General features: G+C 61.5%; 22 protein-coding genes. 11 read left to right on the top strand and 11 right to left on the bottom strand.

Annotation, left to right across the window (positions count from 1 at the left end):
- The 3 genes from A5753_RS07780 to A5753_RS07795 form a co-directional block, all read right to left on the bottom strand.
- A partial coding sequence (locus tag A5753_RS07780; RefSeq protein WP_156656001.1) for an amino acid adenylation domain-containing protein occupies positions 1-2645 on the bottom strand: 2645 nt, incomplete at its 3' end.
- 23 nt (positions 2646-2668) lie between these two features.
- Positions 2669-2899: an MbtH family protein gene (locus A5753_RS07790; protein ID WP_067125391.1), complete on the bottom strand. Its 231-nt coding sequence runs from the start codon at positions 2897-2899 to the stop codon at positions 2669-2671.
- 787 nt (positions 2900-3686) lie between these two features.
- The gene (locus A5753_RS07795; RefSeq protein WP_067125394.1) at positions 3687-4955 is read right to left on the bottom strand and encodes a glycosyltransferase; all 1269 of its coding nucleotides are present in this window, start codon (positions 4953-4955) and stop codon (positions 3687-3689) included.
- A 392-nt stretch (positions 4956-5347) separates the two neighbouring features.
- On the opposite strand from A5753_RS07795, the gene A5753_RS07800 reads away from it, so the two are divergent.
- From A5753_RS07800 to A5753_RS24260, 4 genes are all read left to right on the top strand, one after another.
- The gene (locus tag A5753_RS07800; protein ID WP_067125397.1) at positions 5348-7540 is read left to right on the top strand and encodes an acyltransferase family protein; all 2193 of its coding nucleotides are present in this window, start codon (positions 5348-5350) and stop codon (positions 7538-7540) included.
- A gap of 365 nt (positions 7541-7905) precedes the next feature.
- A complete protein-coding gene (locus A5753_RS07805; RefSeq protein ID WP_231990036.1) occupies positions 7906-9069 on the top strand; it encodes a DegT/DnrJ/EryC1/StrS aminotransferase family protein in 1164 nt (387 codons plus the stop codon).
- A 191-nt stretch (positions 9070-9260) separates the two neighbouring features.
- Positions 9261-10322, top strand: coding sequence for a class I SAM-dependent methyltransferase (locus tag A5753_RS07810; protein WP_067125403.1), 1062 nt, complete (start codon positions 9261-9263; stop codon positions 10320-10322).
- The gene (locus A5753_RS24260) at positions 10315-10512 is read left to right on the top strand and encodes a hypothetical protein (RefSeq protein WP_156656003.1); all 198 of its coding nucleotides are present in this window, start codon (positions 10315-10317) and stop codon (positions 10510-10512) included. The genes A5753_RS07810 and A5753_RS24260 overlap by 8 nt, the downstream gene beginning before the upstream one ends.
- A 323-nt stretch (positions 10513-10835) precedes the next feature.
- Here the strand turns inward: A5753_RS24260 and A5753_RS07815 are convergent, their stop codons facing one another.
- Entirely contained in the window at positions 10836-12104 is a 1269-nt protein-coding gene (locus A5753_RS07815) for a glycosyltransferase (protein WP_067125406.1), read from the bottom strand.
- 174 nt (positions 12105-12278) lie between these two features.
- On the opposite strand from A5753_RS07815, the gene A5753_RS07820 reads away from it, so the two are divergent.
- The 4 genes from A5753_RS07820 (at position 12279) to A5753_RS07835 (ending at position 17176) form a co-directional block, all read left to right on the top strand.
- Positions 12279-13802 carry an MFS transporter gene (locus tag A5753_RS07820; RefSeq protein ID WP_067125409.1) on the top strand — a complete coding sequence of 508 codons (1524 nt, stop codon included), beginning with the start codon at positions 12279-12281 and terminating at the stop codon, positions 13800-13802.
- 189 nt (positions 13803-13991) lie between these two features.
- Positions 13992-15041 carry an NAD(P)-dependent oxidoreductase gene (locus tag A5753_RS07825; protein WP_067125411.1) on the top strand — a complete coding sequence of 350 codons (1050 nt, stop codon included), beginning with the start codon at positions 13992-13994 and terminating at the stop codon, positions 15039-15041.
- Between the two features lie 67 nt (positions 15042-15108).
- A complete protein-coding gene (locus tag A5753_RS07830) occupies positions 15109-15942 on the top strand; it encodes an NAD(P)-dependent oxidoreductase (RefSeq protein WP_067125414.1) in 834 nt (277 codons plus the stop codon).
- A 463-nt stretch (positions 15943-16405) separates the two neighbouring features.
- Positions 16406-17176 carry a cephalosporin hydroxylase family protein gene (locus tag A5753_RS07835; protein ID WP_067125417.1) on the top strand — a complete coding sequence of 257 codons (771 nt, stop codon included), beginning with the start codon at positions 16406-16408 and terminating at the stop codon, positions 17174-17176.
- A 266-nt stretch (positions 17177-17442) separates the two neighbouring features.
- On the opposite strand, the gene A5753_RS07840 is transcribed toward A5753_RS07835, so the two are convergent.
- From A5753_RS07840 to A5753_RS07860, 5 genes are all read right to left on the bottom strand, one after another.
- Positions 17443-18666 carry a class I SAM-dependent methyltransferase gene (locus A5753_RS07840; RefSeq protein ID WP_067125420.1) on the bottom strand — a complete coding sequence of 408 codons (1224 nt, stop codon included), beginning with the start codon at positions 18664-18666 and terminating at the stop codon, positions 17443-17445.
- The gene (locus A5753_RS07845; protein WP_067125423.1) at positions 18663-19214 is read right to left on the bottom strand and encodes a dTDP-4-dehydrorhamnose 3,5-epimerase family protein; all 552 of its coding nucleotides are present in this window, start codon (positions 19212-19214) and stop codon (positions 18663-18665) included. Before A5753_RS07845 ends, A5753_RS07840 begins: the two co-directional genes overlap by 4 nt.
- 331 nt (positions 19215-19545) lie before the next feature.
- Positions 19546-20319 (bottom strand): glucose-1-phosphate cytidylyltransferase, encoded by a 774-nt coding sequence (gene rfbF, locus A5753_RS07850; protein ID WP_067125426.1) that lies wholly within the window; start codon positions 20317-20319, stop codon positions 19546-19548.
- A gap of 36 nt (positions 20320-20355) precedes the next feature.
- Entirely contained in the window at positions 20356-21231 is an 876-nt protein-coding gene (locus A5753_RS24265; protein ID WP_156656004.1) for a hypothetical protein, read from the bottom strand.
- Positions 21232-22079: 848 nt separating this feature from the next.
- Positions 22080-22784, bottom strand: coding sequence for a class I SAM-dependent methyltransferase (locus A5753_RS07860; RefSeq protein ID WP_156656005.1), 705 nt, complete (start codon positions 22782-22784; stop codon positions 22080-22082).
- A gap of 1152 nt (positions 22785-23936) precedes the next feature.
- On the opposite strand from A5753_RS07860, the gene A5753_RS07865 reads away from it, so the two are divergent.
- Entirely contained in the window at positions 23937-25364 is a 1428-nt protein-coding gene (locus A5753_RS07865) for a hypothetical protein (protein WP_067125436.1), read from the top strand.
- Positions 25365-25587: 223 nt separating this feature from the next.
- Here A5753_RS07865 and A5753_RS07870 read toward each other — a convergent pair whose 3' ends face one another.
- Positions 25588-25818 carry an MbtH family protein gene (locus A5753_RS07870; RefSeq protein WP_067125446.1) on the bottom strand — a complete coding sequence of 77 codons (231 nt, stop codon included), beginning with the start codon at positions 25816-25818 and terminating at the stop codon, positions 25588-25590.
- A gap of 748 nt (positions 25819-26566) precedes the next feature.
- On the opposite strand from A5753_RS07870, the gene pks2 reads away from it, so the two are divergent.
- Positions 26567-32914: a type I polyketide synthase gene (gene pks2, locus A5753_RS07875; RefSeq protein ID WP_067125440.1), complete on the top strand. Its 6348-nt coding sequence runs from the start codon at positions 26567-26569 to the stop codon at positions 32912-32914.
- Positions 32915-33058: 144 nt separating this feature from the next.
- Positions 33059-34411: a hypothetical protein gene (locus tag A5753_RS07880; RefSeq protein WP_369829298.1), complete on the top strand. Its 1353-nt coding sequence runs from the start codon at positions 33059-33061 to the stop codon at positions 34409-34411.
- Between the two features lie 30 nt (positions 34412-34441).
- Here A5753_RS07880 and A5753_RS07885 read toward each other — a convergent pair.
- Positions 34442-41051, bottom strand: a 6610-nt coding sequence (locus tag A5753_RS07885; protein WP_156656006.1) for a non-ribosomal peptide synthetase, incomplete at its 5' end; no start/stop codon positions are given.

The following is a 41051-nucleotide window of genomic DNA, read 5'->3' on the forward strand; positions in this document are numbered from 1 at the left end:
CCATCGAGCGCGGCCAACGCCGCTTGAACCTCACCCAACTCGATGCGATACCCACGGATCTTGACCTGCTCATCAGCACGCCCGAAGTACTGCAGCTGCCCGTCAGCACCCCAGCACACCACGTCCCCGGTGCGATACAGCCGCGCCCCGGTTCCACCGAACGGGCACGCCACAAACCGCGACGCCGTCAAACCCGCGCGGCCCACGTAGCCATACCCCACGCCCGAACCGGCCACATACAACTCGCCGACGACACCGACCGAGACCGGTCGCAACCAGCCGTCCAAGACAAAAAATCCCAGATGCGCCAGCGGTACCCCGACCGGACTGGCATTTGCCTTGACATCGCCGCGCACGATCTCCCTGAACGACGCGTGCACCGTCGTCTCGGTCGTGCCGTACATATTGATCAACCGCGGCCTGATGGGGTGATTGTCTAGCCAGGTCGCGAGCCGCTGCGGCTCCAGCGCTTCCCCGGCAAACACCACAGCCTGCAACTCCAGCTGCTGGCCCTGGTCTGGGTGGACCTCGTCAACCGCCTGCAACGCATAAAACGCCGACGGCGTCTGACTCAACACGCTGACCCGCTCAGCAACCAGCAACGCGTGGAAGTCCTCCGGCGAGCGAGCCACCGTCTCCGGCACCACCACCAACCGCCCACCATGCAGCAGCGCACCCCACGTCTCCCACACCGAGACGTCGAACGCCAATGAATGCCACTGCGACCACACCTGCCCCGACAGCTCAAGACGCTCGCCCGCAGCCTCCAATAACCCCGTCACACTGCGGTGAGAAATCGCCACGCCTTTAGGCACACCCGTCGTACCCGAGGTGTAGATCAAATACGCCACATCATCAGCCGAGTGCGCCGGCAACCCCGTAACCGGCTGCCCACTAATGCGCGGATCATCGAATCCGACCACCACCAGGTCAAACCCATCCAAGCGATCCGCCAACTCGGTAGCACACACCGCCACCAACGGGGCAGCATCACCGAGCACGAACTCCACTCGCGCGGCCGGCACCGCCGGATCAATCGGCACATACGCCGCCCCGGTCTTGAGCACCGCCAGAATCGACACAACCGCCTCGACCGAACGGGAGAACAGCAACGCCACCCGCTCACCGGGACCCGCGCCCAGGCCAACCAACAAGTGCGCCAACCGATTCGACGCCTCGTCAAGCTCGCGATACGTCATCGACCGGCCGGCGAAACTCACCGCCGCCGCCTCCGGGGCCCGCGCCACCTGCGCGGCAAACGACACCGGTATCGACACCCCCGAGCCCGCCGCCTGGGTCAACACCCCCTGGTTAGACCACTCATCCAACCGAGCGTGCTCAGCTTCATCCAGCAAATCCATCGACGACACCCGTCGCACCGGATCAGCAGCCATCCCCACCAGCACACGTTCCAGCCGCTTCGCCAACTCACGCAGATCGCAATTCGGAAGCAGTTGCCCGGTACCCGGAGTGCTGAGAAAAAGCTGATCCTCGTCCCGGAAAAAGACCAGCCTGAACTGGTCTCCGAGGCCGTCGTGGGTCAGGGTCGCCGTAACAGCGGAGCCGGCCAGATCAGCCAGATGTGTGGTTGGGATGAAGTTGACCGCTACCCGATTCGAACGGTGCCCGGACCCACGAGATCCAGCCGCATTTTCGAGCGCGTGGACCGGGAATCGCTGATGCTGCAACAGTTCTCGAATCCGGGTGTCGACATGTTCGCAGAAGTCGGCCACCGTCGAATCCGGTGCAGCCTTCAAGACCAGGGGCACCACCCCGGAGATCATCCCCGGCACCAGCTTCGACTCGGGCCGCACGCGCCTGCTTACCGGGAAATCGAAGACGACTTCCGAACTCTCGACATCGCCCCCGCCGACGAGCAGCGCGCACGCGGCGGTGATCACCGACGATCGGCGCATGCCCAACGTCTTCGCGAGCTTGTCGATGCCAGCGACAGCGTCCGAGTCCAACTGCACGGGAGCAGACGATTCCTCGCCATCATTCCCGTTCGCCGCACTCTGATAGCGCGCTTCGCTCTGCGGAGGGAGGTTCCTGGCCCAATATTCCTGATCGTCGAGGTAGTCGCTGGATTGTTCGTATTCCAGCTCACACTCGATCAGATCCTGCAGCGACCCAAAGTAATTATCCGGGATCTTGTCGCCGTAGGCGATGGCACTATAAGTGGTTGCTATCCGATGGAGAACGAGAGCAAGGCCGATTCCGTCGGTAACAATGTGATGGCAGCACACAAAAAAATAAAACTCATCTGTTCGCGTCTGCAACAAAGCGAATTTAAATAGCGGGCCACTGAGCGGCATTGCCGTTCGCTGAATCGATGAGGCCAGCCGGTAAGCGTCCTGCTCGGGATCGTGCGATTCAGTCAGGTCATAACGAACAAGTTCAACGTGCGGGTCGTCGACCACAGTTTGAATGATCGTGCCGTCATCCTCGAAAAAGGCGGCACGCAGTGGTTCGGCTTCCCGAACCACTTGACGAATCGCCGATTCGAACAAATCGTGGTCAATTGGGCCCGCAATGCGCACAAACACGCCCAGCTGCCACCGGGCAGCAAACTCACCTGTTTCTTCGGCAAGCCAAATATCCAGCTGCCCCCGCGTTAGCGGAAGTGAACGGTCATGAAGTCTCATACCACTCCCCCAAAACACACGTTCTACTGGTCAGAAGCGCGGGCCGCCGCCAGCCTCTCGCGCAGACTCTTCGGCCGTATGTCGGTCCAGTTCTGGTCGATGTACTCCAGGCACGCGGCGCGGTCGGCTTCGCCGTACACCACCCGCCAGCCAGCCGGAACGTCAGCGAAGGTCGGCCACAAGCTGTGCTGCTCCTCGTCGTTAACCAAGACGAGAAAGCGGCCGCTTTCGTCGTCGAACGGATTGACGCTCACCGATTCTTCATACCCCTCTAGTCGACGTGTGTAACACGACCTAAACGGTAGTGGAGCCGGTAGACCCTGTCCGGTGATTGAGGAAAATCGCTGCTTGGACCTAGGGTGACTCTGGACACACCAAGCCAGAGCGGCGTCCCGCGCCCCCGATGAAGTTCGGTCTCCGGAGGCGTCGGGCGATGAAGCGGAAAAGGCTTCGTCACAACGGTCATTTATTAGATGCTTTCGATAGCTCCGTCGCGGAAGCCATCCGACAGCAACTGTGCGGTAACGGAGCACCACGCTGGCTCACCTCTTGGTCATTTGCGGCGAATACACGTCGTCCCGCCAAAACGTTTCGTGAAGCCCGGTGTCCTTTCTATGCACTCTCACTGCGGCCTGCCGGCTGCTTCCGACTCTGAACTTCCGCTCCGCTTCAACGGAGCCCAACGTTATGCACGCTGCGATATGAGCGTCCATGTCTAGCAACGCTTTTTGCAATCGCTCTCAAGCGCGGCTGAGCGACAGCGCGAACTGGACAAAGCACCGATCCTCACGCCAGGGGTATCCAGCCGTCCAATGACGCGCCGCACGCTAGTCAGCGCGCCAGCCGACCCGCATGGTGACCGTCGGGCCGGAGATCCCCGTCGACGTGGGGCTCTGGAGATCGTAGCTGCCAACCTGGCGGTCGTACATTCGGGACGCATTCAAGGGATTGCCTTCCGACGAATAATCCAGGTCTGATCGAGCGGACGACTGACAATGCGATATGAGTCGTTTTGGAAGACAGGCGGACAGGCTCAACCAATCAGCCAACACACCGGGCGCGTGCGAGGTCTTCCAAGAGATCGGCTGCAGCCGCAGCACTTTCGGCGGGTTTGGCCATCTGGGTGGCGATCTCGCGGGCCTGAGCGCAGTACTTTGGATCAAGGATCGTGCGCAGGTCGGCGACTAGCGACTCTTTGGTCGTGCTCGTGAAGCGACGCGTGGTGCCCACCTGTAGGCGTTTGACAGCGGCTCCCCAAATCATTTGAGGGGTATCCATCGAAAGGATCAAGGTCGGAACCCCGGCGCGCATGCCGATGGTTGTTGTGCCCACGCCACCGTGGTGCACCAGCGCCCGACAGAGCGGAAAGACAGCCGCTAGGTTGACGGCTTCCACGACTTTGACATGTTCGAGCTGGGAGATATCGCTGAAGTCACTCCAGCCGGCACAAACCAACGCCCGCTCACCCAACTGCGCGGAGGCCTCGCTGATCATGGTAAACGTCTCGGCTGGGGAATCGACCGGCATACTGCCGAATCCAAAAAAGATCGGCGCTCTCCCCGCCGCAATCCACGAGAGCACCTCTTCGTCGGCCTCCGTGGGCAACTCCATTGTCGGCGCACCGACAAAGGGCCGTCGCCCACTAGACTTCGCCCATTCGGTCTTCAGCCCAGCAAAGCAGAATTCGTCGTAGGCCTGAATTTCCAGCGTGCCGCGTTTCGCAAACCGTCGCGGCGCGGGCCCAGTGGCCTTGGACAGTCCCAGTTCAGCGCGCTGCGCATCCTCGACTTTCTTCTCAATCAGCCAGTCCAGCCACTCGAATCCGCTCATTGCTGATCGCGCCAACCAACCAGGCAGGGAAGACAGCAGCTGACTGTTGGGACGCGCGGGGACGTAATGCAGGGTGGCCAATGGAAGGTCATAATACTCCGCGACGTTGGCCGCAGTCCGCTCAAAGGCCAGGCCGGTAAATAAAACGTCAGCCCCCTCCGCCAGCGTCATCAGCGTCGCACTCATGTCTCCCCAAGACCGGGCACAGACGTCGTAAAGTTCACCCCAGGACTTGCGCAGCGCTCGGATGTTCCAGAAGTTGCCGAACAAAGACATCCAAAAACGGCGGTATCCAACCAGCATGGTGCGCGATTCCACACCGTGGGGGATCGCCGCGAGCCCAGCGGAATTGGCAAACTCAACAAGATCGGGAGGGACGGCGATGCGCACGTCATGCCCACGGCGCACCAACTCCCGCGCGATGGCCGCGCACGGCTCGACGTCGCCGCGCGTTCCATAGCATGAGACCACAATCCTCATCGCGGATCTCGGCCCTTTCACTCGTCGACTTGTACCGCGGAAACGATAGCTGCGGCCACCCGGGCCGCTAGTTCCGCCGCCCGGCAGCATAACCCTGGTACCCGCGCCGTCGACTGAAATTCTGGAAGTGTGGCGGAAGGGGGGCAATACCGAACTTTTTGGGGCAACTTTCCGGCCGCCTTGCCACTGCTGTGAAGACGAGGGTCAGAAGCATGGCGGCGGTCTCTCAGAAGCCACGCCGCGTGCGCTGCCGTGGCTCTTCTATCGCTTGTCGGGTTGCCGATGAAAATACCTTCGAAGTCGCGGTGTGTGTCGAAATCTGTCGTAATCGACTTCTTCGGTGCTTAGCGGTGTAACAATGCCTCTACTCGAAGAGGGGTTGATACTAGGGGGTGGCTTTGCACCAAGCTGTCGAGGCCAGCCGTATCGAAGAGGTGCAGGGCCGACGCCCGCCACAAAGACAATTTCGCCCCGACATCGAGGGCCTACGCGCCGTCGCGGTGTCGGCCGTTGTCCTCTTTCACGCCGACATGCCTGGTGTCCGTGGGGGGTTCGTCGGCGTGGACGTATTCTTCGTCATCTCAGGCTTCCTGATAACCGGACTACTGTGGCGCGAGGTGAGCACTTCCGGCACCGTGGGGCTCCGCCGCTTCTACGGGGCACGGGCCCGCCGATTACTGCCGGCCTCCGCCACAGTAGGCGTCATCACCGCGATCGCCTCAGCCGTCCTGCTACCCTCGTTGCAGGCCAAAGCCGTCATGGCTGATGGCATCGCCAGCGCCCTTTACGTAGGCAACTACCAGTTTCTTCTGCAAGGCGTCAACTACCTCGCCTCGACATTGCCGCCATCACCGTTCCAGCATTACTGGTCTTTGGGACTAGAAGAACAGTTCTACCTGATCTGGCCAGCCGTAATTATCGCCACGACTTGGCTTATCCGGCGTGTACGCCGCCGACGCAGCAGTGACCATGCAACCTCGTCGAAAATGCCGTACCTGGTGGTCCTTGCGCTGGTCGCGGTCGTGTCTTTTGGGCAATCGCTAATTCTCACTTACTGGTTGCCTTCAGTGGCGTTCTTTTCACTGCCGACGCGGGCATGGGAGTTGGCTGTCGGCGGCCTCGTGGCCCTTACGGCTGATCATTGGCGCCGACTGCCGGCACTGTTTGCTGCGATGGCGGGATGGGGAGGGTTGGCGCTCATCCTGCTGGCCTGCACCCTATTGGGCATCACTACCCCCTACCCTGGTGGCGCCGCACTGATGCCAGTGCTCGGCACGGCGCTGGTGATCGGCGCTGGCTGTGCCGCATCCTCACGGGGATGCGGCCACGCCTTATCCTTGCCCCCGATGAGAGCCGTCGGCCGACTGTCGTACTCGTGGTATTTGTGGCACTGGCCAGTGTTGTTGCTCCTGCCGCCCTTGTTTGGTCATCCGCTGGGCCTCGCCGCCAAGCTCGCAGCAGTCCTCGTCTCCGGCGGACTCGCGGCTCTGACATTGCATCTCATTGAGAATCCGCTGCGACTCGCTGCTCCGCTGCGCCGGTCTCCCATCGGCAGCCTTGCACTCGGTGGTGCGGCCACCGCGGTGGCGGTCGGCGTGAGCGTCGCGCTGCTGGCGTCGGTGCCTGCGCCGGTTGGACGCGGTGCGCCAGCTCCGGCGCTGACCGTCACCGCAGCGCCTCCGCCCGCTGGGCACAATAGTTCGCCGTACGACTCGGCGGTGGAATACGCATTCCAACAAGTTCGGACCGCCGTCGCGGCATCCGCCGAGCTAAGGGCTGTACCGTCGAACTTAGCCCCGCCGCTTGCAGACGCGGCGGCCGAGCTGAAAAAATTGTTCCTGAACGGGTGTGTGCCCAACTTCTGGGAATTAAGACAGTCTGAGTGCGCGATGGGCGACACTTCGTCAACGACGACGGTGGCCCTGATCGGCGACTCCCATGCCGCTATGTTGGTACCGGCTTTCCAGCAGATGGCTGCCCAGCGCCACTGGAGGCTGGAACTTCTAGGCAAGGCGGGCTGTCCACCCATGAGCATGCCCGTCAGCAATCCCATCCGCCGGCTGGCATCAGGCGTGTGTGAGCAATGGCACGCTCAGATGATCACCCAGTTGCGCGCCGAGCACCCGCGGCTGGCCGTGGTGAGCATGTACCGCCAGTACGGTGGCGACGACTTCTACCTGCCAGGTTTCACTTCCTACGATCCGGCGTGGATCGGTGCCCTCACCCACCTGGTTCAAGAGCTGCGCGGCAGCGGCGCGAAGGTACTGGTGCTCGGGCCAATTCCGAATCCGCATTCAGTGGTGCCGATCTGTTTGTCCGGCCACCTCGATGACGCGATGGCCTGCTCGCCCCAAAGGTCAACGGCGGTAAGCGAGTCCGGTATCGCGGATGAGTCCGCCGCCACCAAAGCTGGCGACGGACAATACGCAGACATCACCGAGCTCTTCTGCACCGCTGACCGTTGCCCGGTGATCGTAGGCAACACCCTCGTGTACTTTGATAAAGATCATCTAACGGCCGAATATGCTCGGCTGTTGTCACCGGTGATGGGCTCGCTGGCAGACCGCGCGCTCGCGGAAGATTGATATACCCGTCTACCAGTGACATTAGAGTGCCGCTAGTGGCTTTCCAGCACGGGGTCAAATAACTCCCAGTCTTCGCGCCCCAACCTGAGCAGATCCTCGACCTTCCAGAACCTGGGGGAATAAATGAGATGACAGCGCACGGCTCGACACCACCACCAGTTGCACGGCTGGCCAGCACAAACTTCACTGCAGATCTTCGCCTTTCACCCGTCGAGCCCCTGCTGCGAATGAAGCGGGCGCCCCGTCCACCAGCCCTGCCGCCCGACTCCACAGCCGCGTTAACACCCTTGGAAACCAAAAGCTTTGCTCACACACTAACTCGGTTCTAGCTAACTTTTCTGAGCTTGCTGTTAGCCTGGCTCGCTATGACGTTCCCGAGACCCGTTGAACGCACCATGCGGGATGGACAAGAGCTTGCTGGGAAGCCCCGGATCCCTTACACCAGACCCTCGATCACCGAGCTCGAGGTGGCCTACGCCACCGATGCTGCGGCGAACGGATGGGGCTCACGTTGCTACGAGTACATCGAGCAGTTCGAGAATTCTTTTAAGGCATACCTAGAGATCACGCACACAATCGCCACGTCGAGTTGCACCGGCGCACTGCACATGGGTATGGCCGCCCTTGGAATCGGCCCCGGCGACGAGGTCATCCTGGCTGATACCAACTGGATCGCCACAGCAGCGCCAATCGTTCACCTAGGAGCCAAACCTGTCTTTGTCGACATTTTGCCCGAGAGTTGGTGCATCGACCCGTCACTGGCCGAAGCTGCCATTACCCCACGTACCAAAGCCATCGTCGCGGTGCACTTGTATGGCAATCTCTGCGAAATGGGCCGCCTCTTAGCGGTAGGGCGAAAGCACGGCATCCCGATAATCGAGGACGCGGCGGAAGCCATTGGCTCGATTTACCAGGGGAAGCACGCCGGCTCCATAGGACGCTTCGGAACGTTTTCGTTTCACGGCACCAAAACGGTCACCACTGGTGAGGGCGGAATGTTCGTAACCGATGACGACGACTTATACGAAAAGGTGCTAACCCTGAGCAATCATGGCCGCGCAAGTAGTCAGACCGAGCAGTTCTGGCCAAATACGGTCGGCTTTAAGTACAAGATGTCAAATATTCAGGCGGCTATTGGTTGCGCACAGATGGAGCGTATCGATCATCTGGTCGCACGGAAGCGGGAAATATTCGATTACTACCGCGGCATGTTGATGGATTTGTCGGGATTGTCTATGAATTATGAGCCGGCCGGAAGCACAAATGGATTCTGGATGCCGACCATTGCTTTCGAGGAGTCGTCAGGACTAACACGTAAGCGTATCATGGCAGCCTTTGAGGCTGAAAACATTGACGCACGGATTTTCTTTCACCCCCTATCTGCAACGCCGCCGTTTGAAGGGCGGTCTAAAGGACGGTGGGCCAGCGATATCTCCAACCGAGCGATCAACATCCCCAGTTTTCATGACATCTCCGAAGCGGAGCAGCACCGAGTCGCGCAGGTTATCCGAGAGCTTTACAGTGCATAACGCAAGCTACACAGTTCTCCCAATTCTTATAAAGCATGGTAAGGAAGGGGCAGCTGCTCCCGCCGCAGCTGGCACCTTACTCCGTCCACCGAACACGGCGGCGGTGCGTGGTCGACGCATTTTGATGCGTATTTTATTGGTCCGGAACCCCTTCAATCTCCGGGGGTCGTCAGCTTTTGGAAGGGCATGCGATGAGCGGCGTGGCACAGCTTTATGAGCAGTCGGATTTTCCGATCTTTCAGAACCGCATGTACGAATCTGCCGAGGAGGCGCGCGCTTGTCCCCGGGGCGATATTCGTTTGGTCCAGGATGATATTAGCGGCCTCGTCTACAACGCGGCCTTCCGGCAAGAATTGATGACCTACGACGCTGCCTACGAGAACGAGCAGGCGCACAGTCCCGTATACAAGCGTCACCTGGAAGAAGTCGCCTCTATCGTCGAGCGCAACTTGGGCACGGATGGATTGGTTGAGGTGGGTTGCGGCAAAGCCTATTTTCTTGAGTTGCTGCAGTCGCGCGGCTGTTCAATCACCGGCTTCGATACCACCTATGATGGCAATAACCCCGCTGTAGAGCGTCGCTACTTTGGTGACGGTGTGACGGTGTCGGCCAGAGGGGGAATTGTATTGCGAGGTGTGCTCCCTCATGTTCAGAACCCTGTCGGTTTCCTTGAAGGCCTGCGCGACGCCAATGACGGCGGCCTGATTTACATCGAGGTTGAGTCTTTCGAGCGAATCCTGCGTGCAAGAGCTTGGTACAACATTTTTTACGAGTACGTGACCTACTTCCGGCTTGAAGATTTTTCCCGGATGTTCGGCCGGGTGGTGGAGAGCGGGTATTTGTTTGGTGGCCAGTGCCTCTATGTTGTTGCTGACCTCGCCACCTTGCGACCACCTTTGTCGACGGTGGCGGATCGTGTGGACTTTCCGGAAGATTTTCTGGCAACGGCGACCTTGGCCCCATCTGACCGGGTGGGAGGAGTGCATGCCGTATGGGGTGCATCGTCCAAAGGCGTCATTTATTCGCTCCTGCGGGAACGCTGCGGCAATCCGGTGGATGTCCTGATCGACATCAACCCGGCTAAGTGGAACAAATTTGTGCCGGCCACCGGAGTCCCGGTGATGTCCCCAGAAGAGGGGATGGCGAAGCTCGCGCCGGGTTCCGACATCTACGTGATGAACTCCATTTATACGGAGGAGATTCGGACGATGACGAGAGATCGATTCAAGCTCATCGGAGTGGAATATGACTGACTCGATGAGGGGCACTGAACCGGACTGCGGGCGGCCGAGCAATCAACGAGTTCAGGCGGCGCTTTTACCTACGCTGGGCTCGCTGCTGGTGCATTGCATGTTCAACTTCGCCTATGGCGCCTTCGATCAAGACGTCATCGGAATCGACATCCATCCACGGCGAACCTGTTTTCTTGCTTCGTTATGCTGACACAGCTTGACACGGCTGACGCCGTCCAACCCCTGCACCGGTAGATCCTGGCGAATTCGAATCGGCAAGGTGGTAAGCGTCGACCTCGATCGATATATACCGAGCGGCCATATACAGCACGGCACGGATGATCTGGTGACCATGAATTGCATCACAAGTCCGGTGCACCCGGATGGCATTGCTCTTGTCCGGTAGCCTGCACTTCTCGGCAGCAAGCCTCATTGACTGCTCCACGGGCTGCAGCGAGCACGCTCTATTCGGGGATCACCATAGTCCTGCTAAAGCCCGCCGGCGCAGTGAGATCGAGGGCACGCCGTCCGCAGTTACACCAGGCCCCGTGAGCGGGCGAAATTCTCTATACAACTAGCGGCCGCTACAACGCTGTCAGCGGGTTTGGTCATCCTACTGGCGAATTCACGGGCTCGAGCGAGGTATTGAGCGTCAAGAATGGTGCGCAGGTCGGCGATCAGCGATTCCTCGGTAGTGCTGGAAAAGCGTCGAGCCGTGCCAACATTCAGTCGCTTAACCTGAGTCCCCCAAATCGTCTGATCGAGGAAAGTCGGAAGGATCAAGGTTGGAATTCCGGCGCGCAGTCCTATTGCGGTGGTGCCCGCGCCGCCATGATGGACGACCGCGCGACAAGCCGGGAAGGCGGCGGCGTAATTCATTGTGCTTATCACTTTGACGTGCTCGGATTCGGCGGCATCGCTGAAGTCGCTCTCGGCGGAGCAAACTAGCGCACGCTCGCCCAGCTGCGAGCACGCCGCGCTGATCATGGCGATTGTGTCGGCGGGAGATTTGACAAGCGTGCTGCCAAATCCGAAGAAAATCGGGGGTGTTCCAGCAGCAATCCACGAGGCGACTTCACGATCAGCATCTGTGGGCAACTCCATCGTCAGCGCGCCAACAAAGGGGCGTTGGCCGTTCCATTGCGCCCATTCGGTTGCCAGCCCGGGAAAGCAAACCTCGTCATAGGCTTGGATTTCCAGCGATCCCCCCTGCCTGATCCGCCGCGCCGATGGCGCCGTTGCCTTAGGTAGGCCGAGTCCTTGGCGTTGTGCGCCCTCAAGCTTCTTCGTCAAGGACCAATCCAGCCACTCGAACATCGTCATTGCAGAGCGCATCAGCCGCGCCGGGACAACCGGAGCCGACTGGCCGTTGGGCCGTATCGGATGCAGATGCAGGGTGGCCAATGGTATGCCGTAATATTCGGCGACATTGGCAGCACACTGCTCCCCAATCACGAGCGTAAGCAGCAAGTCGGCCCCATCCGCCAGCGACATTAGGGTGGCGCTAATCTCCGTCCAACACTGGGTCAACCGCTCCCAATCTTCGCGCCCCAACCTGATCAGATCCTCGACCTTCCAGAACCTGCGGAATAGATGCGTCAAGAAGTCACGGTGCAGGTCCTGCCACGTCCGCGCCTCCGGTCCGCACGCGACGGCGCAAAGCCCGACCGACTCGACGAAACCCACCAGATCGGGAGCAACCGCAATGCGTACGTCGTGCCCGCGGCGTACCAGCTCATGGGCGATGACAGCGCACGGCTCGACATCACCACGAGTTCCGTAGCTGGCCAGCACAAACTTCACTGCAAATCTTCGCCTTTCACCCGTCGAGCCCCTGTTGTGAATGAAACGGGCGCCCCGTCCACCAGCCCGGCAGCATAACCCAACCCCCGCGCCATCACCCTGAGAACCAGAAGTTTTGCCCAACTAACCGGTTCACGGAAAACGCCTCTTAAGGTGCTGCTAGCGTAGCCCGCTATGGCGAAGCCGACACCCGTAAATCCGACTACGCGAGGCCCTATGAGCGAGGACTTCCCGACAGAGTTGCCATCTCGCCGGTTTACTATCGCCGCGGTTATCGCTCTTGGCGGCATGCAGCTGATGGTTATGATGGATGGCGCCATCGCCACCGTAGCGCTCCCCAAGATCCAGAACGATCTCGGCCTGTCTGACGCTGGGCTGAGCTGGGTGATCACCGCATACGTGCTGACTTTTGGCGGTCTGTTACTGCTGGGGGGTCGTCTGGGGGACACCTTCGGGCGCAAACGCATATTTCTAACCGGTGTCGTGCTGTTCACCATCGCCTCGGCGGTGTGCGGCATAGCCAGGGATGGGAACACGCTCGTGTTGGCGCGGGGTCTACAGGGCGTGGCCGGCGCGTTCGCCTCGCCGACCGCTTTTGCCTTGGTGGCAACCACCTTCCCGAAGGGACCGGCACGCAACGCCGCCACGGCGGGGTTGGGCGTAATGGGCGGTGTCAGCGCGGTGTCAAGCCTGGCGGTGGGCGGGGCGCTCACCCAAGTGTCATGGCGGCTGGCGTTTTTGGTCAATGTGCCCATCGGGCTACTAGTGCTATACCTGGCCCGGACGGTGCTTCGGGAAACGCAGAGGGAGCGCATGAAGCTCGATGTCACCGGAGCTGTGCTGGCCACCCTGATGTGTACCGCCGCAGTTTTCGGATTCTCGATGGCACCAGGGAAGGGCTGGACGTCTGCCCCGACGCTCGGTTCGGCTTTGGTAGTACTTGCTAGTTTCGTGGCTTTCGTCGTTGTCGAGCGCACCGCTGAGAACCCCATTGTGCCGTTTGATTTGTTCGCCGACCGCAACCGGCTGGCTACGTTCGCGGCGCTGTTTCTTGCCGGTGGAGTGCTATTCGCTCTGACCGTAGTGGTCGCCTTGTACACCCAGACGATCATGGGCTACACCGGTCTGGCCGTAGGCGTCGGCTTCATCCCGTTCGCCATTGCTGTGACCGTCGGCGCAGTCGTCTCATCGCGGTTGGTAACGCGATTATCGCCGCGGGTTGTGGTGATTGTCGGCGGCATCCCGGTGCTGGTCGCGGTGCTCTACGGCTCGACGCTCCACCGCGGTATCCCGTACTTCCCGAATCTGCTGGTCGCGCTCGTCCTCGCCGCTATCGGTATAGGCATGGTCACCGTCCCGCTCTCGCTATCCGTGATCGCCAGCGTCGGGGTCGACCGGATCGGGCCCACAACCGCGATCGCGATGATGCTGCAGAGCTTGGGCGCGCCGGTCGTACTTGGCATAACCCAAATTGTCATCATGTCGCGAGCGCTGCAACTCGGCGGCACCACTGGGCCGGTGAAGTCCATGAACCCAGCACAGTTGCACGCTTTGGACCGGGGTTACAGCTACGGAATGCTGTGGCTGGCCGGATTGGTCGGCTTAGTCGGTATTGTGGCGCTGTTCATCGGCTACACCGCGCAGCAAGTGGCGCACGCGCAGGAACTCAAGAAAGCTCTCGACGCCGACGAACTATAGCTCGATTGCTACATGGCAAAACAAGGGTTTCGACACTTAGGGGCATGCCGCAAACCACAGACCACCAGCACCATGCTGCGTGATCCAGTGAAAACCATGCCCGGTGCGGCGGCGTCGTACCGCCATAAAGATCCGCGTCAGCGTCTTGTTTAATGCAGGCGGTAAAATCTTTCGAAATTAGGGTGCAAAGTGAAGCGAATACTCGTCATTGGCGGCGCGGGCTACGTGGGGCCCGAGGTGGTCAGCAGACTCAAATGCTCGTCACCGAGCATATCCATTCACGGCATTGATGCTGGATGGTTCGCAGATCAGTGTGACGGAGCGGGGCCGCTGCCCGAGCTGCTGTACGACAGCTTCCAGTTCAAGGACGTTCGCGACCTGACGGCAGCGGACATCGAGGGTTACGAGTCCGTCGTGTACCTCGCGGCAATCTCGAATGACCCCATGGGAGATCGCTTCGGAGGCTTGACGCGTCAAGTCAATCACCATGAGGCCGTCCGGCTAGCCTCGCTAGCGCGCCAGCAGGGGACCCAGGAGTTTGTGCTTGCCTCGAGTGCCAGTGTCTACGGTCGTGGAAATAACGACCGTACGGAGGTAAGTCAACTTGATCCACTAACCGAGTACGCGCGGTCCAAGGTTGCAGCGGAAATTGCTCTTCAATCTCTGGCGGCGCCAAACTTCCGCGTTACAAGTCTGCGCTTCGCCACGGCCTGTGGATGGAGCCCTCGCGTTCGACTTGACTTGGTGCTCAATGACTTTGTTGCTTCAGCGATGACAGTGGGCCGCATAGTCGTCCTCTCGGATGGCTCGCCCTGGCGACCCTTGATACACGTCAGAGATATGGCGCTCGCCATCGAATGGGCCCTGAGCCCGGACAGGCAGTCACTCGCAACATATTTAGTGTCGAACGTAGGCCGCAGCGACTGGAACTTCCGCATCAGGGACCTCGCTGATGCCGTAGCCTCCGTCCTAGGCAACGTTTCCGTCTCCGTCAATTCGGATGCCGGTCCAGACACTCGGAGTTATCGCGTGGATTTTTCCCTGTGGCGACAAGTTGCTCCAAACCATCAGCCCAATGTCACGCTTGAAGACGCTATCGAAGAGCTTGCAGCCAACCTTGCTGAAATACCCGGGCTTGGCCCAGGTTTCAGGTCTTCGAGCAGAATCCGACTAAGCAGACTGCAGGATCTGATGGCCGCCGGATTTCTCGATGAGGAGCTTCGTTGGAGAAGAGGGTGAGAGTCGACGCAAGCGTCGTCCCTTCCCGGCGGATCCTCCTCTGGATTTCGTCGGAGTTCAGCTTCCGATGACCGTTACTCTGACTGGGGCAACGGGATTCGTCGGAAGGCAAATTCTGCGGAAGCTCTTGGAGCGGGACTGCTCGGTGCAGGTGCTTGTTCGCGATCCGTCCCGTTTGGAAGATATTCCCGCACGGGGAGAAGTCAAGGTGGTGCAGACACCCGACTTGTTCACAGCGGCCAACGACCGTTTGGAAAAATTCCTCGAAGGGTCGGAAAGCTTGATACATGCGGCTTGGCATGTGGCGCCAGGTGAATACCTTACGTCGCCTTTAAACCTTACGTGTCTCACCGGCACCATCAACCTGGCCTCCGTATTCTCGGCAGTAGGGGGCAGGCGATTCGTTGGTTTAGGAACGTGCGCGGAGTACGACGCTTCCGCGGGCCTAATGACGACCGCTACGTCGTTGGCGCCCAAAACGCTATACGCGGCGTGTAAGGCCTCGGCGTTTCAGGTGCTCGGCAATTTCTTTGACACAAAAGGTGTCAGCTTTGCCTGGTGTCGGATTTTCTACTTGTACGGGGAAGGCGAAGATGAGCGACGTCTTGTGCCGTACATTCGCAAGCAACTGGAGGCGGGGAAAGAAGTCCTCCTCTCGCAAGGCGATCAGGTTCGTGACTTTCTCGATGTGAAAGACGCTGCTCGAATGATCGCGGACGTCGCGGTGGGGGACCATGAAGGCGCGGTGAACGTCTGCTCAGGAAAAGCGGTGACCGTTCGACAACTCGCCGAACGTATTGCCGACGAGTACGGCCGGCGTGAACTTCTGCGTTTTGGGGCGAGGCCCGAGAATAGATTCGATCCCCCGCGGCTCGTGGGTGTGCGGACAGATTTGCAATGACTGGCGACGATACTAACGTCACCTTTCGATCCTCCAGAACCGGAGGTATGACACTGCCGAGGAGGCGCGCGCCAGTCCCTGCGATGACATTCGCCTGGTTCAGGGCAAGATCAGCGGCCTCGTCGACAAGTCGGCCTGACGAATCGATGACAACTGACCTCGCGGGTCAGAATGAGCGGGCACATAGCCCGTTGTTCAAGAGTCACCTGAGACAAGTCGCCACAATCGGCGACCGCCACCTTGGCATTGACGGGCTAGTCGAAGTTGGTTGCGGCAAGGCATAATTGTTGAAGGGCGCCCCGGTACGGCTGCTCGATCGCCGGCTTTGACCCACCCACGTGGCCACAATCCTAAGGTCCTCGTCGCTACTTTCGCGATGGCGTGACGGTGCCAGCGAAAGGGCCTCGGGGATACGGGGTCCGCAAGACAACGAGAGACCGATTCAACTTGATTGGAGCAGAGCATGAGTGATTTCGAAGCAGAAGTAATAGACCGGATCGACGCTATGTCCAGCGATCACCGGCTCAACGGGCAGGCCGCCCAGTTCATGGAAAACTCTCTGGTATCGCAATATTCGTACAACTTCACTTGGATGTCGCGACCGGTCATTCAGTATCCCCAGGACTTGGTCGCAATGCAGGAGTTGATCTGGCGCGTCCGCCCTGACCTGATCATCGAGACCGGCATCGCCCATGGGGGATCGCTGATTTTCAGCGCGTCCATGCTGGCGCTACTCGATTTGGCTGACGCGATCGACGCCGACGCCATACTCGACCCGGCCCAGTCCAATCGCAAAGTGCTGGGTATAGACATTGATATACGCGCTCACAACCGTGCGGCCATCGAGGCGCATCCGATGGCTTCACGCATTCAGATGATCGAGGGCTCCAGCATCGCACCCGAGGTGGTGGCGCAGGTGCGCGAAATCGCAGCCGGATTCCAGCGAGTTCTTGTCTGTCTAGACAGCAACCACACCCACGACCATGTGGTGGCCGAACTGGAGACTTACGCGTCGCTGACCTCGGCGGGAAGTTACTGCGTTGTTTTCGACACCATCGTGGAGGATATGCCCTCCGACATGTTTCTCGACCGCCCATGGGGCCCCGGCAACAGCCCGAAGACCGCTGTGCAGGAGTACCTCAAAGCGCACCCGGATTTTGGAATCGATAAGAGCATCCAGCACAAGCTGTTAATCACAGCGGCGCCTGACGGGTATCTGCGCAGGGGGACCTGACGTCCATCAGGCTTTACGAATCGGAAGTCGCGCGACAAGCAGTCGACGGAGGCCCGCTGAGTCGCGGCTCAAGCGCACAGCACACTGCTCGCGGCGGGTGGGACGTCGGGTTTTTGCCAGTCTTCGATCAACGCGCCAACTATAGCTAGACACGAACCGAAACGAGTAGCTGTCGCCCAGTCAACGATGGGTGCCGCTGTAATGATCTAATCGTGTGGACTAGCACCGCAAGCGGCGATTGACGGTCGGTGCAAGCGACGCAGGGCTTACAGCACACTCAATTCAGGTACGGCCGTCACGAAACGAGTTCCGCTTTGGCCGAGATCGGCCAACTGGGTTCGCACCTCATCCGCAATATTCCAGGGCAAGATGACCACGTAGTCTGGTGGACTCTCGCGCAGCGCCTCAGGCGAGCGGATCGGAATGTGGCTTCCTGGCATGAACTTTCCCTGCTTGGACAGCGCGGCATCACAGACGTAGGGCAGCAAGTCGGGCCTGACACCTGCGTAGTTCAACAAGGTGTTACCTTTCGCCGCGGCACCGTAGGCCGCCACGCGCCGACCGGCACGCTTCTGTTCGATGAGAAAGGCCAGAAGATCGTCCTTCACGCGGTCAGCCCTCTTCTGAAACTCGGTATAGGTCTCGCGCCGCGCCACCCCAAAATGCTGTTCTCGCGTCAGCATCGATTGCACGCGCATCGAAGTCGCGATCGCTGCCTCAGTACGGCAGCCGTAAACTCGCAAGCTGCCCCCGTGGGTTGGCAACTCCTCCACGTCCCACAGCCGCAATCCCGCCTCGGCAAAGATGTGCGCCACAGTCGTGAGCGAAAAGTACGAAAAGTGCTCATGGTAGATGGTGTCGAACTGCGTCTGCTCGACCAACGGCATTAAATGAGGGAATTCCAGCGTCACCGCGCCCTCGGGCTTTAGCGCGGCAGCCAATCCAGCAGTGAAGTCGTTGATGTCGGGCACGTGGGCATAGACATTGTTGCCCAGAATCAAGTCCGCCGCCTCCCCCCCACTTGCCAGTCGACGCCCTAACTCTGCGCCGAAGAATTCTCGCCTGACCGCGATCCCCAGCGCCTCCGCCGCCGCGGCAGTGCTCGCAGTCGGCTCAATGCCCAGGCATGGAATGCCTGCTGCGACAAAATTCTTCAATAGGTAGCCATCGTTGGAAGCCACTTCGATCACGAAGCTCTCGGGCCCCAATTGCAGTCGATCGATGATCATGCGAACATAGCCGGCCGCGTGATCGAGCCAGCTGCTCGAGGTGCTGGAGAAGTATGCGTAGTCGTTGCTGAACAGGTCCTCGGCGCGGGCATAATCCTCCGTCTGCACCAACCAACACCGGTCGCACACGTTGACCCGCAGGGGGTAGTGCACCTCCGGAACAGACAGATCCTCAGCATGCAGATAGGCATTTGAGGGCGGTGCAAAGCCGAGGTCCACAAAACTCTGCTGCACGGGCGCGCTGCAGTGCCGGCATTTCATATCGCGACTCCTGTGAAATCTGCGTCTAGTAACGGATGCGAGAGATCTCGAGGCGAAAGGTCCTGTGGCGGCAAGGGCCACGGAATGCCGAGGCGCGGATCGTCGTATCGCAGGCCGCTCTCAGAAGGAGGATGGTAGAAGGCCGTGTGCAGGTATAACATCTCGCTGTCGGGTTCTAGGGCCTGAAAGCCGTGGGCGAAGCCTTCCGGGATCACGAGCATCTTCGCGTCGTCTTGCGCGAGCTGCTCGGCGTGCCACTGAAGGAACGTAGGAGATCCTGCCCGCACGTCGACCGCCACGTCCCAAACTCGTCCGTGAAGGCAGCGGACCAGTTTCATTTCCGCATGCGGTGCGTGTTGAAAATGCATGCCTCGTACCGCGCCGGCGTTGCTGGTCTTCGAGTGATTGATCTGTGCGATTTGGCGGTGGTTGAGGATGGGGTGAAGTTCTTGAGCGCAAAATAGGCGAAGAAACGCGCCCCGAAGATCGCGGTGGGGCACGGACTGCACGAGACTCAAGTCAGCTATCGGAGTGTCAAGGATCTTCATGTCGTTGCCCTTAGGTTTGGTCTGACTGCGTCGCTGTCGTAAGAGCCCTGCTGATCGGCATTCGACAATGCACCGAATATGAGCCATTGGCGATACGGGTCGACCGCCTGGTCCATTGCTTTTTCAAGATTCTCGCGGGCTGATGCCTCATCATGGATATCGATGTGATCCTTCGGCTACCTGTGATGAGCCCTGGTGGCTTGGTTCGGATGGTGTTTCTGCGAGCCCGCGAAACCGAGCGCATCCAGCCACGGGTATAACCATCGGCCTTCGTAGCCCCTCTGGCCAGAGATGCTGATCCGACGCTCGTGATGAGCAATTCCCAAAGCGTTCAACGCCAGCATTTCCACGGCGCTTCGCCGCTGCTCCACAGTTCTTCGAGCAGGTTCCTGTCTCGAAGTGTGTCCATGGGTTGCCAAAAGCCCGAATGTTCGAAGGCCATCATTTCGCCGTCGGCAGCGAGACGACGCAACGGCGCGCCTTCCCAAGTAGTCTCGTCGCCATCAATGTAATCGAGCACTCCCGGCGTCAAGATGAAGAAACCACCATTGATGAGGCCGCCATCGCCACGTGGTTTCTCAACAAAGCGCGTGACCCGATCGCCTGCGCACTCGATGGCTCCATAACGTCCCGGAGGAAGCACTGCGGTAACCGTGGCGTGACGCCGGTGCTGGCAGTGGAATTCGATGCTCGCGCTAATGTTGACGTCGCTGAGCCCATCACCGTAGGTGAAGCAGAAAGCGTCATCGTCCTTGATGTAGTCCGCCACGCGCTTGAGGCGCCCGCCCGTCATGGTGTTTTCACCGGTATCCACCAGCGTCACCCGCCAAGGTTCTGCGTGGCGCACATGCACTTCCATCTTATTAACCGACATATCGAAAGTCACATCAGACATGTGCAGGAAATAATTGGCGAAATATTCCTTGATGACGTAGCCCTTGTAGCCGCAGCAGACCACGAAGTCATTGATGCCGTGGTGCGAGTAGAGCTTCATGATGTGCCACAGGATTGGCCGCCCGCCTATCTCCACCATCGGTTTCGGGCGAACGACGGTTTCCTCTCTGAGACGAGTGCCTGCGCCACCGGCCAATATAACAGCTTTCATTTGACTCGCCTATGTTCGAGGTGCGTATTAATTCGATTAGGAACCCGACGGGTCAGTTACGCCGACGAAGTAACTCGATTCTTCATCGGCTATGATGGTCATATACCCAAATATACCCTCCGGAATGTTATTTGAGTACTTTTCCATCAGATGACGAACCAAAAAGAAAGAGCCTAGCCTCTCAGAAAGAAAGCTGATCGCCCTTATCTGGTAATCGTCATACTTTTTAATGCGACTGCCATATCGAACCAAAAACTGCCTGCCCACAACTTCAATTTTTGTCAACGTTTGCACCGCCCACGACTTCGGGTAAATCCCAAGTTCAATGCCGCCGGGAATAAAGTGCTTTGTCGCCAAGAATTCGGATGCTGAATTTGGATCCAGCACACCGGTCTCAATTGCTAATGATGTATAATCAAGTAAATCTTTGCGGTGGTGACATGCCGCATACTGTCCGATTATCGAGTCTTCGATATATAGAGGTTGTGCCACCAGGAATTCATTGTCAGCCCTAGGCACGAATGCGGATAGTTCGGCTTCCCTTTCAAAGTTCTCGAGGCTCAACGCCCGTTGATACAACGGGCACTCAATCCCCAATGAAATTGGAAGGATTCTTTTCCTATAGGTAGAAATTTCGATAAGCTTAGCTGCGCTGCAGAATCTATCGATTGCAACCGGCAAAACATTCGATCCTGCGGCGCCATATGCAATAGGTCTGGCATCATGCCAAAACTGATCAAGCTGTCTTACGTGGGTAGCAGAATCAGGCTGAAAATCTCCAAGGGAGATGCAATCGTCGTACCAACTCTCGGGCAATACGGGCTTTTTATGAGTAACGCAGAACCTATGAATCGTGGGTGCTGCGCCCGCAAATCCTCGCTCAGCTAACCTATGAGTGTCTACTGCTGCCACTTGTAATTTTCTTTCGGTCGTACGGGAGTTCTTTCGCCGTTAACGGCGCCAAGGCAAGTCTCGGGAACCGAATCGTTCGCCATGCTGGCAGTCTAACCCATGCTCGGCGGCAATCTTCTGGAACGGTCGAGACTTCCTTATTTAAGAATCCCTGACGGCGTCCGGCGCCCGGCGGCTGGGGGTCCTCGGCCATCGATGTGGTCAATGTGTACTGGCCACCCTGCCGGAATGCCGCGATCGCTGCGGCGCGACTGCCCTCGAGTCGCGTTTGCCGGGGCGCGACGATCCGACTAGCTTGTCGGCTGTTTACGCACCATGCGGCCAAAATTATGGATGTAGCTGTGCTGCACCCTTTTGCTGCGCATTCCCCGTCGCCGTGGCAGCCGACCGGGAAGCCTCGATGTGGACCACTATCAGCTCGCTGAGGTCTCTCTAATAGCACGTGCGCGACGGCATGATCCGCAGCAGCGGCGCTCAATTACCGATACCAAGATCTCGAATTACTCGACTATCGCAGCGAACATCGCGTATTCACGGCAACCGCAAAGCCCGACTTACTGGCAGGCTGAGGCATACCTTTTGACGTTTAGTCAAAGCGTTGTTGAGCCGGCGGCCCCGTCATCCGATTTGTAGTCTCATTCTGAATTTGCGGCCCCTCGAGTATATCAACCATGACACTCATTGTCGCCGCTATGGTCTGGGTGCTTTCAATACTTTCATTTAGCAGCCGTTAACGATTATTAGGTCGACAGCATGGGTTCCAAAGAAACTGGATGGCCCAAACCTATACGCGAGGCCAGCAGCAGTTGAACGTGCGTCAATATGGCCTGTCAGTATCCTGCTGGCGCTCAGGGCCGGTAGATGCTGCACGCTGGATTCCGATTGGAACGGCGCACGATAACCATGGAGTCGTGTATCTCGATACTACCCAATAACGGAGTGATTGCAGGCACGGCAAGCTCTTGGATGCGGTCCGAGTGACCAACCCGGAAGTTTGTTTCGCAGGAGGTGACCTGGTAATGGCCGTGCATCGCATCGATCAATGCCCTCACGAAATCAATGAATGAAAGGCGGCTGTCGCGGTGGGGCCGCCAGTAGTCGCGACCCACGTTTTCGATCACGTAAACGCCCCCGTTGCTCAACGCATCCGCGAACAGGCATCGGAATGAGTCCGCCATATGAGAGCTAGTCTGACTACCGTCATCCAAAACGATATCGAACGGGCCGAACTCCGTGGCGACTTTCCTAAGGAAAGAACCATTTTCCTGACCAATGAGCCGGACGCGAACGTCTCCCGAGTCAGCAACTTTTAAAAGCTTTGTATAATTATCAATACCGACGATAAGTGAGTTGGGGTGAAGGTATTCTTGCCACATCTGCAGCGATCCTCCATGGAAGCTACCGACCTGTAGCATCCGAATCGGCGTAGTTCGGTCAACTAATGACTCATAAATCCGCAAGTAGTGCGCCAATTTCTGGATTCTCGGAGTGCGATTGAATATCTCCGCCATCTCACCTTGCAGCTCGGTATCGATAGCCGGCCACAGAGTCATTGAAGCAAGATCTGGTCCCAGCGCCCTAAGCATTCTGCGTCGGCCGCGATAAGGATAGCGCCACAGCTGAGCAATCCCCCGCCTAAACATTGGTGCCGACGCTACCGGGTGGGTGAAGACATCGAGAAGGAACCGAAGTACGAACCGAATCCAGAACCGTGTGCCAGTCATCTTGATGCGACTATAGTCGTGACCCAATCCGGCGAACCGCTAGGGCCCGGCGCGGCGCCTTAGTGGCGCGATTGCTGGCCGACGTTAACGGCGGAGGTGGCACGACACGCGCGATGCTCCGATGCGGCGTCGGCAGGAAGACGAGACGTTTTCTAAATCACTCGCCCGGCATGGCCCGGAGGCATCGTGTCAGGCCTCGCGAAAGCGGCGGCGGCATCACAACGGGGCGTTCACCCGATCGACTCGTTAGTGGCCGTGGTCTAGCGTGTGGCGATCGACGCGCGACTGTACGCCACCCGTTAATTGCCGTTATCGCGCGCTGCGGATGGGGCACCGTCCTCGTCGGCTACCTGGCCACGTCAAAAAGCCAGCGCGTGTTTCGCTGCCGGCCACGCCGGACGGGCACGAGCAGCGCCTCAGCTGGCGGCGACGAGATCGGCCACTGTACGGCAGCATTCTGGCCCTGAAGTGGCCGGCGGTCACCCTACGGTCTCGTGATATTGGTTCCCAGAGGGTTCGGATTACCCGTGTCAGCGCGGGAACGTGCAGATCCGAAATCCATAATGTCGTGCAACACAGCCACTTTGGAGTACTGCCCTGTGTAACAGCGGAAAGAACGAGCAACGGGGAACCTGAACCTTTGCGTGGCCTGGGCCGTTGCAGGGTTGTTCCTGTCCAGGACGTTTCGCATGAGCATCCGGAAACCCGCGTTCGCCGATCAGCCAGCCCAACGCACCGCAAGCAGGTGGAAGTGTCTACCACCAAAACGCGGCCGCAACACTCGGGGGGTTAGCCACGCTGGCTCGGGGACATTCATGCCGGCGGACAGCCTTGCGCTCAAAGCAGATCGGCTAATCTCATCTGATGGATTGTATTGACCCTATTAGCATCTACGCCGTCCAGGGCGTTGGTTTCCATGACGAGGTGCGCGTCCTGAAGGATGTGGCGGGCCACTCGACAAGTCTCGTTGGAGGCTGATCAGTGCCTGGCCCGGTCCGCCCCCTACGAGCATCCTTCGAGCGTCGCGCGTCGAAACGTGATGCGCTGCCGAATAATCGGCTCGCATTCATGGACCACGCCATGTTCGCGGAACATACCGCCAACGGCCGCAACGTCATCATCCAAGTCGTGTTCATTTATGAGCAGGCTATCGACATCAATGGGGTCAAACGGTTTAACCAAGCTCTTGGCTATGGGTTGTTGGGGCGGCGCGTCGAGCGTTCGTCGTTCGGGCGATATCGGTGGGTGTCCAGTCACGTGGCGTCGGAGATCGATATCGCTGACTGCCCGCGGCCACGTGCTGAACTCAGCGACTGGGCCGATGAACGCTCACAGTTGCCCACTGATCCGGAATTGGGGCCGGGCTGGCATATCGGCGTCCTCCCGCTCACCGACGGCTCAACGGCGGTCAGCTTGGTGGTTTCGCACTATCTCATCGACGGCTTCGGGCTGGCTGTCACGATAATTGATGCGCTCCTGGGCAAAACGCTCGACCTCGGCTATCCACAGCCAGGTTCACGCACTCGGCTACGCGCTGTGACGCAGGACGTTCGTGAAGCGTCGCGGGACGCGCGCGAAGTTGGCCGCGCTCTGGGCGTCGCGGCAAAACTGGCCCGTCGTCGCCGGCACGATGGTGCCTCGTCAACGGAGCCGCGCCCAGTCGCCGTAGACCATGGCGATGGCGATGAAAGTGTCGTCATGCCGGTTATCACAATGCACATTGATGCGGATGAATGGGATGCGCGTGCGAAGGCTCTGGGCGGAACGGGTAGGACGCTGCTAGCAGGATTCGGTGCGAAACTCGGCGAGCGCATGGGACGCCGACGTGTCGGTGATGGTGCTGTCACCCTCCAACTCCCTATTAGCGCCCGTACAGAAAGTGACACGCGTGCGATCGCGGTGTCGTTTGCTCAATTCAGCGTCGACCCGACACCGGTGACGACGAATCTGGGCGACGTGCGCGCCGCGGTCAAGCAGGCACTGGACACTCTGCGGGAGACACCAGATGAGTCAGTGCAGCTCCTCTGGTTAGTCCCGTTCGCGCCACAGCGGGTACTGAAACGGATTGGCAGTGCGATGGGCGCCGACCCGAATCACCCGGTGTTTTGTTCCAATCTGGGCGACCTTGGCTTCTTGGTATACGCCCTGGCCAGGACGGAGGTCGAGTATGCCATCATCGACGCGACCCTCAACAGCCTGCATCTGATACGAGTGAGTGGGCAACGCTTAACGCGCCAGTTGCTCGAACGAACCGGCGGCCAAATGATGCTCCAGTCTTGGCGCATCGGCGCCAAGATTGGCATCACCATCGAGGCCTACCAGCCGGGCGCGACAAACACAAAGTCCGCTTTACGCGAGCTCGCCGCGCGCACATTGGCTGAGTTCGAGCTGACTGGCGAGGTCGACTAACGGTCGTCCGTTATCACGCCGCAAAGCGGTTCACTAATCTGGCATGAAGCGAGATCGGCCTTGAAGCTCAGAGTTCTGGCAGAAGTCGCCGATGCACTTCGGCCACGCGCCGGGTAAGAGGGAGTCGACGACATTCCTACGGGGGCGCCACCTGATGGCCGCTTTGACCTGTTTGCGCTCGCATCAGCAAATTTCCCCGAGCGGAGCGTCAAGGTCACCCGTCTTACTTGTCAGAAGTCCGGCCCGCTGCCAACCTGTCGCGAAGGCTCTTCGGCCGTATATCGGGCCAGTTCTGTTCGATGTAGTCCAGACAGGCGGCGCGGTCGGCTTCGCCGTAAACCACGCGCCAACCAGCCGGAACATCGGCGAAGGTCGGCCACAAGCTGTGCTGCTCCTCGTCGTTGACCAACACGAAAAAGCTGCCACTGTCATCGTCGAACGGATTGACGCTCACCGAGTGATTCTCCAAGTCCTGTAGTCGAGATTGAGTGAAACCGCCCCAAACGATACCTGGAAGCCCGCAGGCACAGGGGTGGGTTCCAACAAAGTTTCCTGATCACTCGTGGCGCAGCACGGTCATCACAGGCGGGCGAATTGTGGTGCTATGACCCATCAGCGATGGGATCGACGGCCTGATTACCGGCGGTTACCTGCAGCGCCGGGGCGGGGTTCGGTCCGGGCTTGAAGGCGGTACGAGCAAACTCCTGGCCGCCGCCGTGACGCGGTTGTCGAGCCGCACGGCAGGCCCGTGGCTGGCTGGTAAGCGCGATCCCGCAAACGTTGCCGCCGCGCCACCAGATCGTTAGTGGGCCAAACCGCGGTTATTGACGCGTGCGTAGGGGCTAAGCAGGACTGATCGTCGCCGCACGTATCGGTCGCGCTCGGCGTTAGTGGATTGGCTGTCACCGTCGACGACAACCGATCGGCGGACTTCATCGCGGTGTCGCCAACCGTTCCCAGCCTTGACTATGAACACAGCCCAGCTAATATCACGGTTAGGTAACGATCTTATCGACTCTTTAAATTCGCCCGCGGGGTGCGTAATACCATCGCCCTGCCATCTGAGCCGCTGGCGGCACCGAAGCGCCGACTCGAAAAGGGTCAATCGACGTGGATGGTGAGCTGGTAGTCGGGGGATCTGCCGGGTCTTGAGTCAAGCAGTGGGGGCAAGACCAGGTGGGCACTGCCCGTTAGGAGGCGGAATGGTTGCATTCCGGGGCATCGATGATGATGATGATGCACGTCGATCGGACTCATTGCGCTGTTTGCCCGGCGAGACCGCCAGGCGTGTCACCCCGGTCGCGATCATTGGTGTGGCATGCCGACTCCCAGGGGGTATCGACTCACCGGAACGGTTATGGGAAGCGTTGCTGCGCGACGATGACCTGATTACCGAAATCCCGGCCGACCGCTGGGACGCCGAGGAATACTACGACCCCGACGCCGGGGCGCCTGGTCGGTCGGTGTCGAAGTGGGGCTCCTTCCTCGACGACGCCGCGGGGTTCGATGCCGAGTTCTTCGGGATCGAGGAGCGCGAGGCGACGGCGATCGACCCGCAGCATCGCCTGCTGCTGGAAACGTCGTGGGAGGCAGTGGAACACGCGGGTCTCGACCCGGCCGGTTTGGCTGGGTCGCGGACTGCCGTCTACGTCGGCATGTCGCACGACGACTACCTCTCTGTGACGGCCGATTCCGAATCTCCGGAGGCCACGCACGGATTCCTGGGTAACAGCCGCAGCATGGCGTCCGGACGAATCGCGTACGCCATGGACCTGCGAGGCCAAGCGATAACAGTCGATACCGCATGTTCGTCTGGGCTCGTCACTGTGCATCTCGCATGCCGCAGCCTGCACGACAGCGAATGCGATCTAGCGCTGGCGGGCGGCGTTTCGCTGACCCTGGATCCGCGCAGATACGCCGCTGGCTCAGCCGGCGGCGTGCTGTCAGCGACCGGGCGCTGCCATGCATTCGACGCCGCGGCTGATGGTTTCGCCATCGGCGAAGGCAGCGCGATGATGCTGCTCAAGCGGTTACCGGATGCGTTGCGCGACGGGGACCGGATCTTGGCCGTGGTGCGCGGCACGTCCCTGAACAACGGCGGCCGAACTGCGGCCATCACCACGCCGTCGCGGCCGGCACAAGTAGCCGCCTACCGGGCGGCCTTGGCAGCGGCCGGCGTGGAGGCCGGCAGCGTCGGCATGGTGGAGGCGCACGGCAGCGGCGACCCGGTCGGCGATCGGATCGAATTTGCCAGCCTGGCAGAGGTTTACGGCACTGCCAGCCCCTGCGCGCTCGGCTCGGCGAAAACCAATTTCGGACACAGCCAATCGATTGCGGGAACGCTGGGCTTGATCAAGGCCGTCCTGGCCCTACGGCACGGCGTGGTACCCGGAAATCTGCGCTTTTCACGCCTGCCCGATGAGCTCGCGCAAATTGAGACAAATCTGTTTGTGCCACAGAAGAATGCGCCGTGGCCGACCGATGACCTCCAACCGCGGCGGGCAGCGGTATCGGCCTACGGGTTCTCCGGTACTAACGCTCACGCAATCTTGGAGCAGGCTCCGGAGACTTCCGAATCCAACGAAGACGTCGAAGGCGCGGCATCGCTCCTCCAGCCACCGCTACTCCTGACGCTTTCGTCCACCTCGGGCAACGAATTACGCCGCACCGCAAGTCGATTGGCCGACTGGGTACAATCACATGACGAGGTGACGCTGCCTGATCTGGCTTATACCCTGGCGCGCCGTCGTGGACACCGGCCCGTGCGCACGACGGTCGTCGCCGACAACCTCGACGATGCGGTGACGGGGTTGCGCGCAGTCGCCGACGGTGAAACCTCGTATCGGCCGGCCGCCGGACGCGACGATCGGGGCCCGGTGTGGGTGTTCTCCGGTCACGGGTCCCCATGGCCAGCCATGGGCGCTGACCTGTTGGCCAACGAGCCGGTGTTTGCTGCCGTCATCGCGGCGGCCGAGCCAGTGATCGCGCACGAGTCGGGATTTTCGCTAACGGAAGCAATTAGGGCGCCGGAGGTGATGGCCGGCGTAGACCGGGTGCATCCGACACTGTTCGCTGTGCAGGTCGCGTTGGCGGCGACCTTGAAGTCCTACGGAGCGCGACCTGGCGCGGTGATCGGGCACTCGCTGGGCGAGATCGCGGCGGCAGTGGTCGCGGGGTCACTGTCGCTGGCAGACGGGGTACGTGTCGTCTGCCGCAGCTCACGGCTGATGGCGCGTGTCGCCGGCTCCGGTGCGATGGCGCTGGTGGAAATGCCCGCGCAGCAAGTGCTTTCCGAGTTGATGGCCGGTGGGATCAGGGATGTTGTGATCTCCGTGGTGGCTTCACCAGTGTCGACGATCGTCGGCGGGGCCACTGAGACGGTGCGCGAACTGGTCGAGGCGTGGCGAGCACGGCCGGTGATGGCTCGCGAGATGGTCACCGACGTCGCATGGCATACCCCGGTGGTCCAACCCATCCTCGATGAACTGTCGGAGGCGCTGGCTGAGGTGTCCCCCGCAACACCGGAAGTGCCCATCTACTCTGCGAGCCAGTTCGACCCGCGCGAGCTGCCGGTGTGCGATGCCCGCTACTGGGTGGACAACGCGCGGCGCACGGTACGGTTCGCCGCCGCGGTCCAGGCCGCAATGCAGGATGGCTACCGGGTCTTCGCCGAGCTAGCAGCGGATTCACTGCTCGACCCATATGTCGAACAGAACGCTCGTAGCCTCGGCATCTCGGTGGCCGCGCTGGCCGGCATGCGGCGGGAGCAAGCGCGGCCGCACGGGCTGCGCGGCCTCCTGGCGAATCTGCACAATGCGGGCGCAGCGATAGATTTCTCGGCGCTCTATCCGGGCGGGCGACTGCTAGATGCGCCCCTGCCAACGTGGACACACCGCCGGCTGCTGTTGCACCGCGACGATCAGCAATCCAACGCCACCTCCGCCGGATGCACCGTTTCGGCACACCCGCTGCTGGGTGCGCACGTGCGCTTGCCGGAAGAACCCGAGCGTCATGTCTGGCAAGGAGAGGTCGGCACTGCCACCCAGCCGTGGCTGGAGGATCACCAAATCCAATGTGTTGCTGCGCTTCCGGCGTCGGCCCACTGCGAGATGGCGTTGGCCGCCGCGCACGCGGTGCTGGGCGAGGATTCGGAAGTCCGCGATATGCGGTTCGAGCGGGCGCTGCCGCTAGATGAGCAGATCGAGATCGGCGCATCGGCGGCGGCGTCGTTCGCGGGCGCCGTCGAGTTCACCGTAGAGGCAATCCGGGGCGGCGAGAGAACCCGGCTGAGCAATGCGGTCCTGCACGCCGCTGAGGAACGACAACTCGCCGCGCACGACATTGCCGCGCTTCTTGGCGCGCACCCGCACAGCCAGGATGGCGACGAGGTGCGCAAGCGCCTGGACGAGCGGGGCGTGCAGTATGGTCCGGCGTTCACCGGACTTGGCGCGGTGCACATCGGCGATGGCGGCGGCAGCGTCCTGGCCGAGGTCGCGCTCCCCCGGCAAATCCGTTCCGACCAACATGGTTACAGCGCGCACCCGGCCTTGCTGGATGCCTGTTTTCAATCGGTCGCGGCTCATCCGGCCATGCAGGCGGTTGGCGGGAACGTGTTGGTGCTGCCGCACAGTGTCCGTCGGATACGAGCCCACGCTTCGGCGCGCAACGCCCACTACTGCTACACCCGCGTGTCGAACGCCGACAGTTCCGGGATCGAGGCTGATCTCGAGGTGCTCGACGAGCACGGGGTAGTCCTGCTCTCCGTAGATGGGTTGCGATTGGAGACCGGTCTCTCCGAAAAAGACAGGAAAGACCGGGTGTTGGCCGAGCGGCTGTTGACCGTCGAATGGCGGCAGCGAGAGCTGCCCGACGTCGAATACACTCACCCCGGAAGCTGGCTGCTGATCAGCACCACCGCCGTCGCAGACGTTCTCGCCACCGATTTGCCCGACGCCCTGAAAAGTCACGGCTCCCAGTGCACGACGGTGTCGTGGACACCGCACGCTGACCACACCGTGAACAGCCAACAGCTTCGGAAACATCTGCTGGGCACCGGGTTTACCGGCGTAGTGGTGCTGATGGGACCGCACAACGGTGACTTCGTTGATCCGTTGATGGGTCGCGAGTGTGTGCAACATCTGGCGCGGATCATCCGCGAATTGCCGGACATTCCGGGCGAGTCCTCTCGCCTGTATGTCGTCACGCGCGCCGCTCAGACGGTGCTCACCGGTGATGAACCCAACCTGGAACAGGCTGGACTCAGGGGTCTGATCCGGGTGGTCGGCACCGAACACCTACACTTGCGTGTCACGCATATCGACTTGGACGCCGACGCCGAAGTCGAACATCTGGCCCGGCAACTCGAAAGCGGATCCGAGGAAGACGAAACCGCCTGGCGTAACGGCGACTGGTATACCGCGCGGTTGTCACCCAGTCCGCTGCGTCCCGAGGACCGCCGCACGACCGTAATTGACCACGAGCGCGACGGGATGCGTCTGCAGATCCGCACACCCGGCGCTTTGGAATCCATGGAACTCGTTGCCTGCGAACGGGTTACGCCCGGACCGAACCAGATCGAAGTTGCGGTCATCGCAGCCGGAGTCAATTTCGCTGACGTCCTCTCAGCGTCCGGTCGTCTCGCCTCCGTCGAATTCGACGGCCACCCAACGCAGCTCGGCACTGACTTCACCGGGCTGGTGACGGCCGTCGGGCCGGGAGTGGCCGACCACAAGGTGGGCGATCATGTTGGCGGCCTGTGTCATACCGGCTCGTGGAGTTCGTTCCTTACTTGCGATGCGCGCTCGGCGGTCACTCTGCCGGCCGGGCTTTCTGACGAGCAGGCGGCCGCAGTCACCACCGCGACGGCGACAGCCTGGTACGGACTGCATGATCTCGCCCACATCGACAGCGGCGACAAGGTATTGATTCATTCCGGGACCGGTGGCGTCGGGCAGGCAGCGATCGCGATCGCCCGCGCGGCGGGCGCCGAGATCTTCGTGACTGGTGGTAGCCAGCAGCGCCGAGATCTGCTGCATGACATCGGGATCGAGCACGTTTATGACTCACGCAGCAGCGAATTCGCCGAGCTGATCCGCCGGGACACCGACGGCTACGGGGTCGACATCGTACTCAACTCGGTCACCGGCGCCGCCCAGCGCGCGGGGATCGAATTGCTCGCGCACGGTGGCCGATTCATCGAGATCGGCAAACATGGCAGCTACGGCGACATCCGCTTGGGGCTTACGCCGTTACGGCGCAACCTCGCGTTCTACGCCGTGGACCTGGCGTCTATGTCCGAAAGCCACCCACACCGGCTGCGCACGTTGTTGAACACGGTGTATCAACTCACCGCCGATGGCGTGCTGCCGATCCCGCAGAGCACGCACTACCCGATAGAGAAGGCTGCCGACGCAATTCGGGCGATGAGCGACGCCGAACACACCGGAAAACTCGTGCTGGATGTCCCCCGCACCGGGCGCACCCGTGTGACGGTGCCGCCCGCGGCGGCCCGGGTCTTCCGCGACGACGGCGCCTACATCATCACCGATGGACTCGGCAGCCTGGGTTTGTTCTTGGCCGAGAAGATGGCTGCTCCCGATGCAGGGGAGGGCTGCGGACGCATCGTGTTGTCTTCGCTGTCGCAGCCCACTCCCGAAGCCCTGAGCAAAGTTGAGCGTATCCGCGCGATCGGCGCGGACGTTGTGGTGGAGTGTGGCGACATCGCCGAGGAAGCCACGGCACAACGCTTGGTCATGGCGGCGACGGCCACCGGCCTTACGTTACGCGGGGTGGTCCAAGCGGCGGCGGTGGTAGAGGATGCCGCTCTGACCGATACCACCGACGAGCTCATCGAACGTAGCTGGGCGCCAATGGCCTGCGGCGCATGGAATTTGCACCGTGGCACCGCGGGCCAGCCGTTGGATTGGTTCTGCTTGGTCTCCTCGGCGGCCGCCCTGGTGGGCTTGCCGGGGCAGGGCGCCTGCGCCGCAGCCAACAGCTGGCTGGACGCCTTTACGCTGTGGCGGCGGTCGAAGGGCTTGCCGGCCAACGCGATCGCGTGGGGTCCGTCGGCTCAGCCCGACGCGGCTACCGCGGACGATGTCGACATCGCCATTGCTGCCACCGATGACGCTTATGCGTTCGAAACGCTGCTGCGGCATGAGCGCGCCTACACCGGCTACGCGGTCATGAGCACCGCAGTGACCGCCTTCGCCCAGCACAGTCCCTTCTTCGAGGCCTTCCGCCGCACGGGGCAAACCGCCAGGGGCATCAGCAGATTGCGTGCTGAGCTCAAAGGATTGCCCTTCGATGAGTGGCCCACCCGGCTGCTGGGATTGATATCCGACCAGGTTCGCCTGATCCTGCGCCGAAACGTGGATGTCGACCGGCCGCTCGCCGAGTACGGCCTTGACTCACTGGGCGCGCTGGAGCTACGCACCCGCCTCGAGACCGAAACAGGGATACGCATCAATTCCGCCGATCTCGCCGACGTCGGCACCATACGCGGCTTGACCGGAATGCTGTGCGACAAGCTCGCAGGATCGGGATGAGCAACCATCGGATGCCAACGGTTGCTAATTACGGTGCGCTCGCGCGACGTTGACATGCATGTAAAGGAAGGTTGATCAGTGCCACTGCGGATACTTCCTGCCCGAGCCTCCGTCGGCACCCGCGCACTCAACGGTAATGCGTGCCTGGACAATCGCCTCGGTTACGTGGACCAAGCCCTGTTCATGGGGCAGCGTGTCACCGGGCCGAAGCAAATCATGCAGGTCGTGTGGGTTTATGAGCATCCTCTTGATTTCGACGGAGTGAGCCGTTTTCACCACAATCTCGGTCGTGGGTTGTTGGGAAGGCGCATCGAGCGTTCGCCGCTGCCGTTTGCCCGGTATCGGTGGGTCTTGGACCGCGGCCCCAAAGACATCGATATTGCGCAGCGTCCCCGCCCGCGCGCCGAGGTCGGCGACTGGGCAGATGAACGCTCACAAATCCCCGTCGACCCGGAGTCTGGCCCCGGTTGGCATCTGGGCGTGCTTCCACTGACCGACGGCTCCACCGCGGTAAGCCTGGTGATTTCGCACTACCTTCTCGACGGCCTTGGACTGGTCGTGTCGGGTATCGAGGCCCTTTCGGGCATCACGCACGATTTCAATTACCCACCGCCACGTTCGCGCACTCGACTGCGCGCGCTGGTTGAGGATGCTCGCCAAACGGCGCAGCAGGCACCTGAGGTTGGACGGGCGCTTGTGGCGGCGGCAAAACAGGCCCGTAATCAGCGGCAGAACACCAGCCAATCACAGAAATCGCGGCCGCCGACCCTCCGCGACACCAACAACATTGCAGACTCCGTTGTCGTCGTGCCGACCGTCACCGTCCTGGTCGATCTGGCCGACTGGGATAGCTGCGCGGAGGCGCTCGGCGGAACCAGTAAGACGCTGCTTGTTGGGTTCGTGGCGAAGTTCGCGGAGCACGTAGGCCGCCGGCGCGCCGGTGACGATACCGTCACCGTGCAACTGCCCATCAGTACCCGGGCCGAGGGTGACATGCGTGCGAACGCGGTGTCGTTCGCACGTGTCAGCGTTGATCCGACGGGGGTGACGACAGATCTGCATGACGTGCGTGCCGCGATCAAGCAGGCGCTGGTGACCCTTCGCGAAACATCCACCGAGGAGTCCTCGCAAGTCGCTTCGCTGATCCCCTTCATTCCGAAACGTGTCTTGAAACGGCTGAGTGCACTGGACTACGCGATGCTCAGCGAAGCCCTCCCTGTGTTGTGCTCCAATCTCGGTGATCTGGGGTCCGTGGTGTGCCGCCTCGATGGCAGCGACGCCGAGTTCGTCACCGGGCGACTGGCTTTCCAACACCTGACGCAACGATGGCTCGAGTGCACCGGCGGCCTGATGACTGTGCAGTCGTGGCGCCTGCACAACAGGATCGTCATCAGCATCGGCGCTTACCAGCCGGGCGCCGAGAACACGAAACCCGCCATGCGCGAGTTGGCTGCGCGCACGATGGGCGAGTTCAACCTGATAGGCGAAATCACCTAACGAATAAAGCGGTCGGCGGTTCGAGCCGGATTACGAATCCAGCGCCTGTTTGAGCTGTTCCGCGTACAAGGTGAGCGACTCGCTGGCCATCATGTCGTCATGGCCGCAGTCGACCAGATACACCGTGATGGCGCCGGCCACGTAAGGGTTCCAGTTCTGCGGGTCTGACGACTCGTTGCCAACGTCTCGCCGGGCGGAAAAGATGATCGCGTCGCCATCGAACACATCGGGCACATGTTGTCTCAGGTGCGATCCGTTCGAATTGTAATTTTCGACGACGAACTCGAAGATCTGTCTGGGCGGGAGAATCAACTCCACTGTCTTTCCCTGCTGGCGGATCAGTTCCTCCGCCAGCTCGTAAGTGAGCTGCTCCCCTTGTTCGGGAACATCGATACGGTTGGATCGCAACGTGAGGTCCAGGATGCGACTCTCGCCCTGAATCTCCTCGGCGGGCCCACCGGTGTTCGTGGGACCGCTATCGCCGAGCACCGGGTCCAGCATTACCAGCCGCTGGACTTCACAGCCGCGCCGGCGAAGTTCGACGGCCAGTTCATGAGCCACAGGTCCGCCAAAAGACCAGCCAAGCAATTTGTAAGGTCCCACGGGGTAAACGGCCTGCAGTCGATCTGCATAATCCTTTGCCATGTCACGAACCGATTGGCGGCCGACTTCGCCGTTGTCCGGGATCTGGTTGATTCCGATGATCGGGCAATCGAGGTAGTCGCCCAGCACGCGATACGCGTAACTAAGGCCGAGACCTTCATGAACGCAGCACAGTGGGATGCCCGTGCCCTTCTTCAGGACCTCTATCGGGAGCAGTTCCGCCGCGCTGCCATCACCGCTCAGTTGCTTACTCAGGCTTCGAACCGACGGAGCGTCCAATATGGTCCGCACCGCGAGGTGGGCATCCAAAGTCTTGTTGATTGTGGCGATCACGCGCATCGCTAACAATGAATCGCCACCCAGGTCGAAGAACGAGTCCTCGACGCCCACGCGGTCCAGCCCGAGGATTTGGGCGAAGATGCCGGCCAGGGTCTCTTCGACGGAATTCGCCGGGGGCCGATAACGTTCGGCGACAACGTATTCGGGTGTCGGCAAGGCTCGCCTGTCAAGTTTTCCGTTGGGCGTCAGCGGCAGCGCTCTCACCGGTACCACTGCTGCGGGCACCATGTAGGCCGGCAGCCGCTCGGCCAGCTTGGCTCGAGTGGTTACCGGGTCGGCGGTGCCGGTGACGTAACCGACTAGACGCTTGTCACCGGGGCGGTCCTCGCGAGCGATTACCACCGCCTGGCCCACCCCGTCGATTTCGGCCAATGCCGCTTGGACATCACCCAATTCGATGCGATAGCCGCGGATCTTGACCTGCTCATCGGCGCGACCGAAGTACCGCAACTGGCCGTCGGAACCCCAGCACACCAGGTCCCCGGTGCGATACATGCGCCCTCCGGGAGTCCCCGGACCGGCGAACGGACACGCCACGAACCGCGAGGCGCTCAACCCCGCCCGGTTCAGGTACCCATATGAGACCCCGGCACCGGCCACGTACAGCTCCCCTATCACTCCGGCCGGAACGGGACGTAGCCAGGCGTCCAGAACAAACAACGCCGCTTGTAGCACCGGCGCACCGATCGGCACCGCGCCGATCCCCGGCGTCAGCGGGGCACTCATCGTTATGCCCATCGACGTCTCGGTCGGACCGTAGGCATTCACCATCAGCCGCCCCGGCGCCCACCGCTCCACCACCTCGGCCGGGCAGGCTTCGCCGGCCACCATCACGGCCAGCGACTCCAAACCCTCGGGCGAGAGCGCCGCAAGAGCGGAAGGGGTTTCGGTGAACACCTCGACGTGTTCGGCGACGAGCAATGCCTTGAAGTGATCCGGTGAGCTCACCACGTACTCGGGCACCACGACCACGCGCCCGCCGTGCAGTAGCGCGAAGAAGATCTCGGACACCGAAACGTCGAAAGCCAGGGATTTGCATTGCGCCCATGCGGCCGGTGTCGGAAAGTGTCCATCCACTACCTCGAGTAGCTGGATCGCGTTGTGGTGAGAGACCGCCACGCCCTTGGGCACACCGGTAGTGCCCGAGGTGTAGATGAGGTAAGCGATGTCGTCCGGGGCCGGCGCCGGCAGGCCCGTAGCTGGACGGGGGGTAATGCGGGTGTCGTGGACATCGATGAGCAGCAAGTCCGACCCGCCCAGTCGGGCCCGCAGGTCTGCGGTGGTGATTGCCGCGGCCGGCGCGGCATCGGCCACCATGAACTCGATCCGGGCCGTTGGTACCGCGGGGTCGATCGGCAAATAAGCCGCCCCAGCTTTGAGCACCGCCAGGATCGCCACGATCGCCTCGGCCGAGCGTGGCAGGAGCAGCGCCACCACATCACCGGCACCCACACCCTGGTCGGCCAATAGGTGCGCCAATCGGTTCGCCGCCTCGTCGAGTTCGCGGTACGTCATCGACCGGCCCTCGCACGTCAGCGCCAGCGCGTCCGGGGCCCGCTCTACATGCGCGGCAAACACCTCGGGGATGGACATGGATGCCGGAGCCAGGTGTGTCAATACTGCGCGGTTGCCCCACGCGTCCAGGCGGGCGTGCTCGTCGGCGTCGAGCAGATCGATCGACGACAGCGGACGGGTGGGGTCTGCGGTCATGGCCTCCAGCACCTTCTGGAATCGCGCGAACAACGCATCGATGCTGGCCAGTTCGAACACCTCGGCGTCGTACTCGACCCGAAGCCCGATTTGGGAACCCGGTATGGCAGCGACCGCCAGCGGATAGTGGGTGGATTCGCTGGTGTTGACTTCGGTGATGGTCAGGTCGTAGTCGCCGGTCAACGCCTCGGTGTCGACGGGATAGTTCTCGTAGATGAACATGGAGTCGAACAGCTGATCGTGGTCGGTGAGGCGGTGGATCTCGGACAACGCCAGATGCTGGTGCTCCAGCGTGCAGTTGTGGGAGTCCTGCAGCTGATCGAGCAGGTCGGCGGCGGTGGTTGCCGTGGTGATGCGTGCTCGCACCGGGACCGTGTTGATCAACAGTCCCACCATCGAGTCAGCGCCGAACAATTCCGCTGGCCGCCCCGAGACCGCGGTACCGAAGACCACGTCATGCTGGCCGGTCAACCGCATCAACATCTGCGCCCATGCCGCCTGCAACACGATGTTGACGGTGGTATGGCGCGACCGCGCCAAGTCACTCACGGCCTGGGTGGTGTCCTCCGGCACCTCGTACCATGCGGCGGATCGTCGCGCCTGACTCAGCCGGCCCGGCGGACCCACCAGAGTGGGGGCCTCCAGGCCGGCCAGCACCTCGCGCCACGCCGCTTGGGCCGCGGCGCGATCCCGCCCGATGAGCCAGGCGACAAAGGTGCGATACGGGGCGGCCGTGGGCAACGGACGTCCGTAATAACTGGCAAAGATCTCCTGCAGCAGGATCGGCAGCGACCAGCCATCGAGCACGATGTGGTGATTGGTCAGCACGAACCGGTGCCGGCCTGGTCCGGTGCGAATCAGCACCGCGCGAAATGCGGCCTGCTCGGCCAGGTCGCATACCGCGACGCGTTCGGCGGTGCGCACCTCCCGGATCTGCTCGTCGATGCTCACGCCGTTCGGATGCAGCTCGAGATACCGCCACGGCACCAGCGGATCAGCCGGGATGATCTGCACCGGCTCGTCCAATTGGGTCGAGAACCGGGCCGCCAGGTTGGGATGGCGGGTCACCGCCGTGTGCAGCGCCGCGTGCAGCCGATCGGTATCGAGGGCACCGATCACGGTGAAGTCCAGTTGCACCGCATACACGTCGTGATCGGGTCCGCACCCGGCACCGGCATGGAACAAAAGCCCCTGCTGCAGCGGGGTCAACGGCAGTATGTCGGCGATGTGGTGCTGCTGCTGCAGCTCGTCGAGCTGCTGCTGGGTCAGACGAGCGGGAGCGAAGTCGGACGGCGTGAACCCGCCGCCGCCGTTGCGGACATGCGCGCAGATCCCGGCCAGGGCGTCAAACCACAACCGGCCCAGCCGACCGACCTGCTCGCGGTCCACCGCCGAGGGCGCCCAGGTCCAGTTTGCGTGCAGCCGCGGGCCGGATTCGGTGTCCACGGTGCCGGCGTTCAGGTCCACGGTGTGCATCAGCGGCATTGGTATGGCCGCGGCCGCGCGGGTGACCGATGCGACATCCTGGCAAACTCGCCACAGGTCGTGGGAGGCATCGGCTGCCGCCCCAAGTCGTCCCAGATAGTTGAACCCGATGGCCGGGTCCGAGCCTCCCAATTCCACATCGGGGTTCATGTACCGCAGCAGACCGTAGCCCAGCGGGTCGGGCAGGGCCCGCAGTTGCTCCTTGGCGTCTTTGACCAGCGCACCCAGCGCCGCATCGCCAGCCACCACCTGGTCCCAAGCCAGCCCCGCGACGTTCAACGCCACCGGATACTTGGTGGTGAACCACCCCACCGTGCGTGTCAGGTCCACGTCTGCGGCCAGCTCCTCGTGACGTCCGTGCCCCTCGACGTCGATTCCGATCGGCCCTTCAACGTTGGCCGCGAACTCGGCCACGGCCAACCCGAACGCGATCAACAACATGTCGTGCACACCGGCATGAAACGCCGTCGGCACCTCCCCCAGCAGCATCCGGGTGGTCTCGACATCCAGCGCCATCGATAGATGCCCCGCCGCGGCAAACGTATCCACAGCGGGCTGCACCGGCGCCAGCACCGCCGGTGCCGCCGCCACTTGCCGCCACGCGTCGACTTGATCCACCACCGCGGGACTACTGGCGTGCGCGGCCAGCAACGCCGACCACCGGGCAAACGACGTCCCCGCCGCCGGCAAGGCTATCGGTTGCCCACCGCGACGCTGTTCCCACGCCAGATTGAGGTCCGCCAACAAAATCCGCCATGAGACCCCATCCACCGCCAGATGGTGGATAACCAACGCCAACTGCCCCGTCGAGCTAGCCCACACCGCACTGAGCATCAGCCCGGCAGCAGGATCCAACCGCGACCGCGCCGCGACCAGCGCCTCATCAGCCAGCACGTCAACCACCCGCACGCACTCGCGGGCGTCCACCTCACCGGGCTCGGGCACCCTCAGCGACCAGCTCCGGGCACCATCGTCGACAGCGCGCAGTCGCAACATGGCGTGCCGGTCCAGCAGGGCCTGCACCACCAGCACCACATCGGCCGCACCGGCCCCGGCCGGGGCCTGCACCACCACCGTCTGATTGAACTGCGCCACCGGGCCATCCACGCCGGCCAACCAGCGCATGATCGGCGTTGCGACCACGGGCCCCAATCCCTCATCGACCGGGCCTCCGGTACCTTCGACCGACCCGGCCACCCGGGCCAAGCGCGCCACACTCTGCTCGACGAACACATCGCGAGGGCGGAACACCAGGCCCGCCGCCCGCGCCCGGGCGACCACCTGCATCGACAAGATGCTGTCACCGCCCAGCTCGAAGAACGAGTCGTCGACGCCGACCCGCTCCAGCCCGAGCACTTGGGCGTAGATGCCGGCCAAGATCTCCTCGGTCTGCGTGGACGGGGCGCGATACAGATCGCCGGCGGCGTACTCGGGCGCGGGCAACGCCCGCTTATTCAATTTCCCGTTCGCCGTCAACGGCAACGCCTCCACCGTCACTACGGCCGCCGGCACCATGTAGACAGGCAACCGCTCGGCCAGCGCGGCGCGCGCTTCGGCCGGATCGGCTGTACCGGTCACGTAACCCACGAGGCGCTTGTCGCCGGGGCGGTCCTCGCGGGCGATCACCGCCGCCTGATCGACCCCGTCGAGGCCGGCCAACGCCGCCTGCACTTCGCCCAACTCGATGCGATACCCGCGGACCTTGACCTGCTCATCGGCACGCCCCAGGTACCGCAGCTGGCCATCGGAACTCCAACACACCAGGTCCCCGGTGCGGTACATCCGCAGCCCCGACACCCCCTCGCCCGCGAACGGGCATGCCACAAACCGTGACGCACTCAGCGCAGCCCGACCCACATAGCCGACACCGACCCCGGCGCCCGCCACATACAACTCACCGGCCACCCCGACCGGCACCGGACGCAACCAGCGATCCAGCACGAAGAAGCCGAGCCGCGCCAACGGCACCCCAATCGGGCTGGCCGCACTGTAGACGTCGCCGGGCGCGATCTCCCGGAACGACGCATGCACCGTCGTCTCGGTCGTGCCGTACAGGTTCAGCAGCCGCGGCGAGCCCGGATGCTGGTCCAGCCACGTCCCCAGCCGCCGCGGCTCGAGGGCTTCTCCGGCGAACAGCACAGCCCGCAGTTTCAGTTGAGCTCCCAGGCCGGGCGCGAGCGCGTCAGCGGTCTGCAAGGCGTAGAACGCCGACGGAGTCTGGCTCAACACACTGACCTGTTCAGCCACCAATAAGGCGTGGAAGTCTTGGGGAGAACGCGCCACCGACTCCGGTATCACCACCAGGCGCCCGCCACGCAGCAGCGCACCCCAGACTTCACACACCGAGACGTCAAATGCCAGCGAATGCCACTGCGACCACACCTGCCCGTCGATTTCCATCCCGGCCTCGAGTGACGCCAGCAACTGGATCACGTTGTGATGGGTGACGGCAACGCCTTTGGGGACTCCGGTGGTGCCCGAGGTGTAAATCAGATACGCGATG

This window comes from Mycobacterium sp. 852002-51971_SCH5477799-a (genome assembly GCF_001667145.1).
Taxonomy (GTDB): Bacteria; Actinomycetota; Actinomycetes; order Mycobacteriales; family Mycobacteriaceae; genus Mycobacterium.

Excerpts from the sequence above, each read along its gene's own strand:
- A5753_RS07795 (WP_067125394.1), bottom strand. The coding sequence starts at position 4,955 with ATGAGGATTGTGGTCTCATGCTATGGAACGCGCGGCGACGTCGAGCCG.
- rfbF (WP_067125426.1), bottom strand. The coding sequence starts at position 20,319 with ATGAAAGCTGTTATATTGGCCGGTGGCGCAGGCACTCGTCTCAGAGAG.
- A5753_RS07860 (WP_156656005.1), bottom strand. The coding sequence starts at position 22,784 with ATGACTCTGTGGCCGGCTATCGATACCGAGCTGCAAGGTGAGATGGCG.
- A5753_RS07830 (WP_067125414.1), top strand. The coding sequence starts at position 15,109 with ATGACCGTTACTCTGACTGGGGCAACGGGATTCGTCGGAAGGCAAATT.
- A5753_RS07805 (WP_231990036.1), top strand. The coding sequence starts at position 7,906 with ATGACGTTCCCGAGACCCGTTGAACGCACCATGCGGGATGGACAAGAG.
- A5753_RS07845 (WP_067125423.1), bottom strand. The coding sequence starts at position 19,214 with ATGAAGATCCTTGACACTCCGATAGCTGACTTGAGTCTCGTGCAGTCC.
- A5753_RS24260 (WP_156656003.1), top strand. The coding sequence starts at position 10,315 with ATGACTGACTCGATGAGGGGCACTGAACCGGACTGCGGGCGGCCGAGC.
- A5753_RS07835 (WP_067125417.1), top strand. The coding sequence starts at position 16,406 with ATGAGTGATTTCGAAGCAGAAGTAATAGACCGGATCGACGCTATGTCC.
- A5753_RS07840 (WP_067125420.1), bottom strand. The coding sequence starts at position 18,666 with ATGAAATGCCGGCACTGCAGCGCGCCCGTGCAGCAGAGTTTTGTGGAC.
- A5753_RS07820 (WP_067125409.1), top strand. The coding sequence starts at position 12,279 with ATGGCGAAGCCGACACCCGTAAATCCGACTACGCGAGGCCCTATGAGC.
- pks2 (WP_067125440.1), top strand. The coding sequence starts at position 26,567 with ATGGTTGCATTCCGGGGCATCGATGATGATGATGATGCACGTCGATCG.
- A5753_RS07810 (WP_067125403.1), top strand. The coding sequence starts at position 9,261 with ATGAGCGGCGTGGCACAGCTTTATGAGCAGTCGGATTTTCCGATCTTT.